At 62.7% G+C, this 57,543-nt stretch carries 50 protein-coding genes and 6 pseudogenes (1 of these 56 only partly in view); 27 read left to right on the plus strand and 29 right to left on the minus strand.

The window, feature by feature from the left end; all coding sequences use genetic code 11:
- Positions 1 to 27: 27 nt before the first annotated feature.
- Entirely contained in the window at positions 28 to 1,236 is a 1,209-nt protein-coding gene (locus tag ACFQDL_RS01220) for a hypothetical protein (protein ID WP_379907435.1), read from the minus strand.
- Between the two features lie 509 nt (positions 1,237 to 1,745).
- Here ACFQDL_RS01220 and speD point away from each other — a divergent pair.
- Positions 1,746 to 2,564 carry an adenosylmethionine decarboxylase gene (gene speD, locus ACFQDL_RS01225; protein ID WP_379907436.1) on the plus strand — a complete coding sequence of 273 codons (819 nt, stop codon included), beginning with the start codon at positions 1,746 to 1,748 and terminating at the stop codon, positions 2,562 to 2,564.
- A 69-nt stretch (positions 2,565 to 2,633) separates the two neighbouring features.
- Here the strand turns inward: speD and ACFQDL_RS01230 are convergent, their stop codons facing one another.
- Positions 2,634 to 3,011: a diacylglycerol kinase gene (locus ACFQDL_RS01230; protein ID WP_379907437.1), complete on the minus strand. Its 378-nt coding sequence runs from the start codon at positions 3,009 to 3,011 to the stop codon at positions 2,634 to 2,636.
- Between the two features lie 356 nt (positions 3,012 to 3,367).
- Here ACFQDL_RS01230 and dusA point away from each other — a divergent pair, with 356 nt between their 5' ends.
- Together dusA and tal are read left to right on the plus strand one after the other, a co-directional pair.
- On the plus strand, positions 3,368 to 4,399 hold the full coding sequence (gene dusA, locus ACFQDL_RS01235) for a tRNA dihydrouridine(20/20a) synthase DusA (protein ID WP_379907438.1): 1,032 nt from the start codon (positions 3,368 to 3,370) through the stop codon (positions 4,397 to 4,399).
- A 59-nt stretch (positions 4,400 to 4,458) separates the two neighbouring features.
- Positions 4,459 to 5,411: pseudogene (gene tal / locus ACFQDL_RS01240) on the plus strand (transaldolase).
- A gap of 297 nt (positions 5,412 to 5,708) precedes the next feature.
- Here the strand turns inward: tal and ACFQDL_RS01245 are convergent.
- The 10 genes and pseudogenes from ACFQDL_RS01245 to ppnN form a co-directional block, all read right to left on the minus strand.
- On the minus strand, positions 5,709 to 6,194 hold the full coding sequence (locus tag ACFQDL_RS01245) for an STAS domain-containing protein (RefSeq protein WP_379907439.1): 486 nt from the start codon (positions 6,192 to 6,194) through the stop codon (positions 5,709 to 5,711).
- On the minus strand, positions 6,187 to 7,359 hold the full coding sequence (locus tag ACFQDL_RS01250; RefSeq protein ID WP_379907440.1) for a PP2C family protein-serine/threonine phosphatase: 1,173 nt from the start codon (positions 7,357 to 7,359) through the stop codon (positions 6,187 to 6,189). Before ACFQDL_RS01250 ends, ACFQDL_RS01245 begins: the two co-directional genes overlap by 8 nt.
- 80 nt (positions 7,360 to 7,439) lie before the next feature.
- Positions 7,440 to 8,135 (minus strand): MlaA family lipoprotein, encoded by a 696-nt coding sequence (locus ACFQDL_RS01255; RefSeq protein ID WP_379907441.1) that lies wholly within the window; start codon positions 8,133 to 8,135, stop codon positions 7,440 to 7,442.
- Positions 8,136 to 8,327: 192 nt separating this feature from the next.
- Positions 8,328 to 9,284 carry a porin gene (locus ACFQDL_RS01260; protein WP_379907442.1) on the minus strand — a complete coding sequence of 319 codons (957 nt, stop codon included), beginning with the start codon at positions 9,282 to 9,284 and terminating at the stop codon, positions 8,328 to 8,330.
- Between the two features lie 587 nt (positions 9,285 to 9,871).
- Positions 9,872 to 13,804 (minus strand): ATP-dependent RNA helicase HrpA, encoded by a 3,933-nt coding sequence (gene hrpA / locus ACFQDL_RS01265; RefSeq protein WP_379907443.1) that lies wholly within the window; start codon positions 13,802 to 13,804, stop codon positions 9,872 to 9,874.
- A 234-nt stretch (positions 13,805 to 14,038) separates the two neighbouring features.
- Positions 14,039 to 14,827 carry a class II glutamine amidotransferase gene (locus ACFQDL_RS01270; protein ID WP_379907444.1) on the minus strand — a complete coding sequence of 263 codons (789 nt, stop codon included), beginning with the start codon at positions 14,825 to 14,827 and terminating at the stop codon, positions 14,039 to 14,041.
- Positions 14,828 to 14,964: 137 nt separating this feature from the next.
- Complete coding sequence (locus ACFQDL_RS01275; protein WP_379907445.1) at positions 14,965 to 15,144, minus strand: hypothetical protein; 180 nt, start codon at positions 15,142 to 15,144, stop codon at positions 14,965 to 14,967.
- A complete protein-coding gene (locus tag ACFQDL_RS01280) occupies positions 15,138 to 15,425 on the minus strand; it encodes a bactofilin family protein (protein WP_379907446.1) in 288 nt (95 codons plus the stop codon). The genes ACFQDL_RS01275 and ACFQDL_RS01280 overlap by 7 nt, the downstream gene beginning before the upstream one ends.
- Positions 15,426 to 15,584: 159 nt before the next feature.
- Positions 15,585 to 16,466: a M23 family metallopeptidase gene (locus ACFQDL_RS01285; protein WP_379907447.1), complete on the minus strand. Its 882-nt coding sequence runs from the start codon at positions 16,464 to 16,466 to the stop codon at positions 15,585 to 15,587.
- 232 nt (positions 16,467 to 16,698) lie between these two features.
- A pseudogene (ppnN, locus tag ACFQDL_RS01290) lies at positions 16,699 to 18,085 on the minus strand (nucleotide 5'-monophosphate nucleosidase PpnN).
- Positions 18,086 to 18,505: 420 nt separating this feature from the next.
- Between ppnN and ACFQDL_RS01295 the strand changes: the two are divergent.
- From ACFQDL_RS01295 to ACFQDL_RS01310, 4 genes are all read left to right on the plus strand, one after another.
- Positions 18,506 to 19,894 (plus strand): PhoH family protein, encoded by a 1,389-nt coding sequence (locus tag ACFQDL_RS01295; RefSeq protein WP_379907448.1) that lies wholly within the window; start codon positions 18,506 to 18,508, stop codon positions 19,892 to 19,894.
- A gap of 579 nt (positions 19,895 to 20,473) precedes the next feature.
- Positions 20,474 to 22,030, plus strand: coding sequence for a malate dehydrogenase (quinone) (gene mqo / locus ACFQDL_RS01300; protein ID WP_379907449.1), 1,557 nt, complete (start codon positions 20,474 to 20,476; stop codon positions 22,028 to 22,030).
- Between the two features lie 123 nt (positions 22,031 to 22,153).
- On the plus strand, positions 22,154 to 22,396 hold the full coding sequence (gene yidD / locus ACFQDL_RS01305) for a membrane protein insertion efficiency factor YidD (RefSeq protein WP_379907451.1): 243 nt from the start codon (positions 22,154 to 22,156) through the stop codon (positions 22,394 to 22,396).
- A 198-nt stretch (positions 22,397 to 22,594) separates the two neighbouring features.
- Positions 22,595 to 25,147: a hydantoinase/oxoprolinase family protein gene (locus ACFQDL_RS01310; protein ID WP_379907452.1), complete on the plus strand. Its 2,553-nt coding sequence runs from the start codon at positions 22,595 to 22,597 to the stop codon at positions 25,145 to 25,147.
- On the opposite strand, the gene ACFQDL_RS01315 is transcribed toward ACFQDL_RS01310, so the two are convergent.
- The gene (locus ACFQDL_RS01315) at positions 25,092 to 25,319 is read right to left on the minus strand and encodes a hypothetical protein (protein WP_379913468.1); all 228 of its coding nucleotides are present in this window, start codon (positions 25,317 to 25,319) and stop codon (positions 25,092 to 25,094) included. The two genes, ACFQDL_RS01310 and ACFQDL_RS01315, sit on opposite strands and share 56 nt — an antisense overlap.
- On the opposite strand from ACFQDL_RS01315, the gene ACFQDL_RS01320 reads away from it, so the two are divergent.
- From ACFQDL_RS01320 to ACFQDL_RS01330, 3 genes are all read left to right on the plus strand, one after another.
- Complete coding sequence (locus ACFQDL_RS01320) at positions 25,290 to 26,237, plus strand: hydantoinase B/oxoprolinase family protein (RefSeq protein WP_379907453.1); 948 nt, start codon at positions 25,290 to 25,292, stop codon at positions 26,235 to 26,237. The two genes, ACFQDL_RS01315 and ACFQDL_RS01320, sit on opposite strands and share 30 nt — an antisense overlap.
- Positions 26,238 to 26,414: 177 nt before the next feature.
- Entirely contained in the window at positions 26,415 to 27,866 is a 1,452-nt protein-coding gene (locus ACFQDL_RS01325) for an SLC5/6 family protein (protein WP_379907454.1), read from the plus strand.
- 8 nt (positions 27,867 to 27,874) lie between these two features.
- On the plus strand, positions 27,875 to 28,621 hold the full coding sequence (locus ACFQDL_RS01330; protein WP_379907455.1) for a hypothetical protein: 747 nt from the start codon (positions 27,875 to 27,877) through the stop codon (positions 28,619 to 28,621).
- Between the two features lie 270 nt (positions 28,622 to 28,891).
- Here the strand turns inward: ACFQDL_RS01330 and ACFQDL_RS01335 are convergent, their stop codons facing one another.
- Entirely contained in the window at positions 28,892 to 29,713 is an 822-nt protein-coding gene (locus tag ACFQDL_RS01335; protein WP_379907456.1) for a mechanosensitive ion channel family protein, read from the minus strand.
- A gap of 356 nt (positions 29,714 to 30,069) precedes the next feature.
- Between ACFQDL_RS01335 and ACFQDL_RS01340 the strand changes: the two genes are divergently transcribed.
- The 4 genes from ACFQDL_RS01340 (at position 30,070) to ACFQDL_RS01355 (ending at position 31,782) form a co-directional block, all read left to right on the plus strand.
- Positions 30,070 to 30,666, plus strand: coding sequence for a TIGR04211 family SH3 domain-containing protein (locus ACFQDL_RS01340; protein WP_379907457.1), 597 nt, complete (start codon positions 30,070 to 30,072; stop codon positions 30,664 to 30,666).
- A gap of 114 nt (positions 30,667 to 30,780) precedes the next feature.
- Entirely contained in the window at positions 30,781 to 31,227 is a 447-nt protein-coding gene (locus tag ACFQDL_RS01345) for an Rrf2 family transcriptional regulator (RefSeq protein ID WP_379907458.1), read from the plus strand.
- A gap of 121 nt (positions 31,228 to 31,348) precedes the next feature.
- Entirely contained in the window at positions 31,349 to 31,591 is a 243-nt protein-coding gene (locus ACFQDL_RS01350; RefSeq protein ID WP_379907459.1) for a GrxA family glutaredoxin, read from the plus strand.
- Positions 31,592 to 31,653: 62 nt separating this feature from the next.
- Positions 31,654 to 31,782, plus strand: a complete 129-nt coding sequence (locus ACFQDL_RS01355; RefSeq protein ID WP_379907460.1) for a hypothetical protein — start codon at positions 31,654 to 31,656, stop codon at positions 31,780 to 31,782.
- Between the two features lie 18 nt (positions 31,783 to 31,800).
- On the opposite strand, the gene ACFQDL_RS01360 is transcribed toward ACFQDL_RS01355, so the two are convergent.
- The 7 genes and pseudogenes from ACFQDL_RS01360 to ACFQDL_RS01390 form a co-directional block, all read right to left on the minus strand.
- On the minus strand, positions 31,801 to 32,331 hold the full coding sequence (locus tag ACFQDL_RS01360) for an ATP-binding domain-containing protein (RefSeq protein WP_379907461.1): 531 nt from the start codon (positions 32,329 to 32,331) through the stop codon (positions 31,801 to 31,803).
- Positions 32,259 to 33,368 (minus strand): AAA family ATPase, encoded by a 1,110-nt coding sequence (locus ACFQDL_RS01365; protein ID WP_379907462.1) that lies wholly within the window; start codon positions 33,366 to 33,368, stop codon positions 32,259 to 32,261. Before ACFQDL_RS01365 ends, ACFQDL_RS01360 begins: the two co-directional genes overlap by 73 nt.
- A complete protein-coding gene (locus tag ACFQDL_RS01370; RefSeq protein WP_379907463.1) occupies positions 33,266 to 33,808 on the minus strand; it encodes a hypothetical protein in 543 nt (180 codons plus the stop codon). Before ACFQDL_RS01370 ends, ACFQDL_RS01365 begins: the two co-directional genes overlap by 103 nt.
- Entirely contained in the window at positions 33,702 to 34,181 is a 480-nt protein-coding gene (locus ACFQDL_RS01375) for a PD-(D/E)XK nuclease family protein (RefSeq protein WP_379907464.1), read from the minus strand. Before ACFQDL_RS01375 ends, ACFQDL_RS01370 begins: the two co-directional genes overlap by 107 nt.
- Positions 34,182 to 34,195: 14 nt before the next feature.
- Complete coding sequence (recB, locus tag ACFQDL_RS01380) at positions 34,196 to 37,219, minus strand: exodeoxyribonuclease V subunit beta (RefSeq protein ID WP_379907465.1); 3,024 nt, start codon at positions 37,217 to 37,219, stop codon at positions 34,196 to 34,198.
- Positions 37,220 to 37,221: 2 nt separating this feature from the next.
- A pseudogene (locus ACFQDL_RS01385) lies at positions 37,222 to 38,983 on the minus strand (hypothetical protein).
- A 224-nt stretch (positions 38,984 to 39,207) separates the two neighbouring features.
- Entirely contained in the window at positions 39,208 to 40,530 is a 1,323-nt protein-coding gene (locus ACFQDL_RS01390; protein WP_379907466.1) for an exodeoxyribonuclease V subunit gamma, read from the minus strand.
- An 85-nt stretch (positions 40,531 to 40,615) separates the two neighbouring features.
- Here ACFQDL_RS01390 and ACFQDL_RS01395 point away from each other — a divergent pair, with 85 nt between their 5' ends.
- Complete coding sequence (locus ACFQDL_RS01395; protein ID WP_379907467.1) at positions 40,616 to 40,801, plus strand: hypothetical protein; 186 nt, start codon at positions 40,616 to 40,618, stop codon at positions 40,799 to 40,801.
- Between the two features lie 14 nt (positions 40,802 to 40,815).
- Here the strand turns inward: ACFQDL_RS01395 and ACFQDL_RS01400 are convergent, their stop codons facing one another.
- Positions 40,816 to 41,073, minus strand: a complete 258-nt coding sequence (locus tag ACFQDL_RS01400; protein WP_379907468.1) for a hypothetical protein — start codon at positions 41,071 to 41,073, stop codon at positions 40,816 to 40,818.
- Between the two features lie 559 nt (positions 41,074 to 41,632).
- On the opposite strand from ACFQDL_RS01400, the gene ACFQDL_RS01405 reads away from it, so the two are divergent.
- From ACFQDL_RS01405 to ACFQDL_RS01435, 7 genes and pseudogenes are all read left to right on the plus strand, one after another.
- A complete protein-coding gene (locus ACFQDL_RS01405) occupies positions 41,633 to 42,826 on the plus strand; it encodes an NAD(P)/FAD-dependent oxidoreductase (RefSeq protein ID WP_379907469.1) in 1,194 nt (397 codons plus the stop codon).
- 302 nt (positions 42,827 to 43,128) lie between these two features.
- The gene (locus ACFQDL_RS01410; protein WP_379907470.1) at positions 43,129 to 43,968 is read left to right on the plus strand and encodes a phosphoenolpyruvate-utilizing N-terminal domain-containing protein; all 840 of its coding nucleotides are present in this window, start codon (positions 43,129 to 43,131) and stop codon (positions 43,966 to 43,968) included.
- Positions 43,969 to 44,071: 103 nt separating this feature from the next.
- A pseudogene (locus tag ACFQDL_RS01415) lies at positions 44,072 to 44,848 on the plus strand (putative PEP-binding protein); the annotation flags it as partial.
- Between the two features lie 121 nt (positions 44,849 to 44,969).
- Complete coding sequence (locus tag ACFQDL_RS01420) at positions 44,970 to 45,419, plus strand: putative PEP-binding protein (protein ID WP_379907471.1); 450 nt, start codon at positions 44,970 to 44,972, stop codon at positions 45,417 to 45,419.
- 227 nt (positions 45,420 to 45,646) lie between these two features.
- Positions 45,647 to 46,147: pseudogene (locus tag ACFQDL_RS01425) on the plus strand (N-formylglutamate amidohydrolase); the annotation flags it as partial.
- 302 nt (positions 46,148 to 46,449) lie between these two features.
- Positions 46,450 to 46,866, plus strand: a complete 417-nt coding sequence (locus ACFQDL_RS01430; RefSeq protein ID WP_379907472.1) for a tyrosine/phenylalanine carboxypeptidase domain-containing protein — start codon at positions 46,450 to 46,452, stop codon at positions 46,864 to 46,866.
- Positions 46,845 to 47,489 carry a tyrosine/phenylalanine carboxypeptidase domain-containing protein gene (locus ACFQDL_RS01435; RefSeq protein WP_379907473.1) on the plus strand — a complete coding sequence of 215 codons (645 nt, stop codon included), beginning with the start codon at positions 46,845 to 46,847 and terminating at the stop codon, positions 47,487 to 47,489. The genes ACFQDL_RS01430 and ACFQDL_RS01435 overlap by 22 nt, the downstream gene beginning before the upstream one ends.
- Positions 47,490 to 47,808: 319 nt before the next feature.
- Here the strand turns inward: ACFQDL_RS01435 and ACFQDL_RS01440 are convergent, their stop codons facing one another.
- From ACFQDL_RS01440 to ACFQDL_RS01455, 4 genes and pseudogenes are all read right to left on the minus strand, one after another.
- Positions 47,809 to 48,468, minus strand: coding sequence for a class II glutamine amidotransferase (locus ACFQDL_RS01440; RefSeq protein ID WP_379907474.1), 660 nt, complete (start codon positions 48,466 to 48,468; stop codon positions 47,809 to 47,811).
- A gap of 100 nt (positions 48,469 to 48,568) precedes the next feature.
- Positions 48,569 to 49,027, minus strand: a complete 459-nt coding sequence (locus tag ACFQDL_RS01445; protein ID WP_379912799.1) for an aldehyde dehydrogenase family protein — start codon at positions 49,025 to 49,027, stop codon at positions 48,569 to 48,571.
- Complete coding sequence (locus ACFQDL_RS01450; RefSeq protein WP_379912801.1) at positions 49,024 to 49,260, minus strand: aldehyde dehydrogenase family protein; 237 nt, start codon at positions 49,258 to 49,260, stop codon at positions 49,024 to 49,026. Before ACFQDL_RS01450 ends, ACFQDL_RS01445 begins: the two co-directional genes overlap by 4 nt.
- Positions 49,261 to 49,426: 166 nt before the next feature.
- Positions 49,427 to 49,924 (minus strand): annotated as a pseudogene (locus ACFQDL_RS01455) (aldehyde dehydrogenase family protein); the annotation flags it as partial.
- A 184-nt stretch (positions 49,925 to 50,108) separates the two neighbouring features.
- Here ACFQDL_RS01455 and ACFQDL_RS01460 point away from each other — a divergent pair.
- Genes ACFQDL_RS01460 through ACFQDL_RS01475 form a run of 4 tightly spaced genes read left to right on the plus strand, consistent with a single transcriptional unit; the run spans position 50,109 to position 52,296 of the window.
- Positions 50,109 to 50,423, plus strand: coding sequence for a hypothetical protein (locus tag ACFQDL_RS01460; RefSeq protein WP_379907475.1), 315 nt, complete (start codon positions 50,109 to 50,111; stop codon positions 50,421 to 50,423).
- A complete protein-coding gene (locus ACFQDL_RS01465; RefSeq protein WP_379907476.1) occupies positions 50,398 to 51,096 on the plus strand; it encodes a response regulator transcription factor in 699 nt (232 codons plus the stop codon). Before ACFQDL_RS01460 ends, ACFQDL_RS01465 begins: the two co-directional genes overlap by 26 nt.
- Positions 51,080 to 52,045 (plus strand): sensor histidine kinase, encoded by a 966-nt coding sequence (locus tag ACFQDL_RS01470; protein ID WP_379907477.1) that lies wholly within the window; start codon positions 51,080 to 51,082, stop codon positions 52,043 to 52,045. The genes ACFQDL_RS01465 and ACFQDL_RS01470 overlap by 17 nt, the downstream gene beginning before the upstream one ends.
- A complete protein-coding gene (locus ACFQDL_RS01475) occupies positions 52,033 to 52,296 on the plus strand; it encodes an ATP-binding protein (RefSeq protein WP_379907478.1) in 264 nt (87 codons plus the stop codon). The genes ACFQDL_RS01470 and ACFQDL_RS01475 overlap by 13 nt, the downstream gene beginning before the upstream one ends.
- Here the strand turns inward: ACFQDL_RS01475 and ACFQDL_RS01480 are convergent.
- Positions 52,281 to 53,978: a phosphoethanolamine transferase gene (locus ACFQDL_RS01480; RefSeq protein ID WP_379907479.1), complete on the minus strand. Its 1,698-nt coding sequence runs from the start codon at positions 53,976 to 53,978 to the stop codon at positions 52,281 to 52,283. The genes ACFQDL_RS01475 and ACFQDL_RS01480 overlap by 16 nt on opposite strands.
- A gap of 111 nt (positions 53,979 to 54,089) precedes the next feature.
- On the minus strand, positions 54,090 to 55,274 hold the full coding sequence (locus ACFQDL_RS01485) for an MFS transporter (protein WP_379912803.1): 1,185 nt from the start codon (positions 55,272 to 55,274) through the stop codon (positions 54,090 to 54,092).
- Between the two features lie 409 nt (positions 55,275 to 55,683).
- Between ACFQDL_RS01485 and ACFQDL_RS01490 the strand changes: the two genes are divergently transcribed.
- Positions 55,684 to 56,472 (plus strand): endonuclease/exonuclease/phosphatase family protein, encoded by a 789-nt coding sequence (locus ACFQDL_RS01490; RefSeq protein ID WP_379907480.1) that lies wholly within the window; start codon positions 55,684 to 55,686, stop codon positions 56,470 to 56,472.
- Between the two features lie 161 nt (positions 56,473 to 56,633).
- Here the strand turns inward: ACFQDL_RS01490 and ACFQDL_RS01495 are convergent, their stop codons facing one another.
- A protein-coding gene (locus ACFQDL_RS01495; protein WP_379907481.1) for an iron-containing alcohol dehydrogenase crosses the window boundary here: on the minus strand, positions 56,634 to 57,543 show its 3' portion. It continues 191 nt past the right edge of the window; only the last 910 of its 1,101 coding nucleotides appear in the window; its start codon lies off the right edge, out of view; it ends in the stop codon at positions 56,634 to 56,636.

Raw genomic sequence — 57,543 nt, forward strand, 5'->3', positions numbered from 1 at the left:
TGATGTTCGCTTCGGCGCTGGTATTGGTCATGACCGATGCGCTTTCCTGACCGGGCGTATGGAGATACTTCGCCTTGGCCAGGAGTTCGACGTGGCAGTCGCACCCTCTGCGGTGGCAGTGGTGTGGCTTTTCGCCAGACTCATGGTCATATGCGGTGTTTCAATGGTTTTCGCCATCGAGTTTGCATTGACGCCGGTGGCGCAGTCGTCGCCGTCACCGCCACAACTGCTTTCTGCATTTGCAGAGGTCTCGGCCAGGGCCTGGGTTTCACCCGTATCCGACACACTGGCCAGGGCGCTGGCATCGGCAGAAGCGGAACGGGTACCATCGTCCGTGGTCAGAGCCGCATCAGCACCGGCAGACGACCGGGCTTCGAGCGCCCCCTCGTCGGAGACATCGACCAGGGCATCGGCATCGGCAGAGGCTTCACCACCGAGACCGTCTTGGCTTTCAACGACGGAGACGTCGGCATTGGCATCGGCGCTGGCCGAACTCAGACCGTCATCGACGCTGGCTTCGGCACTGGCGCCGGCAAATGCGAAGCCCGCGCCGTCACCGTCGTTCATGGAAGCCTCGGCATTGGCATCGGCGCTGGCCGAGCTCAGACCGTCATCGACGCTGGCTTCGGCACTGGCGCCGGCAGATGCGAAGCCCGCGCCGTCACCGTCGTTCATGGAAGCCTCGGCACTGGCATCGGCGCTGGCCGAGCTCAGACCGTCATCGACGCTGGCTTCGGCACTGGCGCCGGCAGATGCGAAGCCCGCGCCGTCACCGTCGTTCATGGAAGCCTCGGCACTGGCATCGGCGCTGGCCGAGCTCAGACCGTCATCGACGCTGGCTTCGGCACTGGCGCTGGCGCCGAGACCGCTTTCACCCTCACCGCTGACACCGGCATCTGCAGACGCACTGGCTTCAGCGGAAGCACTGGCTTCAGCGGAAGCACTGGCGCCGTCGCCGGTCGCGCTGGCGGACGCGGAAGCACTGGCACTGGCACTGGCACTGGCACTGGCACCGGCATCATCGGCATCCCCGCCGCCTTCTGCGTCTCCGGTATCCCCGCTGTCTCCAGTATCACCGGCGCCAGCACTGCCCGAGTCGGAGCTGGCCTCGGCACTGGCACCGGAATCGGCGGAGGCGCCATCGTCTGCTTGCACCGCGCCAGTCGCGAGGGCAAAAATAAGACTGAGCGCGCTGCAAAGCGCGAGCAGGCTTGTCTGCTTGGTGGGATTTCTCATGGCTTTTACCTCTTCGGTTCTTCGGCAATTTGTCCTAGCTTCGAAATGGATCTGCACCTGGTCCCTGGAGGTTTAGAATCACTCAATTAGAATTTGGCAAGGAATATGCCAAGCATCCGAAAAACCTGAGACGGTCACGAACCCAGCAACACCAGAGCATCATCTCGTTGATTTTAAAGAATTTTCTTCTGCCACCACCGATTTAGCGAAAGCCCGGGGTGAAGCCGACACCCTCAGGTATTCGTTTCCATTAAGCGACACTCAATATAGGTTTTCACCTAAATACCTGAAGTAGAGCCAGAACCAGCTGTCGCCAACAGGCAACACCCCTCCAATCCGGGACGGGACGGGACGGGACGGGACGGGACGGGACGATCGTCGGTGATGAACAACATTTACTTTATTCCGCCTCCCTGGTTGCACTACAATCAGCACACATCTTTTGGGTATATCCCACTGTTAACGTCCATCGCGCCCGAGAGGCGCGTTATTTTTTGGAGGCCCGAACGTTGACACCCAGTGGCAAAATCAAATTGCAGGGTTTTAACAACCTCACCAAGAGCCTGAGCTTTTGCATCTACGATATCTGCTATACCCGCACTCCGGAGCAAAAGGCCGAGTACATCGAGTATATCGATGAACAGTACAATGCCGACCGGCTGACGGAGATCCTGACCGAAGTCTGCGATATCATCGGCGCCAATGTCCTGAACATCGCTCGCCAGGACTACGAGCCCCAGGGTGCCAGTGTCACGATTCTGGTATCTGAAGAGCCGCTTAAGGACTCCGTCATGGTCGACAAGACCGAAAAGCCCGGCCCGCTGCAGCCGGACTACGTGGTTGCGCACCTCGACAAGAGCCATATCTGTGTCCACACCTATCCGGAAAGTCACCCGGACAACGGCATCTGCACCTTCCGTGCCGATATCGAGGTATCCACCTGCGGCGTCATTTCGCCACTGAAGGCACTGAACTATCTGATTCACAAGCTGGAGTCGGATATCGTGACCATCGATTACCGGGTACGGGGTTTCACCCGCGATGTACACGGCGTGAAGCACTACATCGATCACGACATCAACTCGATCCAGAACTTCATCAGCCAGGATATTCGTGACCAGTACCAGATGGTCGACGTGAACGTCTATCAGGAAAACATCTTCCACACCAAGCTGATGCTGAACGACTTCGACCTGAATCAGTACCTGTTCGGCACCACGACCCGGGACCTGAGCGAAGACGAGATAAGCAACATCACCGAGAACCTGTTTCGCGAGATGCGTGAGATCTTCTACGCCCGCAACCTGCCGGACATGAGCTCTTCGTAGCGGGAGCTGCGCCTCGCCGCGAATATAGGCATTGTGGCCATTCTCGGCGAGGCGCTGCTCCTACACACCTCAGCCCGCCATCAGCTTCTCCCAGAGCGCCGCACTCCAGACCAGCCCCGCGATCAGCAGCGTCACGAAAACAGCCGCCGAACCAAGATCCTTGGCTCGCCCCGCCAGCTCGTTGACCTCCAGCCCCGCCCGATCGACCACTGCTTCGATGGCAGAATTGACCAGCTCCGCCATCAGCACCAGCAGACAGCTCGACATCAACATCGCCAGTCCCATTGCCGACGATGCCACCCAGAAGGACGCCGGCAACAGCAGCAATGATGCATAGATCTCGTAGCGGAACGCGGGCTCATGCACGAACGCCGCCCGCATTCCCTTGAACGAGTAACAGGTCGCATAGTAGAACCGGGCCAGACCCGTCACTTTCTCATTGGACATCATCCCTCTCCAGGCAGGTATAGTCTGGGCTCGAACGACAGACGAACGCACCGTTCGAGCAGCCGGTAACGCAACATCTGCGCCGACGCCGAGTTTCACATTGCCACGCTCAAAGTCAATCCCGCACAACGACTTTTCAGGCGCTGCGCCATCGAGGTGAACGATGCGGCCTCCTGATATACAATGGCGCCATTCCGCCGGATGCGGATCTGAGCCGTGACCCGAGCGGGCCCGTCTTTGAGTGTTCGCTTGCCAGAAGTGGTCATCAGCCCGCCAGTGCCAAAAGCTCAATGCTGGACATTTTTCGTCAGCACTTTTTAGCACTGACTCCGAAAAACGCCATAAAACGCCTGAAAATGCACATAAATCAGACAGCAGAAACCCCAGCAAAAACAGCCGTTAACCCAGTAGCCACGCGGGATACGGTGAATCGGCGCTTCAGCGTCGCGCCGATGATGGACTGGACGGACCGCCATTGCCGTTACTTTCATCGCCAGCTGAGCCGGAACGCGCTGCTCTATACCGAGATGGTGACCACCGGTGCACTGCTGCACGGGGATGCCAGGCGCTTCCTGCGTTATGACGAAGCAGAGCATCCCATTGCACTCCAGCTTGGCGGGAGCGACCCCGACGCCCTGGCCGAATGCAGCCGGATGGCAGAGGATCATGGCTACGACGAGATCAACCTCAATGTAGGCTGTCCCAGCGACCGCGTGCAGAACAACATGATCGGCGCCTGTCTGATGGCCCATCCGCAACGGGTTGCCGACTGCCTGGAACGCATGCAGAGCGCCGTCAGCATCCCGGTGACCGTCAAACACCGGCTTGGCATCGACGAGATGGACAGCTACGAAGAGCTGCAACGCTTTATCGAGATCGTACGCCAGTCGGGCTGTCGAACCTTCATCGTTCATGCCCGCAAGGCGATTTTGGCGGGCCTGAGCCCGAAGGAGAACCGCGAAGTTCCGCCGCTCAAGTATGAGTGGGTCTATCGCATAAAACAGGCCTTTCCCGATCTCGAGATCATCATCAACGGCGGCATCAAATCTCTGGACCAGTGCGAGCAGCACCTGCAGCATGTCGACGGCGTTATGATCGGTCGCGAAGCCTATCAGAACCCCTACCTGCTGGCGGAGGTGGATCAACGCCTCCATGACCCGCAGCAGCCAGTGCCGACCCGGGCCGACGTAATGGAAAAGATGCTCGACTATACAGCACGAGAACTGGCCGCAGGCACCTATCTCGGCCATATCAGCCGCCATCTGCTGGGACTCTTTCACGCCCAGCGCGGCGGCCGCCAGTTCCGCCGACACCTGAGCGAGAACGCACACAAGCCCGGCGCCGGCATCGACGTATTGAAAGCCGCCATGGAACGGATATCCGATTAATCCCGCAATCAGCCCGCCCCGGGTACGCTGCGGGACCACCCATTAAAGGAAACAAGCCCATGCAAAGCCAACTGCAACAGCTGAAGAGCCTCACCACCGTTGTCGCCGACACCGGCGATATCGAAGCGATCCGCCAGTTCAGCCCGGTCGATGCCACCACCAACCCGTCATTGCTGCTCAAGGCCAGCCAGCAGCCGGAGTATCGTCCGCTGCTCGACCAGGCGCGCGACTGGGCCCGCAGCCGGGGTGGAGACCAGCAGACGCAGCTGGACAACATGACGGACAAGCTGGCGGTGCTGATCGGCCGGGAGATCCTGCAACTGGTACCGGGCCGGGTATCGACCGAAGTCGATGCTCGCCTGTCATTCGATACCGACGCCACCATCGGCCGGGCACACAAGCTGATCGAACTGTATCAGCAGACCGGTATCGAAAAGGACCGCATTCTGATCAAGATCGCCTCGACCTGGGAAGGCATCCGCGCCGCCGAGGCACTGGAGCGGGAGGGCATTCACTGCAACCTGACGCTGCTGTTCGGGTTTGCCCAGGCCCAGGCCTGCGCGGATGCTGGCGCCTACCTGATCTCCCCTTTGTCGGACGCATTCTCGACTGGCATCGCGCCCGCGACAATGCTGCCGACTTCAGCGGCGAGCGGGACCCCGGCGTTCAGTCCGTCAGCCGCATCTACCGGTACTACAAGCACCACGGTTACGACACCGTGGTCATGGGAGCGAGCTTCCGCAATATCGGCGAAATCCAGGCCCTGGCGGGGTGCGACCGTCTGACCATCAGCCCGGCACTGATGCAGGAACTGGATCAGACCCAGGCTCCGCTGGAGGAGCGCCTCAATGCCAGCCGAGTGCAAAGCGACGATCCGAAACAGGCACTCGACGAAAGATACTTCCGCTGGCAGATGAATGAAGATGCAATGGCAACCGAAAAGCTGGCGGAAGGAATCCGCAACTTCACGGCGGACCAGATAAAACTGGAAAAGGTGTTGGCTGAAGTATAGCTACCAGAAGGAAGTTAACAGACCGTAGGTTGGAATGAGCCCCGAAGGGGCGAATTCCGACGACCGGTGGAATTCGCCTTCGGGCTCATTCCACCCTACAAAAACAAAGGGCCCTTAGGCATCCTGCCATCGGGCCCTTCTCCCGGCATCCGTGCCGGTCATTACTCGCATCCCTGAGTAATGATCGGGCAATCCGGCTTCCTTTCAAAAGCACCATCACATCCCTGTGCGCTTGCCCTACAGGAACTCAGTCTAGAGGATTCCGCGCAGGATACTATAGGAATAATTCCTAAAAACTCAGGGGTAGCACTCGAGCGTCGTCACCAGATCAACGAAGGCTTCCCGATTGGACTCATTGAGACTCATCAGCACCTTGTGAGCATCGATAATGCGCTCGCGCACCGCCGCCTCGGACTCCTGTACAAAGGGCACGCGCTTGAGGTCGACCAGACTGGTCGGCAGAGTATTCAGCAGGAGAAAAATACGCTCGAAGCCCATGGAGTCGAGTATACGGGTCACATCCTCATTGGTAGAAACCAGGGTTGGCTGCTCGAGCGACAGGCGACGGGCAAACACGGCCAGCTTCGCAATCAGCCCGAGCGACGTACTGTCGATCGTATCGGTTTCGGTCAGATCGACCAGTATATGCTCGACCCCACCATTGGACAGCACCTGCTCAAGATGCCGGTCAAGGCTCGTACAGAGCGTCAGGCGCACTTCGCCGACGAACTTCAAGACGTAGCTTCCGCCCTGGCGAGCGAAAAATATTGAACCTTCACGCATCAGGGAAACCCCGTGACAAAGTCATGATCGCTATATCATCGGGACACTCTGCGTCCCCCAGCAGCTGCTGATGCAACTCCCGGGGCCTGATCAGTCCCGAGACGATCAGGTCGAGCAACCGCTGCTCTCGCTCCGCCAGCGATCCTCCATCCATGACTTCAAGCACGCCATCGGAAAACAGTGTCAGCGAAAACTCGTCCGCCAGCTTCACTTCACACTCGTCGAAGAAGGGCTCGTCGAAGAGCCCGACCGGCATACCCCTCCCCGGCAAAAACCTCGCCTCGCCCGCCTGGCGCAGGATAGGCATGGGATGATGGCCACCTACCGCATACTTGAGCACCGACGCTCGCGCATCGAGCACACCGGCAAATACCGTAAAATGCTTGCCGAGCCCCGTATCCAGCAACTCCCGATTGAGCACATGCAGAGCCGAGGTGGTGGAGATATCCGCCAGGGCCGTATTGCGCTGATGTGCACGCTGCACACGACTGGCCATGTTCTTGAGCAATACGGTCACCAGCGCCGACGATGCACCATGCCCGGAAACATCCGCCAGATAAAACAGCGTCAGATTATCGTCCAGCGGCGCCACGTCGACGAAGTCGCCGCTCAGCACGAGCGACGGCGTCAGTTCGTAATCGAAACGCACGCCACCGATGGTTTGCGACAGCGGCGGCAGCAGGTTCTGCTGCACCTGCTGCGCTGCCAGCTGATCGGAACGCAACTCTTCGAGACTGCGCTCGAGGGTGTCGCGGTATCGCGGCAGAGCCTCGAGCTGTGCCGCCCGGCTCAGCAGGCGCGACAGCGCTGCGACGAAGGCCTGGGCCTCGATATCGAGACAGCGGTAACTGAAGACATCGCTGGCCCCGGCACGCAACCCGAGCACAAGATGACCGGCATCCAGCTCGGGCACCAGTACCAGCACGGGCTTGGGATGCACGCGAATGCAGAGATCGGTCAGATCGGATGCCGAGGCCAGCCGCTGCAGATTCACGATAACGAGCGAGAAATCGTAGTGCTCAAGCATATCGTCAAGCCGACCGCTGTCCGCCGCCAGCAGAATCTGCAATCGAAACGAATCCACCTGCTCGCTCAGCTCGAACACCTGATCGACGAGTCGAGTATCCGATTCCACCAGCAGGATCCGGTGACAGGAGTGACTCATAAAGCAGCCCGCAATAGGGAAAGCCACGTATTCATGAGCTTGCACACTACGCCCATTAACAGCAAGTTTCAATGCAGCAATCAGAAGTCATCGGCATCGAACTGACTGTCAACACGACCATCGTTGATAAGATATTCCCGGCGCTGCAGATAGGCATCCCGGATAAACAGATAGCGGTCACCGCTGATGATTTCCTCGGCCTTCAGCAACCCGGCCCGAGTATCGACCAGCCGTAGACCATAGAGGCTGTTGCGGGTCGGTATATGATCGACCTCACCCACCGGATCGAGGTAACTATCGGGTATCAGGCCTATGCCGTCACGTACCGTACTGGGCCCGAACAAGGGCAGCACCAGATAATTGCCGGACGCCACTCCCCAGTACCCCAGGGTCTGCCCGAAATCCTCATTATGCTTTTCGAGCCCGAACGGCGTGGCCAGATCGAAAACACCGCCGAGGCCAAAAATGGTATTCATCGTGATGCGCGCCGTATCGCTCGCCGCGTCATGCAGCTTCAGCTGCAGCAGATTGTTTGCCAGCACCCCCAGATCGCCGAGATTGTCGAAAAAGTTCGACACCCCCTGCTCGGCCAGATCGGGCATCACAAAGCGATACCCCTGCGCCGCAGGCTTCAGGGCATAGCGGTCGATCGTATCGTTGAACTGGAATACGGCACGATTGAACCCCTCCCAGGGTCGGGGTTCGGCTCGGTTGGCTCCTGCGCCGCAACCAGCGTGGCCGACAGCAGAGCCGTCCCCAGCACCACCGACCTGCACAAAGTCATCATTTGCAATCCTTGAGCTTCTTCAGCCTCGCCTCTGGCCTACTTTATAGCATTTCGCACCTGCGCAACAGCAGGAGATCCGAATGACGACCGCCGCGCCAGAAGCAACAAGGGCCAGCCTGCCCTTATATGCAAAAAGGGCTCCCCGAAGGGAACCCTTTCTTACCATCAATCGCAACGGCGATTAGAAGGAAACGTTGTAACCTACAACGAACTTGTCGTAGTCGCCGCTGTCGCCGTCGACGTCAGCAGAAGTGTACTGAGCCTTGACGGACGCTTTCTTGCCCAGCGCGTAGGAAGCGTAAACACCCCACTCGTCAGACTCGACGTCCAGATCGTCGATCTCGAAATCCATGTAGGTCGCGCCGATCTTGGCGTTACCCAGCGCGTAGGCAGCGCCTACACCCCACATGTCGGAATCGATGTTGGTGGAGTTGTTTTCAGCGTTCTGGTACTGACCTTCCAGGGTCAGGTCAGCGATGCTGTAACCCAGGCCAACGGTGGAAACTTCGTTGGTGTCGCCCAGGCCGTCGTCCCATTCCATGTAGGAAACGGAAGCGCCGAAGCCGCCCAGGTTGTAGTTGAAGCCGACGGTGCCGCCATCAACGTCGTCACGGGCATCGTCGCCTTCGCCGTCAACAACGATCTGGCCGTAGGCTTCGAAACCGGCAAACTTCGGAGTGACGTAGGAAGCAGCGTTACCCAGACGGTCAACAACAGCGAAGTAGTTGTTGGTGGAGAAGGACTCGGCGTACTTGTCCATTACTTCGGCAGCGTTCGCCAGGTTGTTCTGACGACCGAAGATCAGGTAGCCGAAATCGCTTTCCAGGCCGACCAGGGCCTTACGGGTAACGACAGAACCGGTGTCGGTGGAACCGAACGGATCGGCGTTGCGGTTGAATTCGACTTCCATCTGGTAGTAGGCCTGAACGCCTTCCAGATTTTCCAGGTCGGAAGCACCCTTGACGCCGATGATGGCGTCGTCGACTTCCAGGTCGGCATCAGCGCCTTCGCCAGTAGCGAAGTTATCACCGAAGATCGCTTCGACTTCGACGTTACCGTACAGGGTAGCGTCGGCCTGAGCGACGATCGGAGCAGTCATGGCGCCAGCAACAGCCAGAGCGATCAGTGACTTTTTCATCAACATTCCCCTTCAATGATTCAACTTACTAGTAGTGAATTCTAGTTTTTTCTTAGTGCACGCGAGTGCTTCTAGGAAAATACTATAAATCCAAATTATTTCAAACCAGTGAAAGCATTTTTTTCTTTCACCCGGGATTCCCTTATTGCCGGCATCCAATACTGACAGGCAACGATTAAGTTTCCCTGAATACTGCCCGGAGTCCAGACTCGAGCGACTTTCCATTTACTCGACCTGCTTTCCGTCATCCACCCGAGTTAAACAACCGCCCGGTAGCATTGACAGCCAAATCGAGCGCATTACAGCATAGCCTCCCGAGGGCTGCAACCCTCCGGACCCGGACTGGTTGCAGGATACTCATAATCGATTAGATCCTGTCATTTTATTTGTTACCTAAAAACGACAATCAAAGTATACGGCTGTATATTTTTTAACCTCTTGTTTCCACCAGCTAATACATCAGATCACCGGTTAATATATCGGCAAATGGATTATGAGGTGGCATAATGTGGGAACTCACGCTGCGGGCGAATAACCCGGGTACCAAGTTTGCCCACAGACCGGGCTTTCACAGAACCGTACACCCACTATGCCGCTCCATACTGCCTAAAGCTGCAGCTCGCGCCAGAGTTGCTGCAGTCTTTTTCCGATACCGGCATCCGGGTCCCCAGCTGCTGTGCAAAAAGGGACACCCGATACTCCTCCAGCATCCAGCGAAATGCCTCCAGCCGTACATCGAATACCCCCTGGGACCGGTTTCGCTCCCACTGCGCCCGGTAGCGGCTCCATAGCTGCTGCAGCTGATCCGACAGCAGGCGCTCCCGATTCAGGTCCCGCTGATACTTCTCGAGCCGACGCTCAATCGCCTCGAGGTATCGCGGATAGTGCTGCAGGTGCGCCCAGGGTGTTTCGACCAGGTAGCCGGCGGTGATCAGCGCCGACAACTGGCTCTTGATATCGTTGAGCACGGTGGCGGCCTGAAGTGGAATCTTGCCACCGAGCTGCTTGCGAATCCGGTGACAGGCCTGATGGCAGTCCCGAACAAATATCGCCATCGCCCTCGCCCTGTCCCAGAGATCGCCCCGGGCCCGCTCCAGACGCTCTCGATAATCAGATTCCGTGCGCGGAAGCGATGCATCGAGATCGAGCAACTGCATGAGCGCCTGCATCAGAATGGCATCGACCAGGCCATTCTTGTCGAATAGCGTTCCTGTATAAAGAAGCGACTCGCTGAGATGGGGCAGGTCGCGCTTCAGTTGACGGATGACAGCGGCCAGCTCCAGCATCGCGAGCCGGGCAATGCCCTGACGGGATTCGAAATGCGCCTGATCACGCGAGGCACAAACGTGGAGCTCGACCGACTCGCCGCAGTCGCGCAGCGCCGGATAGGCCTCGAGCCGGATGCCACCCGCCTGACGCAGCTCCACCGATTCGGGCAGCGCGTCGAAATCCCAGCTCTGGATACCGCCTCGCCCCCACTGATCCCCTGGCCCGGAACGCAGCGCCTGCTCGGCCGCCTTGCCAAAGCGCTTGATCAGCACCTGCGGATCACGCTCGCTGGCCAGCGACCGGCCGTTCTCATCCAGCAGGCGCAGATTCATCCTGTAGTGATCCTCGAGCGGCACCTTTCGCAGCTCGGCCGGCTCCACCAGCACGCCATTCATCCGCCTGAGGTGGAGACTGAGCGCCTCGTACAGATCCCCATCGGCAAAGACCACCCGCTCGACGAAAGCCCGGACATAATCCGGTATCGGCACGAAATGCTTGCGCAGCTGCTTCGGCAGTCCCTTGAGAATGGCCACACACTTGTCTTCGAGCATGCCCGGCACCAGCCAGTCCAGCCTCGTTGTCGAGAGACCGTTCAACATCGCCAGGGGCAGGTCCAGCGTCACCCCGTCCAGCGACGAGCCGGGCTCGAAATGGTAACTGAGCGGCAACTCGACACCCTCGAGGCGTATCCGCTCGGGATAGGCCTTGGCCGTCACATGGCCGGCCGAACGCTGCAGCACATCCTTTTCGGTCAGAAACAGAATCTGCGGATCACCCAGTTCCACCTGCTTGCGCCAGCGTTCGAAGCCAGCGCCATTGACCAGGTCCTGACCGCCATTTTCAGCGAGGCGGTCGGCATAGAAGTCGAAAAGCGTATCCTCGTCGACCAGCAGATCGCGGCGTCTGGACTTGGCCTCGAGCTCTTCGACGCCAGCCAGAAGCTGGCGGTTATGGTGAAAGAAACCGGCCCTGGTCTCGTATTCGCCCTCCACCAGGGCCGAACGGATAAAGATCTCATGCGAAACCACAGGGTCGATCTTGCCGTAGTGCACCTTGCGTCTGGGCACGATGATCAGGCCATACAGGGTCACCTGCTCGCTGGCGACGACCTGGGCACGCTTTTTCTCCCAGTGCGGCTCGAGATAGGTCCGCTTGACCAGATGCCGGGCCAGCGGCTCGACCCACTCCGGCTTGATCGCGGCATTCATCCTGGCGTAGAGCTTCGAAGTCTCCACAAGCTCGGCCGACATGACCCATTTCGGGGGCTTCCTGAACAGCGTCGAGGCCGGAAACAGATGGAAGCGCCGATTGCGCGCACCCAGGTACTCCTTGTTCTCCTGGCGCATGCCGATCTGGCTCAGCAGGCCCGCCAGCAGAGATTTATGCAGTGCATCGGCCGCTGCCGGCTCGCGGTTTTCCCGCAGCTCCAGCTCGCGCGCGATGATATGCAGCTGGCGGTGGACATCGCGCCACTCGCGCATGCGCATGAACGACAGAAAATGCTTCTGACAGTATTTGCGCAACTGATTCTGACTCAGCGCCTGGCGCTGCTCTTCGTAGAGATTCCAGAGATTCAGCATCGTGACGAAGTCCGACTCCTCGTCGGCATAGAGACGGTGCTTCTCGTCGGCGGCCTGCTGCTTCTCGAGCGGACGCTCCCGCGGGTCCTGACAGCTCAGCGCACTGGCGACCACCAGCACCTCCCGCAGCGCCTCCTGCCGGGCGCCCTCGAGCACCATGCGACCGATGCGCGGATCGACCGGAAGCTTCGCCAGCTGACGCCCCTGAGGCGTGATGCCTCTTGCCTCATCGACCGCCCCCAGCTCTTCGAGCAGCTTGTAGCCGTCATTGATAAAACGGCTGTCCGGCGGATCGATAAAGGGGAACTCCGCGATATCGCCAAGCCTCAGACTCAGCATCTGCAGGATGACGGCCGCAAGGTTGGTGCGGCGGATTTCGGCATCGGTGAACCTGGGGCGCGCGTCGAAGTCCTCCCGGGCATAGAGGCGGATACAGACACCTTCGGCGACACGGCCACAACGCCCGGCCCGCTGATTGGCGCTGGCCTGGGAAATGGGCTCTATCGGCAGCCGCTGCACCTTGGCACGGTAGCTGTAACGGGATATCCGCGCCTGGCCGGGGTCGATCACGTAACGGATGCCGGGTACCGTCACCGATGTCTCGGCCACATTGGTGGCCAGTACGATACGACGCCCGGGACCGCGTTCGCCCTGAAAAACCCGGTTCTGCTCGGCCAGGCTCAAGCGGGCATAGAGCGGCATCACTTCGGTGTCGCGCAGCTGCGCCCGGCGCAGGGTTTCGGCGGTTTCGCGAATCTCCCGCTCGCCACTGAGAAACACCAGCATGTCGCCCGGCGCCTTTTTCTGCTGCCGCTCAAGCAGGACAATCTCCTCGACCGCCTCGAGAATCGCCTGCTGCTGGTCGATATCCTGCTGTTCCTCACCGCGATCGGTCAGCGGACGGTACAGCACCTCAACCGGATAGGTACGCCCCGAAACCTCGATGATCGGCGCGCCGTCGAAGTGCCGAGAAAAACGCTCCAGGTCGATGGTCGCCGAGGTGATGATCAACTTCAGATCCGGACGGCGCGGCAGAATGCGTTTCAGATAGCCGAGCAGGAAATCGATATTGAGACTGCGTTCGTGGGCCTCGTCGATAATGATGACCTCGTAACGCTCCAGCAGCGGGTCGCGCTGGGTCTCGGCCAGCAGGATACCGTCGGTCATCAGCTTGATCAGGCTCTGCTCCGATACCTGCTCGGTGAAGCGAACCTGGTATCCGACCTTGTCGCCGAGCGGACTGTGCAACTCCTCGGCAATGCGGTTGGCGACGGTCCTCGCCGCCAACCGCCGCGGCTGGGTATGGCCGATCAGGCCACGACAGCCGAAGCCGAGCTCGAGGCAGATCTTCGGCAGCTGGGTGGTCTTGCCCGAGCCGGTTTCCCCGGCAACCACCACGACCTGGTTGTCGGCGATCAGGCGGGCAATCTCGTCTCGCCTCTGCGAAACCGGCAACGACGGATAGTCGATGCGCCCGAGGCGTCCGGCGCGGGCTTCGACCCTGGCGATGGACGCTTCGAGCGCGGCCTCGAACTGGCCGGCCATGCGGTCCGCGGGCAGTCGTTGCTGCAGGCGCTTTTCGAGCTTCTGGAGCCGGCGTTCGAGGGCCGTTCGGTCGCTGCACTGGCTGCGCTCCAGTTGCAGGCGTAATGTCTGGATATCTATGGTCACGGAGAGGCTTGAGGGCGTTGGTATTGAAAAAGGGCGCCTATTATAGAAGAGGCACCGAGAGAAAGGACAGGCGAGTGACGCTGTTGTAGGTTGGGTAGAGCGGCGAAGCCGTGCAACCCAACACAGTGACAGCTGCAACCAATCGATCTGAACTGCGATCGATATGATGGGTTTCGAGATACCCGATCAGTGCAGCAGCCATTAAGGTCGCTGCCGCGTATCTCTCCACCCATCCTACGCCGGCGCCGGCCGGCGCGCCACTTCCAGGCCGTTTTCGAACACGATCAGCTCGCCGGTTTTCAGCGGCTGCCAGGTTTCGTTGTCGGTCAGAGGGTCGGTGGCGATGACCGTGACAACGTCCTGCGGCGTCGTTTCGTGGCAGAAGTCGACGGTCAGCTCGTAATCCTTCAGCCGGGCCTCGCCGAAGGGCGAGCGGCGTGTAATCCAGGACAACTTGGTGGTGCAGTAGCAGAACAGGTAATGAGATTCCGTCAGCAGCATGTTGTAGACACCCAGCTCCCGCAGCTGGTCGCACAGCGCGGCGATGAACCGGCTCAGCTCGGCGATATCCCGGGGCGGCGACGAATAACGGTCTCGAACCTGGCCGAGCAGCCAGCAGAAGGCGTATTCGCTGTCGGTGGAACCGATCGGGCGATAAAACCCGAGCGGCAGCTCATAAAGCCCTTCACTGAGCTGACCGTTGTGGGCAAAGGACCAGCTGAGCCCCCAGAGCTCGCGCGAGAAAGGATGAGTGTTCTCGAGACAGACCTGGCCGACATTGGCCTGACGTATATGGCTGATGACGATATGGCTCTTCAGCGGATGGCTGCGGATCAACCGTGCGATCGGCGACTCGACGCTCGGAGCCGGGTCATGGAAAAAGCGCACGCCGCGACCTTCATAGAAGGCGATCCCCCAACCATCCCGGTGGGGACCCGTAGCACCGCCACGCTGCATCAGCCCGGTAAAGCTGAAACAGATATCGGTGGGTACATTGGCGCTCATTCCCAGCAACTCACACATCGTTGTTGTCCCGTCAATTTCCGGCCCGCTATGCGGGTGTTGGGTTGCGCTTCGCTTCACCCAACCTACGAAGCTCCACCGTAGGTTGGGTCAAGTCGCGCAGCGACGGACCCAACACCCATGCCGAAACCAGTACCTCATTCTTGATGCCTGTCAGCACCGAGGGTGATCCGATCCGGCAGGCTGTCGATCGCTTCCACCCCGAATTCGAGGGTCGGCAGGGGTTTGCGGGCGATGGCCAGGGTTTCCGGCGCCGGTGCCCGCCGTTCGCCCTGAAAGCACCCGCGCGGATCGACCGCCAGTTTCTGGCTCAGCACCCGTGCCCGCACCTGCCCGCCGGCCTCGACATGAAGACTGTCGCAGACGACCTCCCCTCGAGCCAGCCGCTGACATGCAGCTCGCGGGCCCTTACATGTCCCTTGATGCGACCGTGCTTGCCGATGGAGATATCGTCGCTCGAGTCGACCTTGCCTTCGATCATGCCATCGACATGGAGCTTGCCATGAACGTTCATGTCGCCCGACACCCGGTTGCCTTCGGCAATGATGGTCACGGCTCCGCGGCTCGCCTTGACGGCGTTTCTTTTCAGGATACCCATGGGCGCTGACGGCCTTTTTGTTGTCGTTTAAAGAATAGCGGGCATCCGGGCCCGACGGCACCCGTCCATTCTAATCGCTGCGCAGCGCCACTTCACCTGCATTCCCGCGCTGCCGGCAACTGGAAGAGGCATGGAACTGCCCCTTGCAGACAATGTCGATCAGCGCCCCCACTCGACCGTGCCGACCTCGCTGAAAATGGTGTCGAAGCTGGCGATATTCCAGTTCAGGAAAGGCGCCGGGTCGATCGCAGAATAGAGACGCCGGACTTCATAGTGCAGATGCGGCCCCGTCGAGCGCCCACTGTTGCCGCTGTGGGCGATCAGGTCCCCTTTCGCCACCAGCTCGCCGGCCTTGACGCTCAGCTTGTCGAGGTGGGCATAGTAGGTCTTGAAGCCGAAGTTGTGCTGCAGAATCACCAGCTTGCCGAAGCCGCTCTGCCGGCCACTGAACTCGACGATGCCGTCGGCTGTGGCATAAACCGGCGTTCCCCGGCTGGCCGCGAAATCGATACCGTTGTGCATGTCCTTCTTGCGCGTCACCGGATGGGTCCGCATGCCGAAACGGTCGCTGATTCGAGTCCCCTGGATCGGTACGCCGTTGGGTATGCTGTGCAGCAGAAACAGCCGCTGCGCGGCCGTCGCCTTCAGCGCTTCGGCCCGTTGTGGCGTATAGGTGTCACTGGCAGGCAATCCAAGCATCGACTCGAGGCCACCAAGGGAGGCATCGAGGGTCGCATTGAGTTCGCCCATGCGCAGGTTTTCTTCCTGCAGCGTCTCCAGGGTACTGCTCAGTTCATTCAGTTCCGACACATACAGCTGCTGGGTGCCGAGTATGCTCTCATACTGGTCGGACAGGGCCTGATGGTCCTCTGCAAGCACCGCCAGGTCGTCGCTGGTCTTGACCAGCAGCGCATTGGAGATGAAGAAGCTGAGCACCGCCATCAGCAAAAAGGCCGGCACCAGCACGCGCGCCACCTGATTGAGGGTGTACTGTTTCGATCCGCGAACGGTGGTAAGGGTGACGACCAGCTTGTTTCTCAAAATCCGCCCCTGCTGCAGCGATCCGGGTATGAATCAGGATTCAGGCGCCAGGGTCGGCAACGCCCGAACCTTAACGCCCGCTAAATATACCCAGAATTCACAGGGATGTCATAACCGGAAACGCAAGTAGGAGCCCGGCGTCCGGGCGAACGGGTGTCGCAGCGAGGTTATTCGCTGGCGGAGCGGGCTCCCACAGAAAGCGGCGAGCCAGTTTGACGCTCGCCGCTTTCCTTTATGCCGCGCTGTTGGCTACCGGGCTGAGTCGGTAACAGGGTACGTACTCCTGATAGTCGAGCTTCATTCTGCGCTGCTGCACGAACGAATTCAGCAGCTCGTCCAGCGGGTCCATCAACGCCGGTTCGCCGCAGAGTTCGAAAGGGCCGTGCTCTTCGATCGCACGTACCCCCGGCTCCTTGACGTTGCCGGCGACAATGCCCGACAGCGCACGCCGCAGGTTCGACGCCAGATCGCACTCGGACTGCGCCTTGAACAGCTTGAGCTGCGACATGTTCTCATGGGTCGGTTCGAACGGCTGCTGAAAGATCAGCGGCACGCTCAGTTGCCAGTTGAAATGAAAAGACTCGCTGGTCGCCTTGCGATATTCGGTGACGTTGTGCAGTCCCTCCTGCATCCGCAGCGCGACCCGCTGCGGATCCCCGATAATGATTTCATAGCGCTTCGCTGCCGCCTCGCCCAGGGTGTGGCGAATGAAACGGTCGACGGTCTCGAAATACGCCTCGCTGCCTTCAGGGCCCGTGAAAATCAGCGGGAACGGCAGGTTGTTGTTCTTCTCGTAGAGCAGTACCCCGAGGATGTAGAGAATCTCCTCGGCCGTACCGGCGCCACCCGGAAACACCACTATACCGTGACCCAGCCGAACGAAGGCCTCGAGCCGCTTCTCGATATCCGGCATCACCAGCAGCTCGTTGACGATAGGGTTCGGCGACTCCGCGGCGATAATGCCGGGCTCCGAGATGCCGACATAGCGGGCATCCCGGATACGCTGCTTGGCATGGGCAATGGCGGCACCCTTCATCGGCCCCTTCATGGCCCCCGGCCCGCAACCGGTGCAGATGTTCAGCCGCCGCAGCCCCATCTCGTAGCCGACCTTCTTGGTGTATTCGTATTCATCATGCCCGATCGAGTGACCACCCCAGCAGACCACAAGATTGGGTTTGACATGGGGGCGGAACAAGTCGGCATGGCGCAGAATCTGGAAGACCGTGTTGGTGGTGGCGCCCCCTCGTCGAGGCCATGACAGACATCGTCGAGCTCGTCGCCGACATAAAGCAGATCACGCAGCACCGAAAACAGGTGCTCGCGGATACCCTGAATAATCTCGCCGTCGACGAAGGCGCTGGCCGGCGCATTGATCAGCTCCAGCTGCAGGCCGCGATGTTTCTGGCTGATGCGGATATCGAAATCCCTGTATCGCTCCAGCACCTGCTTGGTGCTGTCCAGCTCGCTGCCACAGTTCAATACCGCCAGACTGCACTGACGGAACAGGCGGTAAAGGCCCCCTGACTGGCGTCCTGGAGCCGGGCCACCTCGACCGGCGACAACGTGGCCAGACTGTCGAGCGGGGTCACGCTGGCGGTCACGAAAGCTTCGGTGATCATCATGTCACCTCCCTTCAGCATCGAATTCCTGAGGATCGACCCCCTGCCCCGCAGGCGGGGCTCGGCCGGGGTCCCGTTCTGACTGTTATTGCCCATCAGACAGACACGCAGCTTAGGGGGTTCACTCCTTTCAATATAGGGAATTTCGCCCGCTGTCACCATAAACCTTTTAAAAACAAGGGTATCAGGTTCATTAATTGATCAGCGGTGGCCGCTGCCGCAAGCATCTGACGCCATTGAAGCTTCGTACATGAATGCCTTTGTCCGCCGTCGCACGGGGAGGCACGGGAAGAGGCGCCGAATACACTGTATTCACAGCGCCCGGTGTTCTATTGTAGGGGGCGGGCCGCTGCAGTACCTCCGCCTGCACCGGGGGCTGCCGTCGCCTGTCAACAATGCAGGCTGCTGAAGGAAAAGCCGATGAGTGCATCGAAACTCTACATTCTCGACACCAACGTACTGCTGCACGACCCGAAATGCCTCTACGAGTTCAAGGAGCAGGACATCGCCATCCCGATGACCGTTCTCGAAGAGCTGGACGATATCAAGGATCGCAAGAAGTCCGTAGCGCAGGAGGCACGGTACGTCATCAGGGCCATCGACAACATTCTGAGCACCGCCACCAGCCCGGAACAGATCGTCAAGGGAGTGCGCATCCTGCGACCGGGTCAGGACGAGGACAACCGCCTCGGCAAGCTGAGCATTTTTCCCGACCACGAACTCACTCAACAGCAGGGCTTTCTGCCGTCGGAAAAAAGCAAGGACAACCAGATCATCAACTGTGCACTGCACCTGCAGGCCACCAATCCCCATCGCGATATTGTCCTGGTCACCAAGGACATCAACATGCGCCTCAAGGCGCTCGGCGCCGGGCTGCTCAAGGTCGAGGATTACCGCACCGACCAGCTGATATCCGACCTCGAGCTGCTGCCCGCCGGGCATCAGCGTATCGAAGGCAGTTTCTGGGACCGGGTGGAGCAGGTCGACAGCTACCAGGACGGGGACCGCACCTACCACCGCGTCAGCCGCGACATGCTGCCCGACACCTATCCCAACGAATATATCTTCGACGACAGCGAGGACTTCGCCGCCCGCACCATCTCCATCGACGATGACAGCATCGTACTTCTGGATCTCGGTCACGAGCGCCTGATGCAGCAGAACTGCTGGGGCATCGAGCCGATCACGGTATTCCAGGCCTTCGCCATGCAATCGCTGCTGGACCCCACCATCGACCTCTGCCTGCTCAATGGGGCCGCAGGCTCCGGCAAGACGCTGATCGCACTGGCCTGCGCCCTGGAAATGGTGATCGAACAGAAGCGCTTCAACAAGATCATCGTGACCCGGTCGACACCGCCGGTGGCCGAGGATATCGGCTTCCTGCCGGGCACGGAAGAAGAGAAGATGACGCCCTGGCTCAGCTCGATACACGACAACCTCGAGGCCATGCACGAACACGACGAACGCCCGCAGAGCAGCGTCAAGTACGCCATCGAGAAGGCCAACATTCAGTTCAAGTCGCTGAACTTCATCCGTGGCCGCAGCATTCAGGACGCGGTGGTGATCGTCGACGAAGCCCAGAACCTGACGCCCCAGCAGCTCAAGACCATCATTACCCGCTGCGGCAAAGGCACCAAGATGATCTGCCTCGGCAACCTGGCGCAGATCGACTCCAACTACCTGACGGCCCTGACGTCGGGCCTGACCTATATCGTCGAGCGCTTCAGGGGCTTCGAAGGCTCGGCCAACATCCACTTCGAAGGCATCTTCCGCTCGCGCCTGGCCCAGTATGCCGAGGAGCATCTCTGATTCGTAAGGCGTGAAGCGTGAAGCGTAAAGAGGTAAAGACGCAGGTTGGGTAGAGGCCCGAAGGGCCGAAACCCAACGCTGCACGACACTCGCATTTCCCCTGTATCCCGTCGCCGCCGGCGATAACGCACCTGCGTCATACTTCCCCGACCAAAGTATAAAAAACGCCGCAGCCCCTGTGTTTACAGGGGTTTCGGCGTTATTTTGCAGCGCCTTATAGTAGCTATAAGGGATTTAACGTTTCCTTCTGTCGCTCCCGATTTATAATGCGTCGCAACTGCGAAACAGAAAAATAATATTGCCTTAACCCAACGGCAACCTTAACAAGGGCCAGGATTCCGAGCCTTCGCCGACCGGGAAAGAGGCGCAACTTTCTGTAATCGCGATACGCCTGACAACCTTGCGCAGACAGGCACAACAGGCCGATCCCGGAGAGCAGACCCTCCGGTCGAACAGCCTGCCAGGTTTGCGCCTGGCACGGGAACGCGGGAAAGCATCCAGAGAGAGGCCGGCGCCACAAGCGCCACTTCCCGGCGTCATCCCGTCACCCAGACCGACTATCAACATGGCGGAGTTATCATGACCACAAAAACGGTAGATGTACTTCTCGTCGGAGCCGGTGCCATGAGCACCACCCTTGGCATGCTGCTCAAGCAGCTGGACCCGGCCCTGAAAATCACCCTGGTTGAGCGTCTCGACCATGTTGCCCACGAAAGCACCGATGGCTGGAACAATGCCGGCACCGGACATGCGGCCTATTGCGAGCTGAACTATACGCCGCAAAAAGCCGACGGCAGCATCGATACCGCCAAGGCCTTCGCGATCAACTCCGCCTTCGAAGTCAGCCTGCAGTTCTGGTCCTACCTGGTCGAACAGCAGGTACTGCCGGCACCGCAGAATTTCATCAACCCGACCCCGCACCAGAGCTTCGTCTGGGGCGACGACAACGTCGCCTTCCTGCGCAAGCGCTTCGAGGCACTGAGCGCACACCCCGCCTTCGCCGACATGGAGTACAGCGAAGACCCGGAGATACTGCGCGACTGGATGCCGCTGGTGATGCAGAACCGCAAGGCTGGCGAAGCTGTGGCCGGCACCCGCGTGCGCTACGGCTCCGATGTCGATTTCGGCTCCCTGGCCCGCTACATGGCCAGCCACCTGGAGCAGCAGCCCGAGTTCGAGATGCTGCTGAGCCGCACCGTGCGCGACCTCAAGCGCAAGGCAGACGGCCGCTGGCGCGTCAAGCTGAAGAACAGCCAGACCGGCGAGCGTGAAAAGATCTACGCGCGCTTCGTATTCCTCGGCGCCGGTGGCGGTGCCCTGCCGCTGCTGCAGATGTCCGGCATCCCGGAGGGCGACGGCTACGGCGGCTTCCCGGTCAGCGGCCAGTGGCTGGTCTGCCGCAAGCCCGAAATCGTTGAGCAGCATCTGGCCAAGGTCTACGGCAAGGCTCCGATCGGCGCACCGCCGATGTCGGTGCCCCACCTGGACACCCGCATCATCAACGGCGAGAAGGCACTGCTGTTCGGCCCGTTCGCCGGCTTCACCACCAAATTCCTCAAGCAGGGGTCGAAGCTGGACCTGCCGAAGAGCATCAAGGCAAACAACCTGAAATCGATGATGTCGGTCGGGCTCAACAACATGGACCTGACCCGCTACCTGATCAGCGAAGTCATGCAGTCCCACGATGCCCGGATCGAAGCACTGCGCAAGTTCTTCCCCGAGGCGCGCAGCGAGGACTGGAGCCTGTCCTATGCCGGCCAGCGGGTCCAGATCATCAAGAAGGACCGGGCCAACGGTGGCGGCAAGCTGGAATTCGGCACCGAAGTGATTACCGCCCGGGACGGCTCTCTGGCGGCATTGCTGGGCGCCTCTCCGGGTGCCTCGACCGCGGTCAACACCATGATCGGCATCCTTGAGCGGTGTTTCCCGGAGCAGATGGCGTCTGTCGACTGGCAGAGCAGGATGAAAGCGATGGTACCGTCCTACGGCCAGTCCCTGGTCGAGGACCCGGTGCTGCTGCAGCAGGTGCGCGAGCGCACCCTGTCGGTACTGCAGCTGGACTCGGCGCCGGCACCGGCCCCAAAGCTGTCTGCCGCGGCTGAGCCGGCCGAAGTGCGGCAGTCCCTCGCCAGCTAACTGAAAGCGACAAGAAAGCCTGCAGGGTGGAAGGAGTGCCGAAGGCCCGAATTCCACCCTGCGACTTGTAGCGTGGCGCGTCCTTGCCTATGCTGGGCGCAATCCATCGAGCCGGCTTGCGCCATGCGAAAACTCTTTATCGTCCTGATACGCGTTTACCAGCTGGTGATCAGCCCGCTGCTGGGACCCCGTTGCCGTTTCTACCCCAGCTGCTCGCAGTACGGTATCGAGGCGATCCAGACCCACGGCCCGCTACGCGGCGGCTGGCTGACCTTGAAGCGCATCCTCAAGTGCCACCCCGGCCATCCCGGCGGCCTCGATCCGGTGCCGCCACAATGCGGCTGCGACAAGCCACCGCAGGCCTGATCACTCCGGCTTACTGGCTGCGAGTGCACGCGGAACGCGGTGGGGCCCGCGTGCCGCCTGTTCCTACAAACGGAATTTCCGTCCGGCTTTGACAGCGTGAAGTCACCCCTCGGATAACGCGCAGCAAAGGTTTCAAGGTCGTGCCCGCTGCCGTAAGCTGAGTGCCTTGACTCCTTTTCTCGACACGGGAACAACGCTATGGTTCAGGCGAATCAGTCCAAACCGACCGACCCCGGCCAGCAGAGCCAGTGGGATTTCTGGATCGATCGCGGCGGTACCTTCACCGATATAGTGGCACGCTGCCCTGACGGCACGCTGCAGGCACACAAGCTGCTGTCGGAAAATCCGGCCCATTACCCGGACGCCGCCTTGCAGGGCATTCGCGACCTGCTCGGCGTCGCAAAAGAGGAGCCGCTGCCGGCCGAGCGCATCCGCTCGGTGAAAATGGGCACGACGGTGGCCACCAATGCCCTGCTGGAGCGCAAGGGCGATGCCACCGTGCTGGTTACCACCCGCGGCTTTGCCGATGCGCTGCGCATCGGCTATCAGGTGCGCCCGAAACTGTTTGATCTGCGTATCGAGCTGCCGGAGATGCTGTATAGCCGGGTCATCGAGGCCGATGAACGACTCAGTGCGCGGGGTGAAACACTGCGACGGCTGGACCCGCAAGGCGTCGCGCGCGCGCTGCAGCAGGCTTATGACGACGGCTTGCGCGCGGTGGCCATCTGCCTGCTGCATGGCTATCGCTATCCGCAGCATGAGCAGGCCATCGCCCGGCTGGCCCGCGACATCGGCTTCAGCCAGGTCTCGGTCAGCAGCGAGGTGAGTCCGCTGATGAAGCTGGTCAGCCGCGGCGATACCACCGTGGTCGACGCCTACCTCTCGCCCATCCTGCGCCGCTACGTTGACCGCGTTGCCTCGGAGCTTGGCAACACCCGCCTGATGTTCATGCAGTCCCATGGCGGCCTGACCGATGCCCACTTTTTCCAGGGCAAGGATGCCATCCTGTCGGGACCTGCCGGTGGTGTCGTCAGCATGGCGCACACAGCATCCCTGGCCGGCTTCGACAAGGTAATCGGCTTCGACATGGGCGGCACCTCCACCGATGTCAGCCACTATAATGGCGAGTACGAACGCACCTTCGAATCGGAGGTCGCCGGCGTGCGCCTGCGCGCACCGATGATGCAGATCCATACCGTGGCCGCCGGCGGCGGCTCGGTTCTCCACTTCGACGGCGCCCGCTATCGCGTCGGTCCGGACTCGGCCGGTGCCGCCCCGGGCCCGGCCTGCTACCGCAAGAACGGCCCGCTGACGGTCACCGACTGCAACCTGATGCTAGGCCGCCTGCAGCCGGCCTTCTTTCCCAAGGTCTTCGGCCCGAACGCCGACCAGCCCCTGGATGCCGACGTCGTCCGGGAGAAGTTTTCCGAGCTGGCCCGGCGAATCCGGCGGGAAACCGGCGATGAACGCACTCCCGAACAGGTCGCCGAGGGTTTCCTGTCGATCGCCGTCGAAAACATGGCCAATGCCATCAAGCACATATCGGTCCAGCGCGGCTACGATGTCTCCGAATACGTGTTGAATTGTTTTGGCGGCGCCAGCGGCCAGCTTGCCTGCCAGGTAGCCGACGCGCTGGGGATGAAGTGGGCGCTGCTACACCCCTACTCCGGCGTACTCTCGGCATACGGCATCGGTTTGGCCGATGTGCGCCTGCTGCGCCAACAGGCGGTGGAGGTACCGCTCAGCGACAGCCTGATACCGCAACTGGATGCCCTCTTCGATCAACTGGCAGCGAGCGCCCGGCAGGAGATGACGGCACAGCGGGTGCCCGCCGAGCGAACCCGGCTGATTCGCAAGCTGCACGTCAAATATGCAGGCAGCGATACCACCCTGATGGTGCCCTACGGCCAGCCCGAACAGATTGTCGAGAGTTTCGAGGAGACTCACAATCGCCAGTATGGCTTCATCGCGCCGGACAAGAAGCTGGTGATCGAAGCGGCCCTGGCGGAACTGGTAGGCACCAGCGACCTGCCGCCCGACACCAGCGACGCCCCGCGGGCGCCCCGCAACCCGGCGGCCATTCCGGTCGCGCAGCGCGCGCAGGTGATGATGGCGGGCGAGTGGCGGGATACCACCATTTACGACCGCACCCGCCTGCAGCCGGGAGATCGGATCGAGGGGCCAGCGATCATCATCGAGGCCAACAGTACCACGGTGATCGAGCCCGGCTGGCAGGGAGAGATGGACTCCCATCGCCAGCTGGTGCTGCATCGCATCAAGCCGCTGCCGCGACAAACGGCAATCGGCACCGAGGTCGACCCGGTCATGCTCGAGATCTTCAACAACCTGTTCATGTCGATTGCCGAACAGATGGGCTCGGTACTGGAAAATACGGCGTCATCGGTGAACATCAAGGAGCGACTCGACTTCTCCTGCGCATTGTTCGACCGCGATGGCGAGCTTATCGCCAACGCCCCGCACATGCCGGTGCACCTGGGCTCGATGAGCGAGAGCATCAAGTCGGTCATCCGCAGCTTCCATGGCCGGATGCACGACGGCGACGCCTATATGCTCAACGCCCCCTACAACGGCGGCACCCACCTGCCGGACGTCACCGTGATCAGGCCCGTGTTCTATGACGACGAGATACAGTTCTACGTCGCCTCACGCGGTCATCATGCCGACATCGGCGGCATCACGCCAGCTCCATGCCGCCGGCCAGCACCAGTGTCGAGCAGGAGGGCGTGCTGATCGACAATGTCCGCATTGTCGACCAGGGACGCTTTCTCGAAGCCGAGGTGCGCCAGCTGCTCGGTTCGGGCCCTGGCCGGCACGCAATATCGACCAGAACGTCGCCGACTTCCGGGCCCAGCTCGCGGCCTGCGAGAAGGGTGTGCAGGAGATTGGACGCATGGTGACCCATTTTACCCTGCCGGTGGTGCAGGCCTACATGCAGCATGTGCAAGCCAACGCCGAAGAGTCGGTGCGCCGCGTGCTGGACGCCCTGCACGACGGCCATTTCCGCTACGAGATGGATGATGGCAATGCCGTCGAGGTCGACATTCGCGTCGACAGAGACAATCGCCGGGCGGTTATCGACTTCAGCGGCACCAGCGCGCAACATCCCGGCAACTACAACGCGCCGGTTGCGGTGTGCAAGGCGGCCGTGCTTTACGTATTCCGGACCCTGGTCGATGCCGATATTCCGCTCAACAACGGCTGCCTGAAACCACTGGAAACGATCATTCCCGAGGGCTCTCTGCTCAATCCGGTCTATCCTGCAGCAGTGGTCGCGGGCAATGTCGAGACCTCTCAGGTCGTCGTCGACGCTCTGTTCGGCGCTCTTGGCACTGTTGCGGCCAGCCAGGGAACGATGAACAACTTTACCTTCGGCAACGCCCGCCATCAGTATTATGAAACGCTCTGTGGCGGTGCCGGCGCCGGCGCCGATTTCGACGGCACCGACGCCGTCCACACCCATATGACGAACTCGCGCCTGACCGACCCCGAGGTGCTGGAATGGCGCTTCCCGGTACGGCTGGAGTCCTTCGCCATTCGGCGTGGTTCGGGAGGCGCCGGACGCCATCATGGCGGCGATGGCACGGTACGCCGCATTCGCTTCCTGGAGGCCATGACCGCGGCCATTCTCGCCGGCCATCGCCGGGTTCCGCCCTACGGCCTGAACGGTGGACGGCCCGGCGCGCTCGGCCGAAACTGGATCGAGCGCAGCGATGGCCGACGCGAGGAACTCGGCTCCCAGGCCGAGGTCGAGGTACGTCCCGGTGACATCTTCGTCGTCGAAACACCCGGCGGCGGAGGTTACGGTGCCCCGGAAAACTGACGGCCGCCGCGGGCACCGGGGCCGCAAAGCGGGCCGGCCGGAGCTCCGGCAACCTGTTCGGTTGCGGCCTGTCAATGCGCGCCGCAATTGACCCTCCGGCCTGCAGCAGCTATTACATAAACCAAAAGCGCTCGAACAAAAGGGCCCGCCAACCTCATGTTCTCTCCGGTTTCGGTCATGCTTGTCGTGCTGGTCTACATGGCCATCCTGTTCTCCATCGCCCAGTTTGTCGAAAAGCGTGCCGAGCTCAGAGGCCCCAAGGTGCATGGTCCCTGGATCTATTCGCTGTCGCTGGCGGTCTATGCCACCTCCTGGACCTTCTATGGCAGCGTCGGCCTGGCCAGCCAGTCCGGCTTGCTGTTCTTCGGCATCTATGCCGGCGCGCTGCTCGCCATCGCCTTCTGGCAGGTCACGCTGCGGCGCATGGTAGCGGCCAAGGAAACCTTCCATATCACCAGCATCGCCGACTTCATCTCAACCCGCTACAACCGCTCCCAGCCGATCGCCGCCATCGTCACCCTGATCGCCCTGGTCGGCACCCTGCCCTACATCGCGCTGCAACTCGAGGCGATCGTCAGTTCGTTCAACCTGATCACCGCCGGCAACAATCCCGGCGTCGGCGGCCTGACCGGGCTCCTGATCACTATGATGATGATCCTCTTCACCATACTGTTCGGCGCGCGCCGCCTCGACCCGACCGAGCGCCATCCCGGCATGGTCACGGTGCTGGCGGTGGAATGCCTGGTCAAGCTGGTGGCTTTCGTCGCAATCGGAATTTTCGTCACCCTGTCGGTTTTCGGCGGCGTCGACGGGTTGACCGAACGCCTGTTCGAGGGCGATCTGCGCCACCTGACGCGCATCAGCAGCTACCGCGGCGACAATCTGACCTGGCTGACCTTTATCGTACTGAGCTTTATCGGCGTTCAGTTGCTGCCGCGCCAGTTCCATGTCGCGGTGGTCGAGAACCCGGACCGACGCCATATCAAAACCGCCATGTGGCTGTTCCCGCTCTACCTGATCCTGATCAACCTGTTCGTGCTGCCGATCGCCGGCGCCGGGCTGATCAGCGACATTCCAATCGCCATGGCAGATTTCTACGTACTGCTGATACCGCAGCAGGCCGGCGAACAGGCCCTGACCATGCTGACCTTCATCGGCGGCTTCTCGGCCGCAACCGCAATGGTGCTGGTTACCACCATGACGTTGGCGACCATGGCATCGAACCATCTGCTGCTGCCTCTGATCGAGCGGGTGCCCTGGCTGCAACGGGCGCGCGGCTCGCTGCTGCAGGTACGCTGGGGACTGATCGCACTGATCCTGATCTCGGCGTTCCTTTTCGCCGTCGAGTTCGCCGACGCCTATGTACTGGTCACCATCGGTCTGCTCTCCTTCGCGGCGGTGGCTCAGTTCGCGCCGGCGCTGTTCGGCGGTCTGTTCTGGTCCCGCGGCAACAGCGCCGGCGCCCTGGCAGGCCTCAGCGCCGGCTTTCTGCTCTGGTTCTATACGCTGGCCGTGCCGACCTTCGTGCGCCAGGGCTGGATCCATCCGTCCCTGCTGACGGAAGGCCCTGGGACATTGCGCTGCTGCGTCCCGAAGCCCTGCTCGGCCTCGAAAGCCTTCCGGCGCTGACGCACAGCGTGTTCTGGTCACTGCTGGTCAATATCAGCCTCTATGTGCTCGGTTCGCTGCTTTACGAGCCACACAAGAGCGAGCGCACGCTGACCAACGAGTTCCTGTCGTCGATGCTGCCAAGCCTGCAACGCTACCGGGCCCGTCCCACCGGCCTCGATGCCTATATCGAACTGGCGTCGAAAATGGCCGAAGCCGAGGTGCTGCTGACCAAGTATCTCAATGCAGACAAGGCCTACCTGGCGGTCAACAGCATCGCCGACGACCTGCAGATCCTGAGCAAGAGCCAGATCACCATCATCGAACTGATCGAGTTTCACCGCATGCTGGAGCATGTGCTCTCCGGCGCCATCGGCGCCGCGAGCGCGCACCGCGCGATCGAGACCTCGATCCGTTACAGCGACCGCGAAGCCGCGGACCTCAAGGCCCTTTACAGCCACCTGGTCAGCGAGCTGCACGGCCAGCACCTGGGCGACGCGCCGCCAGGTCCAGTGGCCGGCAGTGGCCACAAGGCCAAAGGCGAGGATCACTTCGGCATGATCAACGAGCTGCAGCGCAATATCGAGACACTGGAACAGACCATCGAGGCGCAACAGGCCGAGATCAGTCAGTTGGAGACCAAGCTGGATTCACGCTATGAAGCCATGTTCCGCTACCGTCTAAATGCACAGAAACTGAAGCAGGAAAACGAACTGCTAAGGCGCGAGCTCGGCGCAATCAGGGCGCCGGAAACGGGTCAGGAAAACCCACCGTAGAGTGCAGATGGTAAAGGTTGTGCGGTGCGCTCCGCTTACCAGCACCCCACCTGGCCGGCACTCCGGATTAACGTAGAGTGCTGCTGAGCGCAGCAGCCGCCATGGATGGCGGAAGGCCGCCCCGCGGGAAGCCTGGCATTGCAGGAGCAAATGCCAGCGAAGCGCACCGGCATTCTGATGGTGCGGTGCGCTTCACCGTAAACCGTTCCTGCGTTTACAGTATTTCCGCCATCCCTGGCGGTCACCGGCACCTCAGGTACCGCGTGCTGATTATAGTTTGTCGCTTTTCTTATGCAGATGCACATCCATCTGCGGGAACGGAATGCTGATGCCTTCCTGGTCGAAACGCAGTTTCACCTTCTCGTTGGTATCCCAGAGCACGTTCCAGTAATCGGCGCTGCGCACCCAGGGGCGGACATTGAAGTTGACGCTGCTGTCGGCAAGTGCCGCCACCGCCACCACCGGCTCCGGTTCCGGCAGCACCCGCTCGTCCTCGGCGAGAATCTCGGTCAGAATCCGCTTGGCCTTGAGCAGATCGGAATCGTAACCGATACCGAACACCATATCGACGCGGCGCGTTTCACGCTTGGAGTAGTTGGTGATGACGCCACTGTAGATACCGCCATTGGGCACGATCACTTCCCGGTTGTCGCCGGTGCGCATGACGGTGTTGAAAATGGAGATGTGTTCGACAATACCGGCGACGCCACCGGCTTCGACGAAGTCGCCTTCGCGAAACGGGCGGAAAATGATCAGCAGGACGCCGGCGGCAAAGTTCTTCAGCGAGTCCTGCAGTGCGAGACCGACGGCCAGACCCGCCGCACCGACGACGGCAATCATCGAAGTGGTATCGACGCCGAGCTGGTCGAGGGCCGCAACGACGACCACCAGCAACAGCAGTACATTGACGATCGAGCTGATGAAACTCACCAGCATGGCGTCCAGTTTGGCCCTGCGCAGGCCCCGCCCGATCAGGTTCAGCAGCAGCTTGATAACCAGCCGGCCGACGATAAAGATCGCGAGCGCCAGTACGATATTGATCGCCCAGGGTATGGCATAGGCATCAACATAATCAGCATAGAAATTTTCCATTATTTCACCTCTGGATAATTGGGTCCTTCGCAGAGTCGCCGTCAAGACCTGCCACAGGGCGGCACTGAACAGCTTCTGTCGGGCCAGGGCGACACTTTTCGGCTATGGCCTTATGAAATGACGCCCTTGGGCGACATAGCATAATAAAAGACGGCATGATCGCAACCATTGGGGTTTCAGGATTTTTTTCGGAACTATAATCGGGTCCCTCAGAACAATCGAACGCCGGCCGTATCGACGATCAGCCCGGCGCCCTGGCAGAGTCTTCGACCCCGCCGTCGCCCGGCGATGGTCGGGCCCAGCCTTTCTTACGCCCGTGACGGCACGGGCAGACCGGTAACCAAGTGCTGAGATCAATGACTAAATTTCTGGACTCCCGTGCGCCCAAGCGGCTGGCCGCCAGCCTTATTCTCCTGACCGCCCTGCCCGCTGCGGCCGAACAGGGCCATATCGCCGACGACGTCTACACCTTCTATCACAGCGGCCCAAGCAACCAGTACCGTATTACCGGCAGGATCCGCAGCGGTGAGCCGGTCGAGATCCTCAAGCGCGACAGCAATACGGACTACGTACAGATCCGCATGGAAAACGGTCGCACCGGCTGGCTGCCGGGCGAACACGTCGCCGAAGGCCCCAGCACTCTGTCCCGGCTGCCCGCCCTCGAATCCGCGCTGAGTGAAAAGCAGGCCACCACCAGCACCCAGCAGCAGGAGATCGAGACCCTGCGCGCCGAGCTCAGCGAACTCAAGGCCCAGAACCAGTCCTACACCGGAAACCTGCAGGCACTGAACAGCGAGATCGAAACACTGAACCGCCAGATAGAGAACATGGACGAGAGCAACCTGATGCGCTGGTTCACCCATGGCGGCCTGGTCGCCCTCGGCGGGGTACTGCTGGGCTTGCTGATTCCCTACTTCCCGAAAAAGCGGAAACGTCGCGACGACTGGTTCTGACGCCCTTGCAGAGTCGATTCGCGCCCTCCGACATTATTGATTAGTTGTTCACAAACAGCGCATTGCGTGCCAAACTCAGGGAAACACTGGTCGAATCGGGACCCTGGACACGCCATGCAACTCAACAAGCAGACCGATTATGCGGTACGCGTTCTGATTTTTCTGGGTTCAGCGCCCGACGATCGGCGCTGCACCGTTTCGGAAATGTCGGAAACACTGGGTATTTCTGCCAACAACCTCGCCAAGATCGTCAACCGTTTCGCCAACCACGGGCTGATCACCACTATCCGGGGGCGAAACGGCGGCCTCAGAATCAACCCCGAAACGCTCGACTATCCACTGGGGGAACTGGTGGCCATGTTCGAACCGGACTGCGAACTGGCGGATTGCACCCATGCCGAGTGCAACATGACCGAGCAGTGCGGCTGGCGCCAGGTACTGGCGGGCTCCCGCGAGGCGATGATCGCCCACATGAACCGCTTTCGCGTGCGCGACCTGCTCGACAACCGCGCCTGGCTCGAGCGCATCCTGCACCAGCCCAAAGCCGTTGCAGGTCTATAGTCCCCTCCAATCAACGCCATTGCGATCGCCAATTGGCACGCGGTTCCGGGCTCTGTTGAAATAGCCGTCAGTTGATCGGGCGCAGACCCCGCGCCCGCCACCCGCGGACAGGAGAACCCCCATGGAGCGCATCACCATTTTCGGACGTGACGGTTGCGGCTACTGCCGCCGGGCCGTTGAGCTGTGCGAAAGCAAGGCGCTGAATTACCGCTATATCGACATTCACGCCGAAGGCATCAGCAAGGCCGACCTCGAGAAAACCATCGGCAAGCCGGTGCTGACCGTACCGCAGATATTCCGCGGCCAGCAGCATGTTGGCGGTTATACCGAGTTCGCACGCGAAGTTGCCCAAGGGGCGCAATGAATACTAAGCTGTAAGAGTACCCCGTTGACCGCAGCGGTTTGGAGCGAGGGAGGACAACAGCCATGCTCACGATAGCCGTTATCGCACTCGTTGCCGGAGGCCTGCTGCTGATGCTGACAGCTCGCGACAGACCCGAGCACAAACCGGCACCCGTGCGGATCGAGACCCGGGACCCGCGACGTCGTCGCTGACCCCTGACCGGATCGGGCTCAGGCTCGATCCCAGAGCCGGGCGGCCAGGCCACTGGCCCGCTCGGTACGCCGACCGATCACCCGCTGCAGCAGGGTGCTGCGGGCATAAAGTTCGAAGTGACCGCGCGCCCGTGTAATGCCGGTATAGAACAGCTCCCGTGTCAGTACCGGGGCGTCCTCGGGCGGTAACAGCAGCAACACCCGGTCAAATTCGGACCCCTGACTCTTGTGTACGGTCATGGCGTACACCGTCTCGTGCTCCGGCATCCGGCTCGGCAGTACCGGGCGCGGCGCGCCGCCCTGGTCGAACCAGACCCGCAGCTCACCCGCGTCGTTCGGCATCAGGATGCCGATGTCGCCATTGAACAGCTCCAGCGCGCGATCGTTGCGTGTCACGATCACCGGACGCCCCGCATACCAGGCGCCGGACAGCCGAATAAGACCGGCCTGAACCAGCCCCCGCTCGATGCGCTCATTCAGCCCGGCCACACCATAGGGGCCCTGGCGCAGCGCGCTGAGCAGCTGGAAGCGGTTGAAGGCGGCCAGCACCTCGGCCGGCGCAGCGCCACGCGCCAGGGCCTGCAGATAGTCACGGTAGCCCTCGACACAGCGGTCGACCAGCCTCTGATAATGACCATTGTCGAGCCGCCGCCAGGCGATATCCCCGTACCCCCGCTGCCAGACCGCCCGGAACGCCTCGTCATCACCGTCATTGACCGCCCGCGCCAGCCGCCCGATACCGCTGTCGGCGCCAAAACGGTAGCTGGTACGCAGTTGCGCCAGGCCATCGGCCACCGGCATCGCTGCCGGGTCACCCAGGGCTTGCGGCTCGAGCTCGCAGACCGACGCCAGGTACTCACTCTGGGCAGGACTGTAGCGCAGCTCCCCGGCCAGCTGCAGATATCCCCCAGCACACTGCCGGCCTCCACCGACGCCAGCTGATCGCGGTCGCCGATCAGCACCAGCCGGGCAGACTCCGGCAGGGCGGACAGCAGCCGCGCCATCAGCGGCAGATCGACCATCGAGGCCTCGTCGACCACCAGCAGATCCAGATGCAATGGATTGTCGGGGCCGTGGCGAAAACGGCGACTGCCCGGTAGCACGCCGAGCAAGCGGTGCAGCGTCGACGCCTCGTCCGGAATCAGCCCGGCGACCGGGGCCGGCAGCGCCAGCCGGCCCCGGGCAGCGGCAATCGACTCGGCCATGCGCGCCGCCGCCTTGCCCGTAGGGGCCGCCAGCCGGATCCGGGGCTTCACCCCGAGCGCCAGCTGCTGCTCGATATGCAGCGCCAGCAGCTTGATCACCGTGGTGGTCTTGCCGGTGCCGGGGCCGCCGCTGATCACGGCGAAACGCCGGCTCACCGCCACCGCCGCCGCCACCTTTTGCCAGTCCGGTGCCGCAGCGCCGTCGACGGACGGAAACAGGCGCTGCAGCGACGCTTTCATCGCAACCCGGTCGGTGTCGAGCGCTTCGCTGCGCCGGCTCAGAAAAACGGCCAGATCGCATTCGAAGCGCCAGTAGCGATAGAGATAGAGGCGCTCGCGATCGAGCACCAGCGGCGTCTCGGGCTCGCCGCGCCCCAGCACCACCCCATCGGGCGAACAATCGCAGGAGCCGCTCCGCGGGCGAACCCTTTTGAAGCCGACTCTATTCGCGCGGAGACCGGGCTCCCACAAGCACCCAGCCAGGGCCGCAGGCGGTCGCCCACCTCGGGCGGCAGACTGTCGATCAGCGCCGGTACCGAGGCCAGCGGCAGGCAGACATTGCCGCGGCCGAGCTCGAAGCTGACCAGCGCCGCCAGCACCAGCAGCGCCGGCTCCCGGCAGCCGCCGGTCTCGTGCAGAAAGCGGGCAAACTGAACGTCGAGCGGGCGCAGCCCCCGGGCACCACCGTCTCGCGCAAGTGATTGAGCACATCCATTATCCCGCCTCCGCAGACAACTCGGCGCCGCAGAACAGCCGGTCCAGCGACTCGACCAGGCCCCGTTCCGGCTTGCAGTGAAAGACGCCCAGCCGCACCGGATCATCCGCCCGCATCCCCCTCAGGAACAGGTAGAAGACCCCGCCGACATCGCGGTCGTAATCATAGTCCGGCAGCCGCTGCCGCAGCAGCCGGTGCAGCGCCAGGGTATAGAGCTGGTACTGCAGATCGTAGCGGTGTTCGCGCATCGCCTGGCGCAGGGGCTCGGCACCGTAATCGCCCGGCTCACCGCCAAGGTGGTTGGACTTGTAGTCGAGAATGTAATAGCGACCGTCGACGCGAAACACCAGATCGATAAAACCCTTGAGCATGCCCTGCACCGTTTCGAACCGAAGCTCGCCGGCACCGGCTGCCAGCGGGTCCTGTGCCTGCAACAGCCGGTTCAGTGCGCGACAGTCGAGTCCGGCTACCGGCAGCATGAACTCCAGCTCGATCAGCCGGTCTGCGGCACCGATATTGCGCAGGCGCAGCCCCGGTCATCGAGCGGCGCATCGAGCACATCGCCGACCAGGGTTTCGAGCACCGGCGCCCAACCCTCGTCAAAGCCCTCCAGCGCCAAGCGCTGACGGATCAGCTCCCGCAGCCCCTCGCCCGCGGCCCGGGGAAAATCCAGCTGCTCGAGCAGACCGTGGAGAAAGGTGCCCGCGCGGGCACCCTTCGGAAAACCGAAGATATCCGCCGTACCGGCATCGGGTTCGCGCGCGTCGGCGACGACCTCGAGGTCAAGTCCCGGCAGTTCCGGCAGGTCCCGGGCCGGACCCTGACTGCTCAGGGCCGAATAGCTGGAAATGCGCCAGTCGCGGCGGATCCGGCCACGGAAGGTGCGGGCTCCGAGTTCGAGGGTGCCGGCAGCCGGCGCCGGCAACGGCCGGTCGTCGAGCGGCGGCGCCGTCAGACAGATGCCGGCCTGCGCGCCCAGCTGCTGCAGAATACCGGGCAGCGCCTCTGCGTCGCTGCCATTGAGCAACAGATAGCCGAGGGCGCTGCGCGGCAGCACACTGGCCCTGTCGTTCCCCTGCTTCAGATCGCTGATGCCGAGGTAGCAGGCATGCACCGACCGGGTCAGGGCCACATAGAGCAGCCGCAGGTCTTCGGCCAGGCGCTCCCGCTCGGCCCGCAAGGGCCTGCGCCCCTGGCTCAGATCGTAAACCGGCCGGGTGTCATCGTCATGGTACAGCGCCCTGGAGGCGGTGCGGTGGTTGATCGGGAACGGCAGCAGCACCACCGGATATTCGAGTCCCTTGGACTTGTGAATGGTGATCAGCGTCACCCGGTTGCGATCGCTCTCGAGACGCAGCTGCTGCGCCTCGCTGTTGCCGTTGGGGCTTTGCAGGTGCTCGCCGAACCAGCGCATCAGCCCGGGCATGCCCTCGAGCTGCTGGCTGGCTTCCTGCAGCAGCTCCGCCAGGTGCAGCAGGTCGGTAAGGCGCCGCTCGCCGTCCGGCAGCGCCAGCAGCTGCGAGGCCAGATTGCGCCGCTCCAGCAGCTGGTGCACCGTGGCCAGCACACCGAGCGCCGACCAGCGCTGATGGTAGTCGATAAACTCGGCCACCAGCCCCTCCCAGCGGCGCTCGTCGTCGTTCAGCGCCTGCAGCGAATCGGCATCCTGCAGCAGCAGCGAGCAGGCCAGGGCCGCACGCAGATGGCGCTCCTGCTGCGGCTCCTGTATCGCCTGCAGAATGCGGTAGAGATCCAGCGCCTCCCGGGTACTGAAAACGCTGTCACGACCGGACTGGTAGACCGAGGGCACATGGCGCCGGCGCAGCGCCTGCTGTACCGCCGCCGCCTCGAAGCGGTCCCGCACCAGTACCGCCAGGTCCCGGGCCTCGAGGACCCGGTCGCCAATGCGGGCGCCACCGCCGAGCAGCCTGACGATCTGGCTGGCGCAGCTGTCGGCGAACAGCTGCTGATAGTCGGCCTTGCCGACCGGATAGCCCGGCCGGTGCCAGAGCGTCAGCGCCGGTACAGGCTCGCCGTCCAGCATCAGGGGCTTGCGGTCCGCATGCCCCGCCGCCTGTACCGGCAGAAAGGGAATGTCCTCGTCGAAGATAAAGGGGGCCACATGGCGCTCGAAGAGACGGTTGACCGAGGCGATCATCGCACTGGTCGAGCGCCAGTTGGTCGCCAGCGTATAGTGGTCGGACACTGCGCGACGCGCCTGAATGTAGGTGAATATATCGGCGCCACGGAAGGCGTAGATAGCCTGCTTCGGGTCCCCGATCATGAACAGGCCGCAGTCGGGACTGGTGCTGTAGAGTCCGCTGAAGATACGGTACTGCTGCGGATCCGTGTCCTGGAATTCGTCGATCAACGCCACCGGGAACTGAACGCGGATCGCCGCCGCCAGACGCGGGCCGGCCGCCGAGGCCAGGGCCCGGTCGAGGCCGCTGAGCAGATCGTCGAAACCGAGCAGGCGACGCTGCGCCTTGTTCAGCGCCAGGCGCCGGCGTACTTCGCGCAGCGCTTCGCCGAGCACCAGTTCACGCAGCGGCAGCCATTTTTCGCACAACTGCTCGATATGGGCAAAAAGCGGATGCTCGGGTGTCACGCCGTTCTTTTTGGTCTTGTCCCGCAACCGGCTCTGGCCGAACTTCTCCAGTATCTCGGCCAGCCGGCTGTCCGGCAGCACCTGATCCGATGCCACATAGTCCTCGACCGCCTGCAGCCAGCCCGGCACCGATGTCTTGCGATAGCTGTTGCCGTTGAGGTCGCCGCGCTGCAGGACATCCAGCAGGTCGTCGTCGCATTGCCGCCAGGCCTGCTTGAAGGCGTCCACACGCGCGACCTGAAGCTGCCACTCGTCCGCCAGATCCAGTGCCGACAGGTCGGGCTCCAGCCGCAGGCCATCGGTCGAGAGCAGGCCGTACAGGTCGCCGAGCAGCTTCATCGGCTCGCCCCAGAGCTGCAGCAGCGCCGCGGCCAGCGCTCCGGGCAGTTGATAGAGCCGAGAGCGCCAGTAGTCGAGCATCGCCTCGCGCCGCAACGGCGCGTCGTCCTGCTCGAGCTCGGTCTCGAACAGACTGCCGCTCTCGAACGCATGCTGTTTGAGCATGCGCTGGCAGAAACCGTGAATCGTGAAGATTGCCGCCTGATCCATATTGCGGGCCGCCGCCCCCAGGATCCGTGCGGCCTGCCCGTGGTCCGGCACCTCGCGCAGCAGCCGGGCGATAAAATGGTCCTCGCTTTCGCCGCGCACGAACGCCTGGCGCGCTTCGCGGATCCTGCGCCGGATGCGATCACGCAGCTCCTCGGTCGCCGCCTCGGTAAAGGTCACCACCAGAATCTGATCGACATCGAGGGGGCTGGCGTGGGCACTGTGCTCGTCGCCGTGCCCCAGCAGCAGGCGCAGGTAAAGCGCGGCGATGGTGTAGGTCTTGCCGGTGCCGGCGCTGGCCTCGATAAGGCGCATGCCGTGCAGCGGGAAGGTCGCGGGATCGAGTATTCGGGGCGAGGCCAAGATCACGACTCCAGTTTCAGATGGTCGAGCATGTCGCCGAACAGCGCTTCGCACAGCGGTATCAGGCGTTCGCTGATCGCTTCGAAGTCGGCATAGACACGGGCGATATAGGGGTCGCTGCCTTCGCCGGGCTGATAATAGCCGCTGTCGAACGCGCCCCGGGCCTGCTTCAGCGCCTTTTCCCGGTCCGGCTCGCTGAGCCAGGCCCAGGCGGTATTGGGCGCCAGCGGCAGCGGTTCGCACAGCCCCTGGCGGTAGGCCGACAGCAGGCGCTGCAGCCTGTCGACAGCCTGTTCGCGCGACAGCGGCGCAAAGTGTGCCGTTTTCACGCTTTTACGGTCGGCTCCGACACTGCAGAGTCCGCGCAGTCCGGCACCGGCGCAGCCGGCCAGATGCAGTATCCAGCCGCGGATCAGATCGTGCCCCTTGAGCGATGCCGGCCGGTAGCGCACCAGCTCATCGCCATGGACGCCGTCGAGCCAGCCGGTGAGGCGGATGCCGTCGATTGACAGGTCCAGCTCAACGCGCCGCGCCGGCGTGGCCAGCAGCGGTGTCAGCGCCCGGGCCAGCGGCTGCACCTCGACGCACAGCTGCCCGAAAAGGCGCTCCCCGGCGGTACCGACCGGCAGCCCCCTCGGCCCGCAACCGCTCGGCCAGCCCGTCCAGGTCACGGCCCTGAAGCAAGGCCTCGAGAATCTGCATCCTGAGACCGTAGCTCTCGAGGCTGTCGAGACTGAAGGGCTCCTCATCGAGCGCATCGGCCTCGAGCTCGCGGAAACTGACCCTCAGGCGGCGCTGGAAAAAATAGCGGCAGGGGTTGCGGTAGAAGGACAGCAGCTCGTCCAGCTCCAGCGCCGTGACCGCCTCCGGCGGCAGCGGCCGGGGGCAGAACGCCCGGACCTCGCCACTGCCTGCCCCCGCCGCCGGCAGCCACTGTTCGGCATAACTAAACAGCCCCGCTGAGCGCCCGTCGAAATAGCGCTCGCTGTAGGCGGTCAGCGGGTGCCCGGTGACCAGGTGCCGGCGCAGCCGCTCAGCACTTTCGTCCGGTGCCAGCGACTCATCGCCCGGCAGCACGAAACCCTGACAGCAGTATTCGAGCAGCTCGCTGACCAGCACCGAGGGCACCCGCTCACGGTTGTCCTGGATCGAACGGCCGACGAAACTGATATAGAGCTGCTGCCGGGCCGAGAGCAGCGCCTCGAGAAAGAGGTAGCGGTCGTCATCGCGGCGCGAACGGTCGCCGCGGCGCGGAAAACGGGCAATCAGGTCGAATCCCATCGCCGGCAGCGTGCGCGGATAGACGCCATCGTTCATGCCCAGCAGGCAGACAATGCGAAACGGAATCGAGCGCATCGGCATCAGGGTACAGAAGTTGACCGCACCGATCATGAAACGCTGGCTGCTGCGCGCCCCCGACAGCGACTGGGTCAGGTAGTCGATCAGGATCTCGGCGTGCAGCGCCTCGTCCCTGGCCGCATCGCTCAGCTCCTGCTGCAGCGCCTCCAGCGCATGCCGCACCTGCGACAGCGCCACCTCGTCCTGCTCGTCCGGCAGATAGAACCGGCCCAGCAGGCGGTTGATCTCGGCGACCCAGCCGGCGATCGGGCGGGCGCCGCGGAACAGCGTACAGCTTTCCTCGAGCAGATCGACGAAGTCCGCCAGTGGCCCCAGCAGCGCGGCATCCAGCCCCTCGACCTCGCTGTAGGGCGCCTGCTGCTGCCACAGACCATCGCAGTCGCCGAGGGCAAAGCCGGCAAGCATCCGGCGCAAACCGAAACGCCAGCTGTTCTGTTCGAACGGCGGCAGCGTCAGGGATTCACGCTGGCCTGCATCAAGGCCCCAGCGCACCCCCGCCTGCTCGATCCAGCCGCGCAGCCGCTCGAAAGCGGCATCGTCCAGGCCGAAGCGGCGCAGGGTCGCCGGCACTTCCAGCAGATCCAACACCTCCGAGACCCGCAGCCGGCTCCGGGGTAGCTGCAAAAGGGTCAGAAAACTCTGCAGCAGCGGGCTTTCCTGCGTAAGCCCCCGGTCCGAAATCGCGTACGGCAGGCGTCGCCCGGGGGCGCACTGCCGAACACGGCCTCGATATGGGGGGCATAGGCTGCCACATCTGGCATCATGACGATGATATCCCGTGGCGCCAGGCCGGGATCGGCCTCGAGCATGTCCAGCAGCCGGTCCTGCAGCACCTCGAGTTCGCGCAGCGGACTGTGACAGCTGTGCAGCTGCAGCGAAGGGTCCGCCGGATCCAGTGCCGTCTTCCAGCCGGAACCGGTGGCCGCTTCCGGCTCCCGGCTGCGGTCCTCGAGCTCGAGGATATCGCGCTGGATCCGGCCCAGCAGCGTCGCGGGGGCCTCCAGCTGCTCCCCGGGCAGCTCGTAGAAATCGAAGCCCGGCAGATCCATCTCCTGCAACTGATGCAGATAGTCGCGCCCGAGCTTGCCCATCGACGCCAGCAGCGGATTGCCGCTCTCGAGGTAATCGGCGGCGCCGGACAGGACAGCAGGGTCCTGACCGGCAAAGAGCTTGCGGCTGAGCTTGGCCAGATAGGCGGGATCGACGATATCGCCCCAGTAGTGACGGCAGGGATTGAGGATCATCAGATGCACCTCGATGCGCCGCCCCAGCGCCTGCAGCGCCTGCAGGTAGGTCTGCGGCAGCGCCGAAATACCGAACACGAACAGGCGCTGCGGCAACTGCCCGGCCGGCGCCTGACCCAGCGCCGCCACGAAAGCTTCCATCATGTTGGCGCGATGCCAGTGGGGCTGTCCCAGCGCCTCGGTGCGGGCCTGCAGCGCGCGCCAAAGCATGGGCTGCCAGACCTGATCACCGAGCGGGTCGCCGATCGCCTCGCCACGACTCCAGGCATCGATCCAGTCGGGACGGTAGACCAGGTACTGGTCGAAGATATCGGCGATCTTGCCACACAGCTGATAGCGCTTGAAGCCGGTCTCGTCCTGCTCCAGGTAATGCCGCAGCGGCGCGAACTCCGGTGTCTCAAGATGCTGCGGCAGGATGTCCATCAGCTTCCAGCACATCGCTTCCTTGCGGTAGGCCGAGCGCTCCGGCACCGCCGGCAGCAGCGTGGCAAAACTGTCCCAGAGAAAGGTGGCCGGCAGCGGGAAGCGCAGACCCGAGGCGATGCCCAGCCCCTCCGCGAGCTCGAGCTTGAGCCACTGCGCCATGCCCGGACTCTGCACCAGGATGCATTCGTCGCTGAAGGGATCGCTGAGCGGTTCGCGCTCCACCAGCAGGATCAGCAGGTCCTTGAGATTGGTCAGCGAATGAGAGTGATAGATCTGCAGCATATCCTGTCCCTGGCCGTTGAAAGTCACGACGCTGTCGCATTTGGCTGATTAAATACTGTGCCTGAATCACAGACAGGAGCCTTCCATGTCCCCGTATCCGCTGTCGCCGGCCCCCGGCCCGCAAAGTCCGCAACGTTCGCAGGACGCGGCACAGCGCCGCGACCGACTGCTCGACAAGGCGCGCCGGCTGCGTCGCGCTGCCCGCACACCGGACGAACTCTGGCTGGCCGAGCAGTACGAAACCGCCGCCGCCTTTGTCAGGAATGCCTGAGCGCGCGCCCTCGACTAGAACAGTTCGGGGGTCTGCGCCTGTGCGGCCTGGGCGTTTTCGTCCGGTGGCGCTTGCGGGGGACTGTCGACCCTGACGGTCGGGACGAACTCGCCGAAACCGGACTCGAGTGTCCAGAGCGTCCGGCCCTGCTCGACCCGAATCACGCCGTCGAAGCGTTGCTGCAGATACTCGACCGCTTCCTCGAAGGTGTCGATATCGCAGAGGATCACGCCGCCGCGGCCATTCTCGGTAGTGAACAGATAACTTTTCATTGCATCCTCCTGGGCCCGGAATCATCGCATAAAGCCGCGACCGTTTTAACCCGCCAATCGCCTGTCTTCCCCCGGGAACCTGCGAATAGGTCCCGGAGAGTTTCGCAGCCGGGGACAATCGGAGTTGTTCGCTGACTCCCCGGTGCCCGCGAGACCCACGGCCTAGTGGACATACCTGCCCGCGGGCGTTAGACTCGACCAATGCAATCGTTTGCACTGCATCGATACAATGCGCACAGTCAACAATCCGACGGCATGACCGTCGCCGGCCGTTCCGCTGAAGCGACATTAATTTTATAAAATTTACGAAAACAAGCTTGAAGCAGGTTAAGCATTCGACAGGTTGTTGCTATTCTAGCCAGCAATTCGCCCAAAACGATCGCCCTGCAGCCCTGAGCACGACCTCTTGCTGCCAAGGTGCGACCGACTGCGGCCCCGGTTTTTGCAACTGCACTTTTGAGGTAAATCATGAACAAGAAAGTCGTCATCGTCGGCGGCGGAGCGGGGGCTTGAACTGGCCACCCGCCTCGGCCGCCGCCATGGTCGCAAGGGTCTGGAGGTGACCCTGGTCGACCGCAACCAGACCCATCTCTGGAAGCCGCTTCTGCACGAAGTCGCCACCGGGTCCCTGGACGCCGGTATCGACGAGGTCAGCTACAGGGCCCAGGCCACCCAGAACCATTTTCGCTTTCGCATCGGCAGCCTGCAGGGACTGGACCGTGAGAAGCGGCAGATCCGGCTGGCGCCCATCCTCGATGAGGAAGGCAACGAAATCATGCCACAGCGATCGCTGGACTACGATCTGCTGGTCCTCAGCATCGGCAGCGTGACCAACGATTTCGGTACCCCCGGTGCCGCCGAGCACTGCGTCTTCCTCGACAGCCGGGCGCAGGCGGAGCATTTCCGCCAGCAACTGCTGCGGGCCTACCTGCGCACCAGTGCCAACCCAAAGCCGCTGAAGATCGCCATCGTCGGCGCGGGCGCCACCGGTGTCGAACTCTCGGCGGAGCTGTTCAATACCGCCCGGGAGCTGACCTCCTACGGCTTCGAAAAGGCCGATTCCCAGCCGCTCGAAGTAAGCCTGGTCGAAGCCGGCCCCCGTATTCTGCCGGCGTTGCCCGAGCGTATTTCCGGCGCGGCCCACCGCGAGCTGGAGAAACTCGGCGTCAGCGTACGGGCGGCCACGCGGATTCAGGAAGCGACGGCCGAAGGCCTGGTCACCGCCGAAGGGGAACTGATCGAGGCCGAGCTGATGGTCTGGGCCGCCGGTATCAAGGCGCCGGCGGTAACGCGCGATCTTGATGGCCTGGAGGTCAATGGCCGCAATCAACTGGTCGTCACGCCGGACCTGAAGACCAGCCTCGACCCCCGCATCTTCGCCCTGGGTGACTGCGCCGCCTGCCCGCTGCCTGACGGCCGGGGCACGGTGCCGCCACGGGCACAGTCGGCGCATCAGATGGCGAGTCACCTGTACCGCAATATCCGCAAAATGCTCGACGGCGAAGCCATTCCGGCCTACGAGTATCGCGATCACGGCTCTCTTGTTTCCCTGAGTCGCTTCAGTACCGTCGGCAGCCTGATGGGCAACCTGACCCGCGGCAGCATGATGATAGAGGGCCGCCTGGCCCGGCTGGTCTACATTTCCCTCTACCGCATGCACCAGATGGCACTCTACGGCGTCACCAAGACGCTGCTGGTGACACTGGTCGATCGTCTCAACCGCGTCATCCGGCCTCGCCTCAAGCTGCACTGAAAAAAGCCGTAAGAGTGACGCGTTACGCGTGACGGATTACGCGATGGTGGCTTTGACGCGTAACGCGTAACCTGTAACGCTCCTCACCCTGTTGGGTTTTGCGCCTTCGGCGCATTACCCAACCTCTGTTTTCTGAATTCCATGCAGCAATTGCGCCGATACGAGGCTTGTGCGAGTATCGGGACAGGCCCGACGATGATTTCCTCGAGGCGCCTGGCGGCCCTGACCGGCTGCCGCCGACCCCTGGCGGCAGGTGCGCCCCATCCGCCACCCACCGCAACAAGGACTCCGGAGTTCGATCCATGCTCCATTCGCTATCGACACTGACGTCGCTGGTACAGGATATTTCCCGCGCCGAAAACGCGGTCGCGGCAATGCGGCAAATCGTTGTAAAGCTGACCGAGATCTTTTCGGTGCCGGTCTGCAGCCTCTATCTGAAATCAGCGTCGGAAAACCGCCTGGTACTGGCGGCCACCGCAGGCCTGTCGGACGATGCCGTGGGCCGCGTCAGCCTGGGACTGGACGAGGGCCTGGTCGGCAAGATCGGCCGCACCCTGCATCCGCTCAACCTCGCCGATGCGCCGACCCACGACAAGTTCGTCTATATTCCGGAAACTCACGAGGCCCCCTATCACCAGTTCATGGGCGTGCCGCTGATTCATCTGCGCGAGCTGATCGGCGTGCTGGTCATCCAGGGCACCGAGCAGGACCGCTTCAGCCGCGAGGCCGAAGCCTTCATGGTCACCATCGCCAGTCAGCTGGCCGGCACACTGCAGTCGATCCAGCGCTCAGGCGACTGGCTGCCCCAGGCCCCGACGGCATTCGAGCACAACCGCCATGTCGGCGTACGCAGCGCCCCTGGCATCGGTTGCGGCCATCTCGAGGTCCTGCACCTGAACCTGAGCCTGCAGGACGTCACCGAGGAACACTGCAGCGATATCGAAAGCGAACGGGTACGTTTTGACAATGCCGTCGAGCGACTGCAGGAGGAACTGAGCCTCGGCGCCTCGCGCCTGGGCGACAACCTGCCGTCCGACGTTTCGAACCTGTTCTCCGTCTACCTGATGATGCTGCAAAGCCCTGAACTCTACGACAGCGTTACACGCCATATCCGCGCCGGCGCCTGTGCCCCCGCTGCGTGAAACCAGCCAGGAACTGGCGGCGCACTTCGACGAGGCCGAAGACCCCTACATCCGCGCACGCGGTGAGGATATCCGCAATATCGGCAACCGTCTGCTGCGCCACATGCTCAGCAAGAAGCCGCTCGGCGACACCAGCGAACATCGCGAACTGCTGCTGGCGGGCGACCTGATCAGCATCGCCGACCTGTCCGTCTATCGACCCGATCAGATCAAGGGGCTCGTCTGCACCAGCGGCTCGGCCCTGTCCCATACCGGCATCGTCGCCAATGCGCTGGGGATACCGGCGGTCATGGGCGTCAAGGGCCTGGATCTGAAGAAATACGACGGCCAGCTGGCCATCGTCGACGGCTACCGTGGCGAATGCATTACCACACCGTCCGACACCATGCTCAACGAATACCGGCGCCTGCAGAACGCCGACGAGCAGTTCCTCGACCAGCTCGCCTGCCTGCGCGACCTGCCGGCCGAGACCCTCGACGGCGAGCGGGTCGAACTGCTGACCAATACCGGCCTGCTGGCGGACGTCACGCCAGGCCGCAAGAACGGCGCCGAGGGGGTCGGACTGTACCGCTCCGAGATCCCCTTCATGCTGCACGAGAGCTTCCCGACCGAAGACGAGCAGTACGAGGTCTACCGCCAGGTGCTGGACGCCTATGCGCCGCTGCCGGTGGCGATGCGCACCCTCGATATCGGCGGCGACAAGCAGCTGCCCTATTTCGAGATCCGGGAGGAAAACCCCTTCCTCGGCTGGCGCGGCATCCGCTTTACCCTGGACAACACCTCGCTGCTGGTGACCCAGCTGCGTGCCATGCTCAGGGCCAATGCCGAAAATGGCAATATGCGCCTGATGATTCCGCTGGTCAGCCGCATCGATGAACTGGAAACCTTCCACAGCATCATTGCCGATACCCTCGAGGAACTGCAGCAGGAAGGTTATGCGGCCGTGCGCCCCCATTGGCATGATGGTCGAGGTGCCCTCCGCGGTGATGCTGCTGCCGCGCATGCTGCCCTATGTCGATTTCGTTTCGATCGGATCCAACGACCTGACCCAGTACCTGCTGGCCGTCGACCGCAACAATCCCAAGGTGTCGGCGCTGTTCGACAACCTCAACCCGGTCATGCTGGTGGCGCTGGAGCAGATCGTCAGCCACTGCAAGGCCAGCGGCACGCCGCTGTCGCTCTGTGGTGAAATGGCCGCAGACCCCGCCGCCGTGCTGCTGCTGGTTGGACTCGGACTGCGCACCCTGAGCCTCAGCGCCCACAGTATCCCCAAGATCAAGTGGCTGATTCGTTCGATCGACAGCAGCGACGCCCGGTTACTGCTCGAGCAGGCGAAAAAACTCGACCGCGAAAGCGATATCCGGGCCCTGCTCAACGACGAGCTCAAGCGACTGGGCCTGAAAAATCTCACTGGTCCCGAGCTGCTCGGCAACACCGACACCGGGAATTAAGGCCCGCACGCCCCGAATATCTGTACAGCGGTGGGAAAAGCACCGAAAATCCCCCGAAACCGCCGTCCGTTTTGGAGTGATGGATGCTGACCCTGACCGAAAACCAGATTCTCGAGCGTATTCACAGCCGTACCCCCTTCGAAGCGAGCCTGCGCGATGGCTCCCTCTGCATCAGGGTCGACGAGTATCTGCCCATCGTCTGCGCCGCGCTGCACGGCGGCAGCCGCATGCAGAACGACAGCCTCGAGCGCCTGGCGGTGGATGACAGGGACCGGCTGCAGCTCGAGGATCGCGGCAGCGACTGGCTGATCGCCCTGATGCCGATCACCCTCTGCGCCCAGGACTCCCGGCTCGAATACGACCTCAGCCTGCCGGCCGGGAAATGCGTGCGCGACGAAATCAGCGGCATGGCGCTGTGGCGGCGTCCGGTGACCAAGGTGCAGCGCCGCCGGGGCGAAGAGCGCCACCAGCGCATCTACCGCATTCTCGATGCCCTGCTCTGGGCACTGGAGGAGGATCACCGCCATGCGGTGCTGTTCGACATCCACAGCTGTCCGTTCGAGGAGATGCACGACGGCCATACCAAGATCAATATTGCCGCTGGGGATGTCGAGGGCGAGCAGTGGCAGCCGATGCTCAAACGCCTGCAGGGCAGGCTTGGAGAGATCGAGCTGCCGAACCTCGCCAACCGTGTCAGTTTCGGTGAACGCCAGCACGGCGGCGGCTATACCGCCAGCCATATCAGCGAACATCACGGCAGCACCCTGACCATCCCGCTCGAAATCCAGAAGGTCTTCCTCGATCTCGCCACCGGCCAGCCGTTCCCGATGGTCGTCGATGCGCTGCAACATGGCCTGCACGATGTGCTGCTGGAAACGACGGCCGACGCCAGCCGCACCTTCCCCGGTCGTTCGCTGCGCCGTCACGACCTGCTGCCGGCGGAACTGCCGCCCGAGGTGCTGCTGGTCGACCGCGAGCTGAAGAAACTGGCCAGGGGCTGGAGACGCTGCTCTATATCAACCCGATCAACATGCCGGGCGAACAGCGCCGCTTTCTCAAATCCCATGGCCGCCTGGCGCCGCGTTTTCGCTATCGCCAGCTCAAGATCGACCCCTATGCCCACCGCGAGAAGCTCTATCGGCTGCCGGTCGACGCCATCCGCGACCCGTCGCTGCGCCAGCTCTACCGCCAGGTCATCGATGCCCTGGCCGAACGCATCGACCTGCTGGTCAGCATCGGCACCGACAGCTTCCTCTACAATTCGCTGCGCTACTATGGCGAACCGACGGCCGGCGAGCTGGCCAATGCCCGTTTCCTGCTGCATGCGGTGGACCGGCCGGAAGAGGTCAACGGTCCGCAACTGAGCTCGAAGGAGATGATTCCGCAGTTCCAGCAACTGGCGAAAGCCTGGGACTCAAGTGCAAGGTGGAACTCTCGGACCAGCTGATTGCCGCGGCCATGGTCAACAACGGCCGCAAGGCGCTGCTGGTGCGCCGTTCGGCGAAGGTGTCACCGGTGGAGCTGCATGCGCTGGCGCACCACGAGCTCGGCGTGCACATGACCACCTCGCTCAACGCTCAGCTGCAGCCGCTGGAGGTGTTCTCGCTGGGCCTGCCCGGCGCGACCCACACCCAGGAGGGGCTTGCGATCTTCAGCGAATACCTGTCCGGCAACCTCACCCTAAAACGCCTCAAGAGCCTCGCACAGCGGGTGATTGCCGTCGACCTGATGATCCGTTACGGCGACTTCTGCCGCACCTGGCGCACCTTGGTGGAAGATTACGGCGTCGAACACGAGGAGGCCTTCCGTGTCTGCACCCGCGTCCACCGCGGCGGCGGTTTCACCAAGGACCACCTCTACCTGAGCGGCTTCCGCGATGCCCTGCAGCTGCATCGCAGCCGCGACATCCGCGGCCTCTTCATCGGCAAGACCGGCTTCGAGTACCTGGACCTGATCGACGACCTGCTGGCCCGCGAGCTGCTGGCTGCGCCGAAGTACCTGCCGGTATGCCTGGAGCAGCCCGGCCAGTCGGCGCCGGAACTTGATTATCTGGTGGCTTGTATTAGGTGAGTTCACCGTAGCAAGTTTACAGAATTGTAGGATGGGTGAAGCCGCCATTGGAGGACATTACCGGTATTGCACGGGGCCCTGCGCGGCGTAACCCACCATAGGCGCCGCAGGCGCCTTGGCTTCCGTTGGCATGGGGTGGGTTCACCCGTCGACAATCCCATGAGGGGTTACGCGGCGGCCACGTATCGCGGCAACCTTGTCGAATGGCCGTGACGCGCCGCTCCACCCATCCTACGAACTCAATACTGCCAACTGTCTTTCATCTGGCTCCAGAGGATGACCGGCGGCACGCGCTCGAGAATCTCGGCGCCGCGGATCATCAGGACCTCTCCCTGCGCCACCGGCGTCCAGCCCTCGCCCTGCGCCATCGAGGCGACGCGGGCCTCCCCGGTCTCTCGGATACGAAAAGGCCCGGTGCGGCGGGGTCATCGGGCCGGTGCTGGGCGTGGGCGAACAGCAGCTCGCTGTCGCTGTAGATGAAGTTGGCGAGTCCCAGAGGCCGCATGCGGGCGGCGAAATCGGTGACCAGGGCCAGACGTACCTCGGGCAGCGGTTTGCCGTCCTGCCAGAGTGCGCGCATCCGCGCCATCAGCACGCAGAACGCCTGTTCGGCGACAGTTGCGCCCACCGGCCGGTAAGGGCCGGTGGGATACTTGCGGCTGTCTTCGAGCCCCTGCAACTGGCCCTGAAAAGCAAACAGGTGGGTATGCCCGTGAAGCTCCCGGGCGAAGGGCTGACTGTCGGCGAGCGGCAGCCGTTCGGCGGGCCCCGAACAGGACAGCAGCAGGGCGCAGGGACGGCCGAAACCACTGACGAAATGCTCGATCAGACCGCCCGCCGCAGGCCCCCGGATCAGCAGCGCATCGGCGCCCTCGTAACACCCCAGCCCCTGCGCCGGCGGCGCAGCCGCCTCCGCTCCCGGTAGCAGATGCTCCGGCTCCAGGGGACCGGCTTCGGCTCTGGAAAGTGCAAATAACATGGACGGACTACTTCCTGAATAGGCGAGTTCACAGCGTAGAGTCAACAGTAGACAGAAGCGCCCGCAAAGCGGACGCTCACCATCTGTACGCTGTTAACTGTCAACTATCTTTATTCTTGCTGACAACCCGCAACTGGCAGAACTGATGAAAGCCCTCTGCCGAGCCGTGGTAGCCATAGCCGCTCTGGCGCGCCCCGACCCAGGGACACTCGACAGTGCCGAAGCAGCTCTTGTTGACCCCGATCATACCGGCTTCGAGATGCCGTGCCACCTGCCAGGCGCGATCCTCGTCCTCGCCGAACACCACGGCACCGAGTCCGTAGTCCCCGCCATTGGCCAGCCGCAGCGCCTCGTCGACGTCGTCGTAGACCTGGATGCACATCACCGGGCCGAAGGTCTCCTCCTGCATGATCCACATGTCGGCACGGCAGTCGGCCAGGATCGTCGGCTTGATGTAGCCGGGAGGATGATCATCGTCCCCCTGGATGCGGCGGGCGCCGGCCGCCAGTGCCTGGGCGATCTGATCCAGCACATGCTGGCGCTGACGCTCGTGAATCATCGGCCCGAGGCGGGCCTGGTCATCATGCCAGGGCCCAGGCGGTAATCGCGGGCCAGGCGCACCACGCGCTGCTCGAAACAGATCGCCACCTGACGGTCGACATAGACCCGCTCGGTGGAGACGCAGGTCTGGCCGGAATTCTCGAAACTGTTGGCACAGGCAAACTCCGCGGCAGCATCCAGATCGGCGTCGTCCAGCACCAGCAGCGGATCCTTGCCGCCCAGCTCCAGCATCAGCCGTTTCAGCCCGGGGCGGCCCGCGCCATGATGTCCTTGCCGGCCTCCCGCGAACCGGTAAAGGCGACCATGTCGACAGCGGCCTCCACCAGCGAGCGCCCCTGCTGGTCGGGCCCTGGATCACCTGCAGCACACCCTGCGGCAGAAAGCGGTTGAGCACATCGGCGTAGGCCTGGCCGGTCAGCGGTGTCTCCTCCGACGGCTTGAACAGCACGGTGTTGCCGCTCAGCAGCGCCGGCAGCAGCGTCCACTGCGGCATCGACATCGGGTAGTTCCAGGGGCTGATCACCGCACAGACGCCCAGCGGGTCGTAATAGAGGGTCGATTCGGTATCCTCGTCGGCACTGCGCCTGCAGCGCCGCCACCGCCTGCTTGACCCGAGGCGCCACGCTGGCGGCGCAGAACCGGACCTCGCCGATGCCCTTGCGCAACGGCTTGCCCATCTCCTGGCTCAGGAGTTCGCCGAGGAAGCGGCCTCCTCCTCCAGGGCCCCGGCCGCCTGCAGCAGGCAGCGCCCCCTCTCCTCCACGCTCAGGTGGCTCCATTCGGCCAGCGCATCGCGCGCGCCGCAGACCAGTGCCGGGATCGCCTCGAGCGGCGTCGTGGGAATTTCCCCCACCGGCTCACCGGTCGCCGGATTGAGGGAGATCAGATATGTCATAGCAGCACCTCCGTCAGCCTGACCTTCAGGATAGTTGCTGGCCGCCAGGGTCGCGACCCGCCTTCACCCGGGCCTCACGCAGCGCCGGTTAAACTCCGCCCTCGACAGACACTGAGCTGCCACGAGCCCTTATCCCGACCGGACCGATCAGCCGATGAATCAAAGCCTTCCCCTGACGCACTGCATGACCCAAGCCCCCGCGCGCCACTTCTGGATCAGGCACGGCCTTTTGCCACTGCTGCTGTTTGTCGGTGCCCAGGCGCTGATCGAGGCGTTGTCGCTGGACCTGGTGCTGGGGGACTGGCTCTTCCGACTGGAGGGTCACGACCTCTGGACCCTCGCCATCAGCTGGTTCAGCGCCCTGTTGCTGTATCGCTGGCTGTTGCAACGGCGCCCACTGGGGCATAATCCTCGGGCTGGCAGGACGCTTCTTATGCCGGTCACTGTCGCCGAAACAGGAGCCTGGACACCGAATGAAAGTGCTGGTCGCCGACGATGATGCCGATATCCTGGCCGGCATTGCGGATTTTCTCGAATGGCGCGGAATCGCAACCGACTGCGCCAGCAACGGCGACCAGGTCCTGGAGCTGTGCCGCCAGAATCGATACGACGTCCTGATCCTCGATGTGATGATGCCGCGACTGGACGGGCTGTCCTGCTGTGAACGTCTGCGCGCGGACGGTTTCACGACGCCGATCCTCTTTCTCACGGCACTCGACACGCTCGAAGACAAGATTCGCGGCTTCCAGGCCGGCGCCGACGATTACCTGATCAAGCCGTTCGCCATGGCCGAACTGGTGTGCCGGGTCGAAGCACTGAGCCTGCGGATATCCCGGCAGCAATTGCGCAAACTGACGTTCGGACCGCTGCAGCTCGATGTCGAGCAGGGGACCGCCACCCGCGACGGCGTGCCACTGGCCCTGACACCCCTGACCTTCAAGCTGCTCAGGCATCTTGTCGCCAGGGCGCCGCGCATGATCAGTCGCGAGGAGCTCGAGCACCAGATCTGGGGCTCGGACCCGCCCAGCAGCGACGCACTGCGTTCCCACCTCTACCAGCTGCGCATGCAACTGGACCGGCCGTTCAGGCAGCCAATGCTCGAGACACGCCGCGGCGTCGGTTTCCGCCTGACAGACCCGACCGCCCGGGAACCCCATGAAACAGAGTCTTAGACGCAAGATCATCCTGACAGTGGGCCTCTCGGCCTTCGCGCTCATGAGCCTTTACTGGTTGCTGGGCTGGCAGCTGGTCGAGCAGCTGGAACACCGGAACCGCGAACATTTCGCCGACTATATCGGCTCCCGTGTCGATCGCGTGCTGACCGGTGAAGTGACGCCGGACGCGCTGCAACTGTTCGACATGCTGTCCCTGATTCAGCCACCGAACGACGTGCCGCAGGCCTGGCAGCAGTACCCGGTGCCCAGCTTCGATGAGCTACCCAATGACGACCTCCTGATCGTGCGCCCCCATCCGCAGACCGGGGAGCCCTACTACCTGATGTTGCGACAGGTCGAGCAGTTGCTGGAGGGCCAGCAGCAGGAAACGGTCGAAATGGGGCTGGTGATCGGCGGCATTGCGCTGATCACCCTGGGCGCCATGGGGTTGACGCTGCTGATTACCTGGCAGCTGACGGTGCCGATCCGCGAACTCACGCAACAGCTGGAACGGATCGACCCCGCGCAGCCCAGGCTCGAGCCGCTCGCGCGCAATGACGAGATCGGTTTCATGAGCCGCCAGGTCGCCGCGCTGCTCGACCGTGCCGCGGCCTTCCTGCGGCGTGAACGCGATTTTACCCGCTTCGCCAGCCATGAGCTGCGCTCACCGGTCATGGTGGTGCGCAGCTCTCTCGACCTGCTTCGCGAGACCGTGCCGCCGACACGGCTCAACCGGCGCGCACTGCAGCGCATCGACGATGCAACCCTGCGCATGAACCAGCTGATCGAAGCCTTTCTCTGGCTCGGACGGGAAACGAAGCCGCCACCGGCGGTGCCACTCGACCGCACCGCACTGCAACAACTGCTCGACGAACTTTTCAGGATCCATCCGGACCTGCAGTCCCGCGGCACCGCCCTGTCGCTGGCGGAATGCCACTGGACGGTTCCCCCTTCGTGCTTTCGGTAGTCATCGACAACCTGCTGCGCAACGCCCTGATTCATGGCGAAGGGCAGATCGAGATCAGCAGCAACGCCACCAACCTGTGGATCCGCAACGCCGTCGGCGAGTCAGGCCCGGCGGGCACCGAAAGCCATGGCTACGGCCTGCTGATAGCCCGGCAGCTGTGCGAACAGGCAAATCTGGGGCTCGAGCTGGAAGCACAACCCGGGCAATTCAGCGCCAGGCTCCATTTCAACGGGGCTCAGGCCGGCCCCTGACCGACAGCGGGGTCGTCGCGCGCCAGATCTTCGGGCGCTCGGCGGCAGCCCCGGAAGATGTCCAGGGACGGGTCATACACCTCCGTTCGGACGTTCATCAGCCCCAGCACCGAGTGCACCAGGTTGTCGTGACTGACCGCGCTGTCACGCAGGCCATGCAGGCATTGGGTATTGATATCATCACGCTGCGCCAGACTCCGGGACAGCCAGACCACGAAGGGAATATGGGTCTGCTCCGAGGGTGCCAGCAGATAGGGCATGCCGTGCAGATAGATATTGCCCTCTCCCAGGGATTCGCCATGATCCGACATGTACAGCATGGCGGTGTCATAGCGATCCTGACGCTGCTTCAGGAAGCCGATCACGCGACTGAGGAAATAGTCGGTGTACAGAATGCTGTTGTCATAGGCATTGCGGATCGCCGCCTCGCTGCACGCCTGCAGCTGATTGCTGTCGCAGACCGGCGTGAACTGCTCGAATCGGCGCGGATAACGCAGATAATAGGCCGGACCGTGACTTCCCTTCTGGTGCAGCACCATGACCTTGTCGTCCGGACTGCTGTTCAGGTAGTCATTCAGCGCCGTCAGCATCGTTTCGTCGTAGCACTCGCTGTCACCGCAGAACTCCGCCGTATCGAACAGCTGTGCAGGCTGGCTTTCGACGCGATCGCAGACACCCTTGCAACCGGAATTGTTATCACGCCAAAGCACACCGATGCCGGCATGGCGCAGCACGTCGAGCAGATTTTCCCGATGACGCTCCGCCCCCTTGTCGTAATCGCTGCGACCATTGAGGGAGAACATGCAGGGCAGCGATTCGGCGGTGCTGGTGCCGCAGGAGGCCGCCTGGTCGAAATGGATCACCGATTCCTGCCTCAGCCGCGGGGTGGTATCGCGCGCGTAGCCGTTGAGGCCAAAGTTGGCGGCCCGCGCCGTTTCGCCCACCACCAGAATCAGCAGCTTCTGCCGTTCCCGCTCTGCGGCCGGCTCGATCACGCGCGCATCCTCGCCCAGGACCTGCAACGGCACATCGACCGGATCGTAGGCACCGAACAGGTAGCGGCTGCCGTAGTAGAGGTAGTTCGACGGCACGGCCAGGTTGCGAACCTGACGGTTGTTGCGAAACAGCGACGAGTAATCCTTGAACAGCAGCGCCGCATTGAGACCGATGACGACCAAACATAGCGACAGCGACAGCACGCCGGACTTCAGCTCGGTACCGCATGACCGCTGGCGAATCCGCACGCCGAGCACCAGCACGGACGGCAACAGGCCATACAGCAGCAGGTGTCCGAGCAAGGGCAGACTGAGCAGCTCCGCGGCCTCGCCGACATTGGTTTCGAACAGGTTCTGCACCATGGACTTGTCGATCAGGATGCCGTAACTCTGCATGAAATACGACACGGCGCTGGCACTGAGCAGAATGAAGATCGCCAGTGGCTTCAATAGCCGGCGATGGCCGATCAGGGTCAGGAAAATCTGATACAGCGCCACCAGCAGCGTGAAGAAGGCGGCGATGAACAGCAGCCGCGTCAGCGGGCCGGACGACGGCTGACTCGACACCAGCCGCCAGAGCGGCGCATTGTAAAAGAGTACCAGCGTGGCACAGAGCAACAGTCGAAACTGGCTGGCGGTGAGCGTGGGGCGCAGGCGTTTCCAGCCTGCCGGCTCGGACTTCGTCATGGGGTATTGAACTCGGCATCTTGGATCGATGCTGGATACCTTACGCCCGCCTGCGTGAGCGCTCTGTGAAATCGCGCGTTCCGAGCGCGACACTTCCAGCAGCGGGGGCGCTCAGGACGACAGGTCGGCGCGACTCTGGGCCACCGGCAGCAGCATCAGCAGACCGATCAGAGCCATCGCCCCCAGTACCACCGGAAACATCAGCCAGTTCATCCAGAGCCAGCCGACGGACGACTCGAGCCAGCCTGCCAGCAACGCTGACAGGCTGACGCTGCTGAAAACCAGAAACTCGTTGGCCGCCTGGGTACGGGCCTTTTCTCCGGGTCGGTAGGCCCGGGTCAGGTGGGTTGTAGCGCTGATGAACATGAAGCACCAGCCCACGCCCAGCAACACCAGCGCCAGCCAGAAGTGCCACTGGCTCTGCCCCTGCAGGTTGACGAAGATGCACAGCAGCATCAGCACGCCGCCGGCCAACATCATCGCCGGTGCGCCGAATCGCTCGACCAGACGTCCGGTGAAGAATGCGGGCACGAACATGCCCAGCACATGCCACTGAATCACATGGGCGGCGTCACCGAAGGCGAAGCCGCAGCGGTCCATGGCCAGTGGCGTCGCCGTCATCAGCAGGTTCATGACGGCATAACTGACCATGCCGGCGATCACCGCCACCAGAAACACCGGCTGGCGCACGATGGCCGACAGTGGTCGTGCCGGCGCCTCCCCCGCCTCCGAAGCCCGGATCTGCAACTGCACGAAACGCAGCAGTACCAGCGCGAGCCCGTAGAGCCCCAGCAGGCCGACAAAGGCACCGACAAAAGGCGCGCCGTCGAACCAGTCGCGGCTGAATACCGCCAGATTCGGCCCCAGTATCGCGGCAATGACGCCGCCGGCCATCACCAGCGATATCGCATGACTCTGCTGGGCCGGCGGTGCCGCCTCGATGGCGGCAAAGCGATACAGCATGCCAAAGCCGATGCCGACACCGAGCAGAAAGGTGCCGCTGCAGAACAGCGCAAATTGCGAAAGCTGCAGCGCCAGGATACAGCACAGGGCACCGAGCAGTCCGACCGTATTGCCGAGGTAGAATCCGTTCTTGCGGCCAATACGCTGCATGATCAGCGATGCCGGGATAGTCGCGGACATCAGGCCGAGAAACTGCAGCGCCATCGGCAGCGTGATCAGCTCGATACTCGGCGCCAGTTCGCGCCCGATCAGCGCATTGACCGAAACCAGCAGCACGGTGCCGGTACTGAGCAGCGCCTGGCAGAACGCCAGCAGGATGACGTTACTGTTCAGGGCGCTGGTCGGCGCAACCGAAGACACGGGCATGGAGAGGTCCTTGTAAAGAACGATCATTTATCGCTATTCGCTAAAGTAACATTAACGCTGAGAAGTGAGTAGTGAGGACTCAAGGACCGTACCCGAATCCCCGAATCCCCGAATCCCCGAATCCCCGAATCCCCGAATCCCCGAATCGGAGTATGGGTAAAGCGATGCAGTGGTGAATCCGTAACCGGTTGCCGCATGGTTCAGGCATCGCGCAACCCGTCATATCGATCGCAGTGCAGATCGATTGGCATCTGCGGCACTGACCCAAAATGTTTTGCCCGTCACGCTTAACGCTTAACGCTTAACGCTTAACGCTTAACGCCTCACGCAATTTGCCATTTGCCATTTGCCCCACGCCCCCCATACTGAAGGAGCCATGAAGATCCAACGCTCCCCTCCGTTTCACGCCCACCGGGACGGCCATATTCGCCTGCTGTCCCTGAACATCCAGGTTGGCCTGGAGACATCGAGCTATGTGCACTACGTCACCCGCGCCTGGAAACACCTGTTGCCGACAAGGGGCGCCCGGGACAACCTCGAGCGCATCGCCGACCTGGCCTCCCACTTCGATATCGTCGCACTGCAGGAGGCCGATGCCGGCAGCCTGCGTACCGGACGCCTCAATCAGGTCGCCCATCTTGCAGAGCGATCGGGACTGTCCCACTGGCAGGCCTCGGTGACGCGGGACCTCGCGCCCTTCGCCCGCCACTGTCTTGGCTGCCTGTCGCGCTGGCCGCTGCGCCAGGTACGCTCCCATGCCCTGCCTGGCCGGGTACCGGGCCGCGGTGCGCTGGAGGTTGAGATCTGTCCGCCCGGATACGAACCGCTGCGACTGATCATCGCCCACCTGGCGCTCAGCCGCCATGCCCGCGCCCGCCAGCTGCACTACCTCGCGGACCTTGTCAGCGCACAGAGCGACACCCTGTTGCTCGGCGACCTGAACTGCGATCTCAGTGAACTCGATGCCCATCCCGGCCTGCGCCAGGCCAGCCTGCAGCCGGTGCACGAGGAGTCCACCTTTCCGAGCTGGCGCCCCAACCGCTCCATCGACCATGTGCTGGCCACGCCCCATGTCGAAGTACTGGATGCACGGGTGCTGGATGAAAGGATGTCGGATCATCTTCCCGTTGCGACCCAGATCAGGCTGAAGCTCGAAAGCGTCTGAAAACGACACTTGGTTGAATGGATGCCTCTTATTCTAAAATCGCGTGAGGCGTGAGCGTAGGGTGGCAATGAGCGGAGCGAATTCCACCATCGGCCACCGAACCCTGAGCCGGGGCAGGCAGCAAGCGTACAGCGTGGAGCTCTGAGCTTGCCGCTTTTTTCTCAGAGGCGCCGGTGCAGGACAGTGGCGATCTCGTCCAGCGTCAACACGACCGGATTCGTTTTCATGCTGCTGCCGCCGCTGGCGGCGGCCACCCGCTCAATATCCGCCTCGACCATACCGAATGAGGCAAGTCGCGGCAGATTGCAACGGCCAGTCCACTCCGAGAGCAGCGTAACCAGCGCATCGGCATCGCTGCATCCGTCATCGCCCAACCAGCCTGCGACCCGGGCGTATTTCGCCAGCGCCGGGCTTTCGGGATTCCGCTCGCGCAGCGCCTGGACATTCACCCGCGTCGCCTCCGCCAGCAGGGTGCCGCAGGCAAGACCGTGGGGAATCGGGAACCAGGCGCCCAGTGGCGAGGCCATGCCATGTACCGACCCGAGTCCGGCCTGGGCCAGGCAGATGCCCGACAGCATCGAGGCATAGGCAAGACAGCTGTAATCGCCTACCGGCCGCTGCGGGTCCGCCCTGAATCCTGCGGCGAAGGCCCTGAGCCCGCTTTCGGCCAGCGCATCGGTAAAGGCGCTGGCGCGGGTCGCGACATAGGACTCCAACAACTGCGTCAGTGCATCCAGTGCATTGCCCAGCATGACCCGGGGCGGACAGCTGTGCAGCAGCTGGGGATCCACCAGCGCCAGACGCGCCAGCAGACGCTCGTCGCGAAAGGACTTCTTGAAACCGTCGCTGCCGGGACGGGTCAATACCGCATTCCTGGTCATCTCGCTGCCGGTGCCGGCCGTGGTCGGCACCGCGATGAAGGGCAGCGCCGGCCCCTCGTAGGGCAGCTGCGGCCCGACGCCCTCGAGATGATCAAGTACCGAGCGACCAGTCGGCAGCAGCGCGGCGATCGCCTTGGCGGCATCCAGGGCACTGCCGCCTCCGATACCCACCACCATCTCGATCGATGCA

This window comes from Marinobacterium aestuariivivens, from assembly GCF_042661465.1.
Classification (GTDB): Bacteria; Pseudomonadota; Gammaproteobacteria; order Pseudomonadales; family Balneatricaceae; genus Marinobacterium_A; species Marinobacterium_A aestuariivivens.

Excerpts from the sequence above, each read along its gene's own strand:
- ACFQDL_RS01220 (WP_379907435.1), bottom strand. The coding sequence starts at position 1,236 with ATGAGAAATCCCACCAAGCAGACAAGCCTGCTCGCGCTTTGCAGCGCG.
- ACFQDL_RS01230 (WP_379907437.1), bottom strand. The coding sequence starts at position 3,011 with ATGTCCAATGAGAAAGTGACGGGTCTGGCCCGGTTCTACTATGCGACC.
- dusA (WP_379907438.1), top strand. The coding sequence starts at position 3,368 with ATGCACATAAATCAGACAGCAGAAACCCCAGCAAAAACAGCCGTTAAC.
- ACFQDL_RS01245 (WP_379907439.1), bottom strand. The coding sequence starts at position 6,194 with ATGCGTGAAGGTTCAATATTTTTCGCTCGCCAGGGCGGAAGCTACGTC.
- ACFQDL_RS01250 (WP_379907440.1), bottom strand. The coding sequence starts at position 7,359 with ATGAGTCACTCCTGTCACCGGATCCTGCTGGTGGAATCGGATACTCGA.
- ACFQDL_RS01260 (WP_379907442.1), bottom strand. The coding sequence starts at position 9,284 with ATGAAAAAGTCACTGATCGCTCTGGCTGTTGCTGGCGCCATGACTGCT.
- ACFQDL_RS01270 (WP_379907444.1), bottom strand. The coding sequence starts at position 14,827 with ATGTGTGAGTTGCTGGGAATGAGCGCCAATGTACCCACCGATATCTGT.
- ACFQDL_RS01280 (WP_379907446.1), bottom strand. The coding sequence starts at position 15,425 with ATGGGTATCCTGAAAAGAAACGCCGTCAAGGCGAGCCGCGGAGCCGTG.
- ACFQDL_RS01295 (WP_379907448.1), top strand. The coding sequence starts at position 18,506 with ATGAGTGCATCGAAACTCTACATTCTCGACACCAACGTACTGCTGCAC.
- mqo (WP_379907449.1), top strand. The coding sequence starts at position 20,474 with ATGACCACAAAAACGGTAGATGTACTTCTCGTCGGAGCCGGTGCCATG.
- yidD (WP_379907451.1), top strand. The coding sequence starts at position 22,154 with ATGCGAAAACTCTTTATCGTCCTGATACGCGTTTACCAGCTGGTGATC.
- ACFQDL_RS01310 (WP_379907452.1), top strand. The coding sequence starts at position 22,595 with ATGGTTCAGGCGAATCAGTCCAAACCGACCGACCCCGGCCAGCAGAGC.
- ACFQDL_RS01315 (WP_379913468.1), bottom strand. The coding sequence starts at position 25,319 with ATGGGTCACCATGCGTCCAATCTCCTGCACACCCTTCTCGCAGGCCGC.
- ACFQDL_RS01325 (WP_379907454.1), top strand. The coding sequence starts at position 26,415 with ATGCTTGTCGTGCTGGTCTACATGGCCATCCTGTTCTCCATCGCCCAG.
- ACFQDL_RS01335 (WP_379907456.1), bottom strand. The coding sequence starts at position 29,713 with ATGGAAAATTTCTATGCTGATTATGTTGATGCCTATGCCATACCCTGG.
- ACFQDL_RS01340 (WP_379907457.1), top strand. The coding sequence starts at position 30,070 with ATGACTAAATTTCTGGACTCCCGTGCGCCCAAGCGGCTGGCCGCCAGC.
- ACFQDL_RS01345 (WP_379907458.1), top strand. The coding sequence starts at position 30,781 with ATGCAACTCAACAAGCAGACCGATTATGCGGTACGCGTTCTGATTTTT.
- ACFQDL_RS01350 (WP_379907459.1), top strand. The coding sequence starts at position 31,349 with ATGGAGCGCATCACCATTTTCGGACGTGACGGTTGCGGCTACTGCCGC.
- ACFQDL_RS01355 (WP_379907460.1), top strand. The coding sequence starts at position 31,654 with ATGCTCACGATAGCCGTTATCGCACTCGTTGCCGGAGGCCTGCTGCTG.
- ACFQDL_RS01370 (WP_379907463.1), bottom strand. The coding sequence starts at position 33,808 with ATGATCCGGTGCGGCTGGGCGTCTTTCACTGCAAGCCGGAACGGGGCC.
- ACFQDL_RS01375 (WP_379907464.1), bottom strand. The coding sequence starts at position 34,181 with ATGCTGCCGGTAGCCGGACTCGACTGTCGCGCACTGAACCGGCTGTTG.
- ACFQDL_RS01390 (WP_379907466.1), bottom strand. The coding sequence starts at position 40,530 with ATGCTGCAGATCTATCACTCTCATTCGCTGACCAATCTCAAGGACCTG.
- ACFQDL_RS01395 (WP_379907467.1), top strand. The coding sequence starts at position 40,616 with ATGTCCCCGTATCCGCTGTCGCCGGCCCCCGGCCCGCAAAGTCCGCAA.
- ACFQDL_RS01400 (WP_379907468.1), bottom strand. The coding sequence starts at position 41,073 with ATGAAAAGTTATCTGTTCACTACCGAGAATGGCCGCGGCGGCGTGATC.
- ACFQDL_RS01410 (WP_379907470.1), top strand. The coding sequence starts at position 43,129 with ATGCTCCATTCGCTATCGACACTGACGTCGCTGGTACAGGATATTTCC.
- ACFQDL_RS01420 (WP_379907471.1), top strand. The coding sequence starts at position 44,970 with ATGCTGCCCTATGTCGATTTCGTTTCGATCGGATCCAACGACCTGACC.
- ACFQDL_RS01430 (WP_379907472.1), top strand. The coding sequence starts at position 46,450 with ATGCCGGGCGAACAGCGCCGCTTTCTCAAATCCCATGGCCGCCTGGCG.
- ACFQDL_RS01440 (WP_379907474.1), bottom strand. The coding sequence starts at position 48,468 with ATGTTATTTGCACTTTCCAGAGCCGAAGCCGGTCCCCTGGAGCCGGAG.
- ACFQDL_RS01445 (WP_379912799.1), bottom strand. The coding sequence starts at position 49,027 with ATGATTCACGAGCGTCAGCGCCAGCATGTGCTGGATCAGATCGCCCAG.
- ACFQDL_RS01450 (WP_379912801.1), bottom strand. The coding sequence starts at position 49,260 with ATGCTGGAGCTGGGCGGCAAGGATCCGCTGCTGGTGCTGGACGACGCC.
- ACFQDL_RS01460 (WP_379907475.1), top strand. The coding sequence starts at position 50,109 with ATGACCCAAGCCCCCGCGCGCCACTTCTGGATCAGGCACGGCCTTTTG.
- ACFQDL_RS01465 (WP_379907476.1), top strand. The coding sequence starts at position 50,398 with ATGAAAGTGCTGGTCGCCGACGATGATGCCGATATCCTGGCCGGCATT.
- ACFQDL_RS01470 (WP_379907477.1), top strand. The coding sequence starts at position 51,080 with ATGAAACAGAGTCTTAGACGCAAGATCATCCTGACAGTGGGCCTCTCG.
- ACFQDL_RS01480 (WP_379907479.1), bottom strand. The coding sequence starts at position 53,978 with ATGACGAAGTCCGAGCCGGCAGGCTGGAAACGCCTGCGCCCCACGCTC.
- ACFQDL_RS01490 (WP_379907480.1), top strand. The coding sequence starts at position 55,684 with ATGAAGATCCAACGCTCCCCTCCGTTTCACGCCCACCGGGACGGCCAT.